The 57,671-nt window shown below is 64.1% G+C and carries 43 protein-coding genes and 2 pseudogenes (1 of these 45 running past the window's edge); 22 read left to right on the plus strand and 23 right to left on the minus strand.

The features are described 5' to 3' along the window. Positions 1–186 precede the first annotated feature (186 nt). From IFS44_RS14635 to IFS44_RS14645, 3 genes are all read right to left on the minus strand, one after another. Entirely contained in the window at positions 187–405 is a 219-nt protein-coding gene (locus IFS44_RS14635; RefSeq protein ID WP_192098966.1) for a hypothetical protein, read from the minus strand. A 266-nt stretch (positions 406–671) separates the two neighbouring features. Next, positions 672–4,124 carry a glycosyl hydrolase 2 galactose-binding domain-containing protein gene (locus IFS44_RS14640; protein ID WP_192098967.1) on the minus strand — a complete coding sequence of 1,151 codons (3,453 nt, stop codon included), beginning with the start codon at positions 4,122–4,124 and terminating at the stop codon, positions 672–674. Between the two features lie 67 nt (positions 4,125–4,191). Continuing rightward, positions 4,192–5,160, minus strand: a complete 969-nt coding sequence (locus tag IFS44_RS14645) for an ROK family protein (protein WP_342366433.1) — start codon at positions 5,158–5,160, stop codon at positions 4,192–4,194. Between the two features lie 255 nt (positions 5,161–5,415). On the opposite strand from IFS44_RS14645, the gene IFS44_RS14650 reads away from it, so the two are divergent. Both IFS44_RS14650 and IFS44_RS14655 read left to right on the plus strand, forming a co-directional pair. Further along, the gene (locus IFS44_RS14650; RefSeq protein ID WP_192098968.1) at positions 5,416–8,595 is read left to right on the plus strand and encodes a TonB-dependent receptor; all 3,180 of its coding nucleotides are present in this window, start codon (positions 5,416–5,418) and stop codon (positions 8,593–8,595) included. Positions 8,596–8,681: 86 nt separating this feature from the next. Continuing rightward, on the plus strand, positions 8,682–10,274 hold the full coding sequence (locus tag IFS44_RS14655) for a tryptophan halogenase family protein (protein WP_192098969.1): 1,593 nt from the start codon (positions 8,682–8,684) through the stop codon (positions 10,272–10,274). Here the strand turns inward: IFS44_RS14655 and IFS44_RS14660 are convergent. The 4 genes from IFS44_RS14660 to IFS44_RS22920 all read right to left on the minus strand — a co-directional run bounded on the left by IFS44_RS14660 (position 10,271) and on the right by IFS44_RS22920 (position 14,081). After that, complete coding sequence (locus tag IFS44_RS14660; RefSeq protein WP_056677797.1) at positions 10,271–11,746, minus strand: carboxylesterase/lipase family protein; 1,476 nt, start codon at positions 11,744–11,746, stop codon at positions 10,271–10,273. The genes IFS44_RS14655 and IFS44_RS14660 overlap by 4 nt on opposite strands. Next, on the minus strand, positions 11,743–12,492 hold the full coding sequence (locus tag IFS44_RS14665) for an SGNH/GDSL hydrolase family protein (RefSeq protein WP_192098970.1): 750 nt from the start codon (positions 12,490–12,492) through the stop codon (positions 11,743–11,745). Before IFS44_RS14665 ends, IFS44_RS14660 begins: the two co-directional genes overlap by 4 nt. Positions 12,493–13,054: 562 nt before the next feature. Next, complete coding sequence (locus IFS44_RS14670; RefSeq protein WP_081874081.1) at positions 13,055–13,291, minus strand: DUF3253 domain-containing protein; 237 nt, start codon at positions 13,289–13,291, stop codon at positions 13,055–13,057. A gap of 544 nt (positions 13,292–13,835) precedes the next feature. Continuing rightward, complete coding sequence (locus IFS44_RS22920) at positions 13,836–14,081, minus strand: hypothetical protein (RefSeq protein ID WP_446740862.1); 246 nt, start codon at positions 14,079–14,081, stop codon at positions 13,836–13,838. A gap of 219 nt (positions 14,082–14,300) precedes the next feature. On the opposite strand from IFS44_RS22920, the gene IFS44_RS14680 reads away from it, so the two are divergent. The 4 genes from IFS44_RS14680 (at position 14,301) to IFS44_RS14695 (ending at position 16,962) form a co-directional block, all read left to right on the plus strand. Then, complete coding sequence (locus tag IFS44_RS14680; RefSeq protein WP_192098971.1) at positions 14,301–14,795, plus strand: periplasmic heavy metal sensor; 495 nt, start codon at positions 14,301–14,303, stop codon at positions 14,793–14,795. After that, positions 14,792–15,130 (plus strand): UrcA family protein, encoded by a 339-nt coding sequence (locus IFS44_RS14685; RefSeq protein ID WP_192098972.1) that lies wholly within the window; start codon positions 14,792–14,794, stop codon positions 15,128–15,130. The genes IFS44_RS14680 and IFS44_RS14685 overlap by 4 nt, the downstream gene beginning before the upstream one ends. 118 nt (positions 15,131–15,248) lie before the next feature. Then, positions 15,249–15,947, plus strand: a complete 699-nt coding sequence (locus IFS44_RS14690; RefSeq protein WP_192098973.1) for a winged helix-turn-helix domain-containing protein — start codon at positions 15,249–15,251, stop codon at positions 15,945–15,947. Further along, a complete protein-coding gene (locus IFS44_RS14695; RefSeq protein WP_192098974.1) occupies positions 15,940–16,962 on the plus strand; it encodes a sensor histidine kinase in 1,023 nt (340 codons plus the stop codon). The genes IFS44_RS14690 and IFS44_RS14695 overlap by 8 nt, the downstream gene beginning before the upstream one ends. Positions 16,963–17,061: 99 nt before the next feature. Here the strand turns inward: IFS44_RS14695 and IFS44_RS14700 are convergent, their stop codons facing one another. Continuing rightward, the gene (locus tag IFS44_RS14700) at positions 17,062–17,877 is read right to left on the minus strand and encodes an NIPSNAP family protein (RefSeq protein ID WP_206757843.1); all 816 of its coding nucleotides are present in this window, start codon (positions 17,875–17,877) and stop codon (positions 17,062–17,064) included. Positions 17,878–18,223: 346 nt separating this feature from the next. Further along, positions 18,224–19,555, minus strand: coding sequence for a Gfo/Idh/MocA family protein (locus tag IFS44_RS14705; protein ID WP_192098976.1), 1,332 nt, complete (start codon positions 19,553–19,555; stop codon positions 18,224–18,226). Positions 19,556–19,796: 241 nt separating this feature from the next. On the opposite strand from IFS44_RS14705, the gene IFS44_RS14710 reads away from it, so the two are divergent. Then, complete coding sequence (locus IFS44_RS14710) at positions 19,797–20,069, plus strand: hypothetical protein (RefSeq protein WP_192098977.1); 273 nt, start codon at positions 19,797–19,799, stop codon at positions 20,067–20,069. A gap of 1 nt (position 20,070) precedes the next feature. Here the strand turns inward: IFS44_RS14710 and IFS44_RS14715 are convergent, their stop codons facing one another. Beyond that, positions 20,071–22,353: a TonB-dependent receptor gene (locus tag IFS44_RS14715; protein ID WP_197977897.1), complete on the minus strand. Its 2,283-nt coding sequence runs from the start codon at positions 22,351–22,353 to the stop codon at positions 20,071–20,073. Between the two features lie 252 nt (positions 22,354–22,605). Between IFS44_RS14715 and IFS44_RS14720 the strand changes: the two genes are divergently transcribed. After that, positions 22,606–23,499, plus strand: coding sequence for a Gfo/Idh/MocA family protein (locus IFS44_RS14720; RefSeq protein ID WP_192098978.1), 894 nt, complete (start codon positions 22,606–22,608; stop codon positions 23,497–23,499). 99 nt (positions 23,500–23,598) lie between these two features. Here the strand turns inward: IFS44_RS14720 and IFS44_RS22925 are convergent. Next, positions 23,599–24,015 (minus strand): annotated as a pseudogene (locus tag IFS44_RS22925) (DUF938 domain-containing protein); the annotation flags it as partial. A gap of 471 nt (positions 24,016–24,486) precedes the next feature. Here IFS44_RS22925 and IFS44_RS14730 point away from each other — a divergent pair. The 3 genes from IFS44_RS14730 to IFS44_RS14740 all read left to right on the plus strand — a co-directional run bounded on the left by IFS44_RS14730 (position 24,487) and on the right by IFS44_RS14740 (position 28,037). Further along, positions 24,487–24,984: a hypothetical protein gene (locus IFS44_RS14730; RefSeq protein ID WP_192098979.1), complete on the plus strand. Its 498-nt coding sequence runs from the start codon at positions 24,487–24,489 to the stop codon at positions 24,982–24,984. A 406-nt stretch (positions 24,985–25,390) separates the two neighbouring features. Continuing rightward, positions 25,391–26,488 (plus strand): AraC family transcriptional regulator, encoded by a 1,098-nt coding sequence (locus tag IFS44_RS14735; RefSeq protein ID WP_197977898.1) that lies wholly within the window; start codon positions 25,391–25,393, stop codon positions 26,486–26,488. 82 nt (positions 26,489–26,570) lie between these two features. Then, positions 26,571–28,037 carry a S41 family peptidase gene (locus IFS44_RS14740; RefSeq protein WP_192098980.1) on the plus strand — a complete coding sequence of 489 codons (1,467 nt, stop codon included), beginning with the start codon at positions 26,571–26,573 and terminating at the stop codon, positions 28,035–28,037. 888 nt (positions 28,038–28,925) lie between these two features. Here the strand turns inward: IFS44_RS14740 and IFS44_RS14745 are convergent. Both IFS44_RS14745 and IFS44_RS14750 read right to left on the minus strand, forming a co-directional pair. After that, positions 28,926–30,728, minus strand: a complete 1,803-nt coding sequence (locus IFS44_RS14745) for a sensor domain-containing diguanylate cyclase (protein ID WP_192098981.1) — start codon at positions 30,726–30,728, stop codon at positions 28,926–28,928. A gap of 661 nt (positions 30,729–31,389) precedes the next feature. Continuing rightward, positions 31,390–33,315: a S9 family peptidase gene (locus IFS44_RS14750; protein WP_192098982.1), complete on the minus strand. Its 1,926-nt coding sequence runs from the start codon at positions 33,313–33,315 to the stop codon at positions 31,390–31,392. Between the two features lie 590 nt (positions 33,316–33,905). Between IFS44_RS14750 and IFS44_RS14755 the strand changes: the two genes are divergently transcribed. From IFS44_RS14755 to IFS44_RS14765, 3 genes are all read left to right on the plus strand, one after another. Beyond that, the gene (locus IFS44_RS14755) at positions 33,906–34,472 is read left to right on the plus strand and encodes a hypothetical protein (protein ID WP_192098983.1); all 567 of its coding nucleotides are present in this window, start codon (positions 33,906–33,908) and stop codon (positions 34,470–34,472) included. A gap of 162 nt (positions 34,473–34,634) precedes the next feature. Next, the gene (locus IFS44_RS14760) at positions 34,635–35,153 is read left to right on the plus strand and encodes a general stress protein (protein ID WP_056678610.1); all 519 of its coding nucleotides are present in this window, start codon (positions 34,635–34,637) and stop codon (positions 35,151–35,153) included. A 186-nt stretch (positions 35,154–35,339) separates the two neighbouring features. Continuing rightward, positions 35,340–35,702 (plus strand): hypothetical protein, encoded by a 363-nt coding sequence (locus IFS44_RS14765; RefSeq protein WP_192098984.1) that lies wholly within the window; start codon positions 35,340–35,342, stop codon positions 35,700–35,702. Positions 35,703–35,785: 83 nt separating this feature from the next. On the opposite strand, the gene IFS44_RS14770 is transcribed toward IFS44_RS14765, so the two are convergent. Continuing rightward, positions 35,786–36,595: a SirB1 family protein gene (locus tag IFS44_RS14770; protein WP_192098985.1), complete on the minus strand. Its 810-nt coding sequence runs from the start codon at positions 36,593–36,595 to the stop codon at positions 35,786–35,788. Between the two features lie 224 nt (positions 36,596–36,819). On the opposite strand from IFS44_RS14770, the gene IFS44_RS14775 reads away from it, so the two are divergent. Next, the gene (locus tag IFS44_RS14775; RefSeq protein WP_192098986.1) at positions 36,820–37,335 is read left to right on the plus strand and encodes a YciE/YciF ferroxidase family protein; all 516 of its coding nucleotides are present in this window, start codon (positions 36,820–36,822) and stop codon (positions 37,333–37,335) included. Positions 37,336–37,397: 62 nt separating this feature from the next. Continuing rightward, a complete protein-coding gene (locus IFS44_RS14780; protein WP_192098987.1) occupies positions 37,398–37,664 on the plus strand; it encodes a hypothetical protein in 267 nt (88 codons plus the stop codon). A gap of 98 nt (positions 37,665–37,762) precedes the next feature. Here IFS44_RS14780 and IFS44_RS14785 read toward each other — a convergent pair whose 3' ends face one another. The 8 genes and pseudogenes from IFS44_RS14785 to IFS44_RS14820 form a co-directional block, all read right to left on the minus strand. Further along, positions 37,763–38,320, minus strand: a complete 558-nt coding sequence (locus tag IFS44_RS14785) for a hypothetical protein (protein WP_192098988.1) — start codon at positions 38,318–38,320, stop codon at positions 37,763–37,765. A gap of 114 nt (positions 38,321–38,434) precedes the next feature. Beyond that, the gene (locus tag IFS44_RS14790) at positions 38,435–40,360 is read right to left on the minus strand and encodes an alpha-L-fucosidase (protein WP_197977899.1); all 1,926 of its coding nucleotides are present in this window, start codon (positions 40,358–40,360) and stop codon (positions 38,435–38,437) included. Positions 40,361–40,383: 23 nt separating this feature from the next. After that, positions 40,384–40,737 (minus strand): glycoside hydrolase family 95-like protein, encoded by a 354-nt coding sequence (locus tag IFS44_RS22930; RefSeq protein WP_446740864.1) that lies wholly within the window; start codon positions 40,735–40,737, stop codon positions 40,384–40,386. A gap of 6 nt (positions 40,738–40,743) precedes the next feature. Then, positions 40,744–42,945 (minus strand): annotated as a pseudogene (locus IFS44_RS22935) (glycoside hydrolase family 95 protein); the annotation flags it as partial. Between the two features lie 57 nt (positions 42,946–43,002). Further along, on the minus strand, positions 43,003–43,233 hold the full coding sequence (locus IFS44_RS14805; RefSeq protein ID WP_342366434.1) for a hypothetical protein: 231 nt from the start codon (positions 43,231–43,233) through the stop codon (positions 43,003–43,005). Positions 43,234–43,642: 409 nt separating this feature from the next. Beyond that, on the minus strand, positions 43,643–46,219 hold the full coding sequence (locus tag IFS44_RS14810) for a TonB-dependent receptor domain-containing protein (RefSeq protein WP_192098992.1): 2,577 nt from the start codon (positions 46,217–46,219) through the stop codon (positions 43,643–43,645). A 139-nt stretch (positions 46,220–46,358) separates the two neighbouring features. Next, positions 46,359–47,381 (minus strand): FecR family protein, encoded by a 1,023-nt coding sequence (locus IFS44_RS14815; protein WP_192098993.1) that lies wholly within the window; start codon positions 47,379–47,381, stop codon positions 46,359–46,361. Further along, positions 47,378–47,905 carry an RNA polymerase sigma factor gene (locus tag IFS44_RS14820; RefSeq protein ID WP_206757844.1) on the minus strand — a complete coding sequence of 176 codons (528 nt, stop codon included), beginning with the start codon at positions 47,903–47,905 and terminating at the stop codon, positions 47,378–47,380. Before IFS44_RS14820 ends, IFS44_RS14815 begins: the two co-directional genes overlap by 4 nt. Before the next feature lie 232 nt (positions 47,906–48,137). Here IFS44_RS14820 and IFS44_RS14825 point away from each other — a divergent pair, with 232 nt between their 5' ends. From IFS44_RS14825 to rsgA, 3 genes are all read left to right on the plus strand, one after another. Next, complete coding sequence (locus IFS44_RS14825) at positions 48,138–48,662, plus strand: DUF3833 family protein (RefSeq protein WP_206757845.1); 525 nt, start codon at positions 48,138–48,140, stop codon at positions 48,660–48,662. Continuing rightward, a complete protein-coding gene (locus IFS44_RS14830; RefSeq protein ID WP_192098996.1) occupies positions 48,659–49,351 on the plus strand; it encodes a VIT1/CCC1 transporter family protein in 693 nt (230 codons plus the stop codon). The genes IFS44_RS14825 and IFS44_RS14830 overlap by 4 nt, the downstream gene beginning before the upstream one ends. Positions 49,352–49,545: 194 nt before the next feature. Continuing rightward, the gene (gene rsgA, locus IFS44_RS14835) at positions 49,546–50,544 is read left to right on the plus strand and encodes a ribosome small subunit-dependent GTPase A (protein WP_192098997.1); all 999 of its coding nucleotides are present in this window, start codon (positions 49,546–49,548) and stop codon (positions 50,542–50,544) included. Here rsgA and IFS44_RS14840 read toward each other — a convergent pair. Next, on the minus strand, positions 50,541–52,901 hold the full coding sequence (locus IFS44_RS14840) for a GH92 family glycosyl hydrolase (RefSeq protein ID WP_244650331.1): 2,361 nt from the start codon (positions 52,899–52,901) through the stop codon (positions 50,541–50,543). The genes rsgA and IFS44_RS14840 overlap by 4 nt on opposite strands. A 403-nt stretch (positions 52,902–53,304) precedes the next feature. On the opposite strand from IFS44_RS14840, the gene IFS44_RS14845 reads away from it, so the two are divergent. The 3 genes in view from IFS44_RS14845 to IFS44_RS14855 are tightly spaced (at most 29 nt apart) and all read left to right on the plus strand, a layout consistent with a single transcriptional unit that may run on beyond the window. Next, on the plus strand, positions 53,305–56,388 hold the full coding sequence (locus IFS44_RS14845) for a TonB-dependent receptor (protein ID WP_192098998.1): 3,084 nt from the start codon (positions 53,305–53,307) through the stop codon (positions 56,386–56,388). A 29-nt stretch (positions 56,389–56,417) separates the two neighbouring features. Then, a complete protein-coding gene (locus IFS44_RS14850; protein ID WP_342366435.1) occupies positions 56,418–57,560 on the plus strand; it encodes a glycoside hydrolase family 43 protein in 1,143 nt (380 codons plus the stop codon). Further along, on the plus strand, positions 57,557–57,671 hold the beginning of the coding sequence (locus tag IFS44_RS14855; RefSeq protein WP_446740863.1) for a GH92 family glycosyl hydrolase. 2,243 nt of this gene lie beyond the right edge of the window; only the first 115 of its 2,358 coding nucleotides appear in the window; the start codon lies at positions 57,557–57,559; its stop codon lies off the right edge, out of view. The genes IFS44_RS14850 and IFS44_RS14855 overlap by 4 nt, the downstream gene beginning before the upstream one ends.

Here is a 57,671-nt window from a genome sequence, read left to right on the forward strand (position 1 = left end):
CAGATTAGAGGCGCGCCACTAAGCAAAGCGATCGCCCAGAAAACCCGGATGGTTCGTCAGTCTTTGAATTGTGCCAGCGATTGCGTGCGGAACGTCGGGCGCTCGGATCGAGCCTTCCCGAACTGTCGCGGCAATCCGCGGTGTCGGCCTCGCACCTCTAGGATCGAGCACGCGGAAGCTGGTTGATCAAAGCTCTTCACATGGCACGACGATGATCTCGATCGTCCGCGCGAAGATCGCCGCGTCGCTTTCAGCAATACGGTCCTTGCCAATCTCGCTGCTGGTCAGTCGCGCAAGGATGAGGAGGAGTAGCGCGGTGCCCGATGTCGTGCGGTCGTACGTTCTACCGCCGCGTAGTTTTTTTGAGCCATCCCGCGGTTTTCGGCAACACCAGACCTTCTGCACGCAAAGCTGGTGGAAAGCAGCCTGTCTGCTTTCGGCCGGCGATCGGCATAAACGGACGTTCGTTCAGAAGAAGGGGCGGGGGGGGGCGAGTGTCGCTTCTTGGTGGAAAGCCGGCAGTTCGCAATAGGTGGCACTTTTAGCGTAAAGCGCCGTATGTTCAGGTGTGCCCCGTCGCCCTTCAAGGCGTCCCGTTCCGGACGTAGTTCCGATCATCAGGGGCGGCGACGCAGTCGCGCCCCATAATGACCTGCGTACGATCAAACGGGCTATCGTCCGATTGGACGCGTCATTTCTGGGAGGTTCCAGCCTCGTAACGTCACCGCCGCCGGCGCCGCGCCGACCGTCTTTGGATAGCGGATTTCGATGCGCCGGGTCTCACCGGGCAGGAGCGCGACATAATTGTCGTTGTAGAATGCCGGCAGGATGCGCTTTCCCGCCGTATCGACCAGCGTCAGCTTCGCATTGAGCGCGGGCACTTTGGTGTCATTGGTGAGCGTCACGGCCACCATCATGTCGTCACCGACGGATATCGGGGCGGCGACCGAGTTGCTCAGGGTAACACTCTGCAGGCTGTTGAGCATCTGGTAGGCTGCCTCGTCCTTGCCGCGCCAGTAGAAATTCTCCGCAACCGTCGTGCCGGACCGATCGGTCATGTCGAGCTTGACCAGAACCATCGGATGCGATGCGAACAGGCGGTCGAGTGGTACGGCGGCAAGCGGGGTTGCCGCATTCGCCTTTGCATCGAGACGATCCTCGCGGCTGAACAGTTCGGCATTGTCGAGCCCGACGACCCGCGTGCGTACGAGAAGGCCGGGGCGTGGCTCGCGGGTGGTATTGAGTACGACCAGTTCGTTGCCCGGCAAGTTCAGCTGAACGTGGAGCGGCTCCGCGGCCTTTTTCGCCCCGTAATATGCCGCATGAGTATCATAGTCCCAGCTGTAGATCTGCCATGCGTTCGACGGCCAGGCCGGGTGGGTCATCCACAGGAGCCGACCGGAGTTCTTGGTCCAGAGATGGCCCAGAAACCCTTCATACATCGCCTTGTGCGTCTCGAGATTCATCATCTGTGCTTTCCGCTCGAAATCGGCGAAGCTCGTCGCAGGCCCGAACATCGTCGCCAGCGTCGTCATGAACGTCTTGGTGTCGCCGTTCCCGGCAAAGTGCCAGTCGTGATAGGCCAGCGTGTCGCTGAGCGGCCAGGTCTCGCTATCGGGCATGGTGGCGCGGACGGATTCAAGCGTCGAGAGCGACGGCGTTCCCGTTTCGACTGAGAAGCCGCTGGCCAGATCGGTGAAATAGCCCACCGGTGGCCGGTAGTTGTACGGCCCCGATCCCTGCAGATTGACGACGTTCGAGCTGCCCGTGAACCAGCGCGTGCCATCCTCGCGCGCGATGAGATCGTCGAGCCCTTCGTTCAGCGTGGGATAGGGCACGCCTTCGTTGCGGCCGAACCACAGGATGATCGACGGGTGATTGCGATAGCGCCGCACGACGTCGTCCGCATTCTTGAGGAAGAGCTCTGGGTCCTGCGGCTCGACCTGGAAATTCTGCGTTGATTGCCAGAAATCGTTGAGCACCATCATGCCGGTCTCGTCGGCGAGGTCGAAAAACTCGGCTTCGGTGTTATTACCCATCCAGTTGCGGATGACGTTCATGTGCGCCTCCTTCTGGAGACGGAAATAGGGTGCCAGCCGGTCCCGGCCGACGCGTTTCATCGCATCGTCCATGCCCCAGTTGCCGCCGCGCGCCGCGATCTGCACGCCGTTCACGCGGATGGTCAAATGCGGCTCGGGCATCGTCTCCTCGACAGGCGTCATCGCCGGTGAGGTTTGGCCGGCGACGGTCAGCGACTCGGTCCACCCGTTCGGCGACTGCTTGATCGCTTCGTGACGGACGTCGATAAGACGTTCGCCGCGCAGGCTGCCATCGGTGAACTGCAGATTGACCCGCCGGAGCGCGCCCGCGGTATCGAACAGCGACAGGTCGTAGCTCACCTCACGGATCCCGAACCGGTCGGTACGCGTGTCCGACAGCCGGCCATCAGCCAGCGCCTCGAGCGACAATTGGTACAGCGCCTGCTCGCCATAGCCGTTCGGCCACCAGAGTTTCGGATTTGCGACGCGCAGCTGGGCGAAGTCCTTGGGCGAGAAGGCGACCTTCGTCTCGCCGGGCGATACGGTCACCGTCTTCTCGACATGCACATCGCCAAACGCCGCGCGAACGGTGACGCTGCGCGGCGTGGTGCCGTCGTTGCGAACGGGGACGGTGATGTAAACATCGGCACGGTCGGTCCGTGGCAGCGGCAGGTCGGTGACGACCTGTGGGTCGAGCAGGCGGACGTCGCCATGCGCCAGCAGTTCGACCGGACGCCACAGCCCGGTGTTGCGGTCGCGGATGCCGGGAATCCAGTCCCACCCTTCGGTGGCGACGAAGGTCGGACCGTCGATGGCGAGCTGCCCGCCATTCTCGCCGACGCCGGCGCTGATCGACTGTTCGTGCGGAATGCCGGGATGGGGCGGCGGCGACACGCGCACCGCGACGACATTGTCACCGGCGACGGGGATGAGATCGAATTGGCCGCGGATGAATGCGCCGCGTGTGCTGCCGAGCTTGCGGCCGTTTGCCCAGACGTCCGCGGCATAGTTGATGCCGCCGAAGACGAGCGTAAGCCGCTTTCCGGCGGCTTCGGGCGGGACTGTGAAGCTGGTGCGGTACCAGTAATCCTGCCGGGCGAGGCTTTCGGGAATCTTGAGGTTATTCAACCCGTAATAGGGGTCGGGATAGACTCCGCGATCGACCAGCGTGGTCAGCACGGTGCCCGGCACGGTTGCGGCACGCCAGGTGCCGCTGGGCACGCCCGGACGTGACAGCGTCGCACCATCGTCGCGCACGTCCGGCGCGGCGGCGAGCTGCCAGCCGTTCACCAGCCAGCGGCCGTCGCGTGCCGGCGCCAACCCCGTTGGCGGCAAGGGCATATTTAAGACCGGCGGCGTGGTGGCGTCGCCGCGTGCCTTTGGCAGCGTCCACGGATCCTGTTGCTGCGTCAAACCGATATTGGCTTGTTTCTGGAGCGGCCAGCCGACGCCGACCTGCCAGAACTGGACGAGCGCGAAGTCTGGCTGCGCGCGGGCTTCGTCGGCCAGTGCCGCGGCGCTCCGCGCGCGCGCGTCGAACGTCGCGTTGGCCAGCGATCCGCCGAAATGCTGCTTCGCGCGGCCGGTGCCGGTAACGGGTGCCAGTGCCAGACGGGGCGTGACGGCGACCGAGCGGCCGGCGCGCGACGCGACCGGCCGGCCGTCGACATAGAGCGTCAGCGTGCGACCGTCCGACACGGCGGCGACATGCGTCCAGCGACCGGCGGCGAGCATGCTTCCGCCGGTGACGCGGACGCTGCCGTCGGCGCCGGTGACGCGGCCATCGACGAGCGAGAGACAGCGGCAGGCCCCCAGCGGACCGCCGACGGCCAGCAGGGTGCCGGTCATGCGCGTTGCACCGGGCCGGACCCAGGTCGACAGTGTCCAGGGCGCATCGGCGGCGCCCCCTGCCTGCGCGCCGGTCAGGTCGCGCTCGACGCCGATCCCGCCGGCGAGGATGTCGACGTTATAGGGGCCGGCGTTGCCGATCGCTGCTGGCGCGTCGGCTGGCGTGGTTTGCGCTGCGACCGCGCCCGACAGGGCCGTTCCTAGCAGTAACAGGGTGGTGAGTGTCGCCAGTCGCATGAATAGTCCCTCCTGAGGTGCCGGCTTGGCAGTGCTGCCGGTCAGTTTTGAGCCGCGGTATGCCGGGTCAGTGACCGACCTGCGGATCTTTTGTCCACAATCTTGCGGCACCGCGAACGCCGGAGGCGTCGCCCCAGCGTGCGGGCACGATACGGCCGTCCCACAGGTCGGAAAATGTGTGGTGGCGCACGACATCGGGCAGGCCGGCGTAGATTTCGGTGACGTTCGACATGCCGCCGCCAAGGACGATCACCTCGGGGTCGAGCAGGTTGACGACGAGCGCGAGCACACGCCCGAGGCGATCGACATAGGCACTTAGCGCGGCGCGGGCCGCGGGGTCGCCGGAGCGCGCCGCGGCAACGATGTCGGGCGCGCTGAGCGCCAGCCCGTGTTCGGTGGCCGCGGCCCGCGCAAAGCCGGTACCCGAAACCCAGCTCTCGATGCAGCCCGACAGCCCGCACCAGCATGTCGGAGCATCGGCCTCGCGTCCGCCGGGCCAGGGCAGGGGCAGATGGCCGATCTCGCCAGCGATCCCGTGTGCACCATCAATCGCGGCGCCGGACAGCACAACGCCACCACCGACTCCGGTACCGATCACCAGCGCAAAGACGCTCTGCGCACCCGCAGCGGCACCATCGATCGCCTCCGACAGGGCGAGGCAATTGGCATCGTTGACCAGCCGTACGGGGCGACCGAGCGCCCGGGCGAGGTCCTCGCGAAAGGGGCGGCCATTGAGATAGGTAGAGTTGCTGTTGCGCATGATCCCGGTTCGCGGTGACGGCGAGCCCGGTGCACCGATCCCGACCGTGCAGCGCGCGCCCCCGGCGTCGTCCGCCGCGGCGACCAGGTTCGATATCGCGGTCAGCGCGCTGTCGTAGCTGCCGGGATTGGGAATGCGTTGCCGCCACGCAGCCGCGCCGTTTTTCGAGAGCAACACGGCTTCGATCTTCGTACCGCCGAAATCGATACCCAGCGCCGGCGCAGCATCTTCGCATACCAACCCGCCGATGTTGGCAATGGTACCACTCTCCCCCACGATATCCTCCCCCCCACGCTCGTGACCGCTGCACGGCCATCCCGATCGACAATGCCAGTTCGAAAAATAAACGCAAATTGATTATCCAATTGACGGCGCTTTGCGGCGCGGTAGAACACGGGTGCCAAGACAACGGTAAGTTGCGGCTGGCACGTGGGAGAGGGGTAGGGCGCCGCGGCGCCGATCAACTTCATTCTCGCAGGCTAAAGCGTTCGCCAATCGCTGGCGGTGTTGATTGTGAGGGAGAGGGTCGGAATGTTGCGCGCAAAATCCAAGAACATATTGATGGTCGCCGCGTCGGTGACGGCGTTGGTCAGCAGCAGTACTGCGCTCGCGCAGCAAACATCGACGACGCAGGGGGTGTTGCAAAGCGCGCCCACAGATCAGGCTGCATCGCCGTCCGCGGCTGCGGCCGATCAGGCGAGCGAAACGCAAACCCCGACCACCCCGACGAGTGATGCCGCCGCAGAAAGCGAGGACATCGTCGTTACCGGCATTCGCGGCGCGCAGCGGCGTGCGGTCAACCTGAAGCGCGATGCCGCGTCGGTCACCGATTCGATCTCCGCCGAAGACATCGGCAAGCTGCCCGACGTGACCATCTCGGATTCGCTCCAGCGTATCCCTGGCGTGCAGATCCGCCGCGACGCGGGTGAGGGGGCCGCAATCAACATTCGCGGCCTGCCACAGGTGACGACGCTGCTCAACGGCGAGGCCTATCTCGGCGCGCAGTCGATCACGACGATCCAACCGAATTTCAACGACATCCCGTCGCAGCTGTTCGCCGGCGCCGACGTCATCAAGTCGAGCACGGCGGACCTGCTCAACGCGGGCATCACCGGCACCGTCAATCTGCGCACGCGCCGTCCGTTCGACCTGAAGAAGGGCTTCACCTTCGCGGCTGCCGCCGAGGGCGCGTACGGCGACAAGACCAAGGAATTCGATCCAAACCTGAACGGCTTGTTCGGCTTCCGTGGTGAGAAGGTCGGCTTCCTCGTGTCCGGGGCCTATTCGAACCTGCATCTGTCGAACTCGCACAACGGCATCCAGGAAGGCTATGGCGCAGCGCTCCACAACGAGCAGTTCAACACCGCCGCCAACCCGACTGGCGACGTCAACCTGAGCAGCGGCTTTTCGCCCGCCAATCGTCCCAAGGGCACGATCGTCGGTACCGGCCGCGACGTGAACGGCGATGGTGACTCGAACGACGCGTTCATCGTCCCACAGGGTTTCACCGCCTGGGACAAGGTGAACCAGCGCGAGCGGATCGGTATCAATGCCTCGGCGCAGTGGGAGATCAGCGATGCGCTGACCTTGAACGCCGACGCGTTCTTCACCCGCCAGAACGAGAACGACCGGACTGCCGGCATCCAGATGCAGAACGTCAACTGGCAGGCGGCCGAATTCGTCCCGGGGCAGTCGCGTAACACGGGTTCGGTTGTTTCGCTCAGCAACGGCGGCGTGACTCGCGACTATGACCTGAACACCACACAAGTCTATAATTACGATCTCGGCAACTTCGACTCGTACGCGCAGAATGATCGCTTCAAGTCGCAGTCGCAGAACTACAATGTCGAACTCAAGTACGACAATGGCGGTCGCTTCAAGGCAAGCCTGCGCGGTATCTACGGCAAGGCCTATTCGAACTACGACCAGAGCTATCTGCAGTTCAGCCCGTCCAACGGCGCGCAGTGGCAGCCGGGCGGGATCGGTCATTATCCGACGGGAGACGTCGCGTTCAATCCCGGCGGCTATGTCGTCAACACCTTGGCGGGCGCGGCGTCGCTACCAGCGACGGTCGATTTCACCGGCAACCAGCCCGTGTTCACGCTGCCATCGCAGCTGACGAACGCGCTCGGCAATATCGACAGCTACACGATGAAGACGACCTCGTCGGAGGGCAATTACCGGCGCAAGGGCGACCTCAAGCTGATCCGCGGTGACGTCTCCTACGAGGCGAACGACAATGTCAGCCTGGCTCTGGGTGGCCGGTATAGCGAGCGCACGGTCGACGATTTCGAATTCGATCGCGCGGCACCGCTCTATGCCGGGCAGGCGTCGCAGGCGGGTGGCTGCCTGGTCAAATGGAAGGCATTCGACGTCCCCCTGAACGATGCCTCGTGCCGTGCCGGTACGGGCACGTTCGGGACCGCCAGCTTCGCTCCCTACACCGCAGGGCAGGTCCGCAAGGCGAGCGATCCGATCTTCAACGGGCAGGTCAAGCAGTACAACCTGCCGGGCGCTGGCCTGCCGCCGATCTACGTGCTGGATCCCAAGGTGATGGACAACGCGCTGGCGTTCCAGAACAGCTTTTATCCCGGCAACGTGGAAGTGCAGAACCCCGGCGCGTCGTTCAACGTCGGCGTGAAGCAGATTTCGGGCTACGCGCAGCTCAACGTCAAGGGCGACGTGTTCGGCATCCCGGTGTCGGGCAATGCGGGCCTCAAGGTCATCAACACCAAGCTCGACATCACGCAGTTCGTCACCGGTTCGCCACAGCCCTATGGCCTGGCCAATCTGAGCAACGGCACCGTCGAGACCAAGCGCAGCTTCACCGACTTCCTGCCCGCCTTCAATCTCGCGTTCAACCTCGCCGAGAATGTGAAGCTGCGGCTTGCCTATTCGAAGACGATGACGTTGCTCGACCTCAATCAATGGGGCGGTGGCCTTAACCCGACCTATGCGATCGACACGAGCAACCCCGGTTCGCCCGTGTTCCGCGTCACCGGCGGCAGTTCCAACGGCAACCCGCAGCTCGATCCGTGGCGCGCCACCAACGTCGAGGGATCGCTCGAATATTATATCGGCGCAAGCAGCCTGATCAGCGTCGGTGCCTTCTACATCGACGTTGCGAGCTTCATCCAGTCGGGCAACATCGTCCGCACCGACCTGCCCGACAATGACGGCGTCGTTCGCAACCGAACGGTCTCGATCAGCACGCCGGTGCAGGGCGATGGCGGGACGCTGAAGGGCGTCGAGGCAGGCTGGAAACAGTCGTTCAGCGACCTCGGCTTCATGCCGTCGATCCTGACCAACTTCGGGATCGACGCGAACATCACCTATTCGCCGTCCGACTCCGGCGCGGTCGATCTGAAGGGCAATGCGATCCCGTTCCAGGATAATTCGAAGATCCAGACCAATCTGGCGGGCTTCTACCAGGACGATCATTTCCAGGCGCGTGTCGCGTGGAATTATCGCTCCAAGCGCGCGGTGCAGCAGAATTTCGGCGGTATCCAGGGTCTCGAACTCTATCAGCAACCAACCAACTATGTTGACGCGTCGATCAGCTACGACTTCACGCCGAACCTGACGCTGTATGCGCAAGGGTCGAACCTGACCGGAGAATACGAGAAATACTATCTGACCTTCCCAGACGAGAAGGCCTACAACAACATTTACGAGCGCCGGTTCATGGCGGGTGCACGCTTCAAGTTCTGAGGCGTAATGTGTGACGCAGATGCCCGCCGGCTTTCATCGGGGTGGCGGGCACCTGTATGCCGGACTGCGTTGACGGGGAGTTGGTCATGACGGGCAGAACACCGGGTCCGGCATCCGCCCGCGGGCCGCTGCGCTCGATCGTCATCGTCGGGGGCGGCACGGCGGGGTGGATGGCGGCAACGTTGCTCGCCCGGCGGCTCGACCGCCAGCCGGTCAAGATCACGGTTATCGACTCCAGCGCGATCGGCACGGTTGGCGTCGGCGAGGCGACCGTGCCGGGCATCCGCGATTTCTTCCGCGAAATCGGCGTCACCGAGCAGGAGGTGATGGCGGCGACGCAGGGCACGGTCAAACTCGGCATCGAGTTCGTCGACTGGAAGCGCGAAGGCGAGCGCTTCTTCCACCCGTTCGGCCTGTACGGCATGCGATCGCGCGGCGTGGCGTTCCATCATTACTGGCGCAAGATGAACGCTGCCGGTCACGCTTCGCCGCTGGCCGATTTCTGTCTCGCGACCGCGCTGGCGGAGCGCAACCTGTTCATGCCGCCGACCGACCGGCCGGTTCATGATCTGCTGTTTTTCGACTGGGCGGTGCACTTCGATGCCGGGCTATTCGCACGGTTCCTGGCGCAGAAGGCGATCGCATGGGGCGTCGAACACATCGATGCCACTATCACCGATGTGCGCGTCGACGGTCGCACGGGGTTCATCAGCGGGGTGGACACCAGTTGCGGCAAGGCGATCGACGGCGATCTGTTCATCGATTGCTCGGGTTTCCGGTCGCTGCTGCTCGGCGGCGCGCTGGGCGTGCCATATGAAGACTGGACGAACCTGCTGCCGTGCGACCGGGCAGTGGCGATGCCGTGTACGCGATCGGGGCCGCTGACCCCGTATACACGCAGCACCGCGCTCGAAGCCGGTTGGCAGTGGCGCATCCCGCTCCAGCACCGCGTCGGCAACGGGTATGTCTATTCGAGCCGTCACATCTCTGACGACGAGGCGGTCGCTACGCTGAAGGGGAGGCTTGAGGGCGAAGCGCTAGGCGAGCCAAACATGATCCGCTTTCGCACCGGGCGGCGTACGGCCTTCTGGCAGGGGAACTGTGTTGCACTTGGTCTCGCTGCGGGCTTCATGGAACCGCTCGAATCGACCAGCATCACGCTGATACAGACGGGTATCGAAAAGCTTCTCGCCCTGCTGCCCGATCGCGGATTCGATCCCGCGTTGGCGGAGGAATATAATCGCACGACCGGACTGGAATATGAGCGGATCCGCGATTTCCTGCTGCTCCATTATTTTGCCAATGTCAGGCGTGGAGAGCCGATGTGGGATCGCTGCCGCGACACGGCGCTCCCCAACGCGCTGGCGCACAAGCTCCGGTTGTTCAAGGCGCGCGGCCATCTGGTCCGGTATGAGTGGGAATCGTTCCAGGATCCAAGCTGGTTGTCGATGTATGCAGGTTTCGGGATCGACGCCGCCGCGCATGATCCTGGTGCCGACCATTTCTCGGTTCAGGACCTTGAATCGGCGTTTGCCCGGATGAAGGAGTCGATCGCACAGGCAGTTGCGCTCGCGCAGCCGCACGACGCGTTCCTCGGCCTGTCGGCGCGCCATCCGGCGCGCGCGCAGGCTGCCGAGCCCGGCGGCGCTCCCGATCGCCTGATGATGCCGGCGCGTTAGGGAATGTCGCGCAGCGTGCAGATTGGCCCGCGCAGGTCTCGCCGCGCAGCCGGGCCAGTCTGTTCGAACGCCATGTAGGCGCGCGTGTCGACCGAATAGCGCGCCCATAGGGGCAACCCGGCGCTGTTGGGATTGCCGGTTCTGACGAAGTTGACCCAATAGCGTTGTAGCGGCGGCTGGCCGGGTTGCGGCGGGTTAAACACATAGCCGATCTCGCTTGCATGGCTGACCGTACCGCCAGCCGGCGCGTAGTCGAACTGATACTGCCACACCGGTACACCGACGCGTGCGAATGCCTTGGAGACGGCAATCGTCGGACAGCGAAAGGTCACGTCATCGGCGATCTGCGCGGTGACGTCACCCAGGCGCAGATCATCGACCGGCGTGCCGCCTCGCTGGAGACCGTAGAGATCGAGCGCCCGGTCGGCGCCCGCACCGAATTCGCGTCGAACCGTCGCCTCCGCCGCAGCGCGACCGCCATGCAGGGGCAGTTCCTTTGCGTTGACGCCGATGACGAGCGGCGTGCGCGCGAACCGGCCGCCCGCCAGCAGCTTGGCGGGCGTATCGGTCAGGACGCGACCGTCGATTACCGCCTGCAACCAGATGAAGCTGTCATCGTCCAGATCGGGAACATCGACTGCATCTTGCGCCTCCAGGATTTTGTCGACGTACAGGTTGCGGAGCTGGGCGGTCGGGGCCGTATCCGGCAGTCCGGCGGCCCTTATGAGACGTTCACCCAGGCGTTCGTTCTGCACTAGCGTGCGCGGAGCGACACCGAAACTGGGCGTTCCGCTTTCCTGGATCGCCTGCGCGAACAACCCGCGCGAAGCCGGGGCCAGCTGGTGAAGCGCGACGTCCTGCGCGCCGGCAGATTCCCCCGCAATCGTGACGCGCTTTGGATCGCCCCCGAAGCGCGCGATGTTGCGCTGGACCCAGGCGAGCGCCGCCTGCTGGTCCATCAACGCGTAATTGCCCGAATGCCCCCCCTGTTCACGGCTGAGGGCGGGATGCGACAGGAAGCCGAGCGCGCCGAGGCGGTACTGGACGCTCACCAGCACGATGCCTGCTTCGGTGATCCGCGATTCGACGGTGCCGCCGCCGGCGCCCGCGCGATTGCCACCGCCGTGGATCCATACCAGCACCGGCAGCGCCGCGGTCGCGCTCGACGTCGGCGTGCGTACGTCGAGGAACAGGCAATCCTCCGAGCTATGGATCGCCGCGTCCCGGTTCCAGTCGCCATAGACGGGTTGCGGACAGGCCGCATGGGGCGCGATTGCCTCGACAGGTTCAGTCCAACGCGTCGGCCGTTCGGGCGCGCGCCACCGCAGCGGTCCGGTCGGCGGTTTGGCGAAGCGGATGCCGCGGAACACCGCACCGCCGTTCGCAAGCGCCTCGCCGCGGACCGGACCATCGTCGACGCGCACCAACGGGCCGGCGGTGACGGCGGCGAGCGCCAGCGCGAGGACGATCACCGCGCGAGCGCCTTTGGCGCCGGCTTGACGAGAGAGGCGCGGATCGCCGCTTCGGCAACCGGTCCCATGACGGCATATCCCGCCTTGTTCGGATGGACGCCGTCATAGGTCAGGCTCGCGCGGAACCCCTTGCCGTCGTGTAGCGCCGTCCAGTAATCGGCATAGGTAGCGCCGGTCTGCGCAGCATATTCCTTCAACCAGCTATTCATCGCCACGATCTTGTCGGCGGTTTCGAGGCCGGGCCGCCACGGAAAATTCGCGGCGGGCGGGATCGAGGCGAGGATCACACGGATCCCGTGCGCGCGCGCGAGTTCCGCCATCGTCATGATATTGGCCTTCGACTGGTCGGGCGTCATCGGCCCCGTATTGCCGGCGATGTCGTTGGTGCCGGCCATGATCTGTACGACTGCGGGTTTCAGATCAATCACGTCCTGACGAAAGCGCAACACCATCTGCGGCGTGGTTTGCCCGCCGATCCCGCGTCCGACGCGATTGTTGTCGGTAAAGAAGGTAGGGGCCATGTCGAACCAGCCCTGTGTGATTGAATCGCCGATGAAGACGACGCGTGGGCCCGCCATGCCGGCCGGCAACGCCGTATTGGCCTCCGTGTAGCGGCCGAGCCATGCCCAATCGGTATGCAACCGCTCCTCCGCTTGGCGCGCGGCGCTGGCCTTCACATCATCTGTCTTCGCGATCGTCGGTGCGGCCGCTGCTGCCAGAGACAAGCTGAGTAAGATCGTTTTCATATTGCGCTCCGGAACTGTCGCCGCGCTATCGCATAATGAAACGGCAAAGCTAAATTTTGTGCGATCGGCCCACTATGGGTTGTGGCGCCTTATCCTCACGCTGATTCAGGGCAGCGTGGGTTTCGCAGAGCGTGGGGTCACGACGGTCTCCAACTTGTTGTTTGCAATCTGGCAGCACGCTTGGGGCGGCGGTGCTGGGCACTGTGCTTACCAGACTAGAACGCTGACCCGCTGGCCGCTGCAACAGGTTCAGTAGATGCTCGTGGGGCAGGGGTCGGCGGCAAGCACAGTGGCGAAGTGGGCAGGGCTAGCGCGCGGCCTGCACCTGACGTTCTGGGGCGTCCTGATAATCGTAGGCGTCACGCTCGCGCTCTCGGTGTTCGTGCCACAAGCGACGAAGGAGCACAGCGCGCCAACCTAAACCGATGTCTGATTGCGGGCAGCAGAAGGAGCGGCATGAAAGTCTGCCTGTGGGTCGCCGCAGCCGCAGCTGCTGAATATGACGTTGTTGTGCGGACGTCTGATACTGGAATTGGCAAAACATGCGAATTAAGCCCTAGCTTCAATCGCCGCCAAGATTGCGGATTCTGTACGGCCCTGAGCGCTTTGCAAGCGGCTTTCCCTTCCAGCTAAGCTGTACCAGCCCGTCGCTGACTAGCTCGTCTATCGCTTCGTGGACTGCAGGCATTGCGCTGCGCCAATCCTGTGCCATTGAACGGGCCACCTCGCTTGGGCATATCGTCGCCCCGGGTGCGCGGCGCTCGAGCAGGGAAAGAGTGGCTGCCTTCGGATCCGTCATCCAGACTGCGTCGACCGCGCACTCCGGCTGGTCAAGGTGCTATTGGCATTCGGTGCCTTCCAGATCTTGGCCGGCGCCATGCGGGCTAAGTAAAGAGCAACTGACCGCCGCGCGCGCAGCGCGGAATCGAGCTTATAATCGCGGCGAAGATCACCGCTTTGTGGGGCCAGCCCTCATATCAAGGCGAGCAACGATCGGTCCGAACACACGATGTCGACAACTCTACCCTTTTGGGTGAAGGCGCCGCCCTCAAAGGCGGCACCTTCAAATGCAGACATAAACGCTGGACGTGGTGCTTTTGCCTTAGGCAACTAGGAGCGGACGACAGTCCCCCCGCTCAGGCGAAAACGAGTTCTGCAGCGGTCAAATCCTGTCCCCGCAACCAACCACGACAGCCCCGAAGCGAAAGCTTCGGGGCTGTCGTGGTTATTATGCCAGCGCGTAGTGCGAACATTAAGACCAACTCGCCCCATAGATAGATTGTGGAATAAGCTTTGGTCAAAGCCGGAGCGCTGGAACGTGCCTGCCCAAATTTGCCATTCGTTCACCGTGGTCGATGCGACGCGGTAGCGATGCTCGACAGATCGATTGTCGGATCGATCGGCACGCCGGAATCCTTCCGATCCGAATACCGGTCGACGAGCTGGGCCGCGTGAGGGCGGAGCACGACCGTGAAGCGGACCATATTCTCCATCTTCGCAGTGCCGATCTGCCGGTCAAGATTCGCGAGTCCGACTTCACGATCCGGGCGGATGCTGACCGGCTCGGTCTCCAGGGGCTGCGTCTCCACCTCATCCCCTGCAAGGAATGCCGCGACGATATTGTCGCATATGGTTCGAGCCGACAGAAGAGCTACAGGGCGGTCGGTTGATCAAACACAGGTGCGTCGCCACCAATTGGCTGACGTTTGCAAAGCTTTACCCGGCACACATCTTGACGCCAAGGCGCGCTGCCATTGCGGAGCGGCCAACGAATAGTCCGTCGGGCGACTTGGATGGAGCGCTGTGCAATGAACCGATATTTTCAACGACGCCGGACAGTTGCCGGGCTGCTGGCCGTCGTGGCCGGGACCGCAGCTATCGCCGGTGCTGGCCTAGCCTCGGCGGTACCGCCCCTACACGGGCCGCCTGGCCATTCGGCAACAGCGGATCCTGCGATCAACGACGCGCACTTCAACAAAATGCTAACGCAACTTCTGCCTGACGGCACACCCAAGCAAAGGGCCCAGCTGAAACTAATCGCCAATTCGGTCCATACCGATCTGGATGCCTTTCACGCAGAGTTCCTGACCGCGCACCAACGTACATACATCCTGCTGTTGCAGCCGTCGATCGATCGCGCCGGGTTGGAGGCATTGCGTGTCAAGCAGGTGCAGCAGGCGGACCGTGCCTCGCGGCGGATCGTCCAAGGGCTGGCCGACGCGGCCGAGGTGCTGACACCATCACAGCGCGTCCGATTGGCTGCTCATCTCAAAGCGGTCCATCACAAGGGAGCAGGGCTGTGAGCCCCTTTTTGGTTGGCATATGCATACTGGCCGTCTCAGGCGACGCCGCGCCGCTGACGTCGCCGTCAAGCCAGACCCTGATAGAACGCGTCAGCGTTGCCGATCTCGATCTACGCGGCGAAGCCGGCCGGGCAACCCTTCAGAGGCGCATCCATGGAGCAGCGCGTCGGGTATGCGCCACCCAGGGTGTTTTGCCATTGGCGATGAACCTGAGCGCGATGCGCTGTACTCGAACTGCCATAGCCCGTGCTTCGGCTCAACTCGACAAGATCGCTGCCGCCCATGCGGCAGAAGCGGTCAAGATCGCAGCACGCGCCGTCGACACAGGTCGCTGACGGCACGCGATCGTCGGACCTGGCCTACAGGCTTTGCGCAGTGCGCGAAGCCTGTATGGTCTGATGGACATCCCTGCATCATCATCTGAAGGCCAAGGCCATTATTCAGCACATCCTGATGATTGAAGACGATTGCCGCCTGGCGGCGATGGTGAAGACCTATCTAGCCCAGCATGGCTATGTCGTTGCACACGCCCCGACCGGCGAGGAGGGCCTAGCCGCGTTGCGCGACCACGAGCGTGCGGGGTTCGCGGCCGTGCTGCTCGACCTAATGCTCCCCGACAGCGACGGGCTCGACATCTGCCGGCATGTCCGTGCATTGCCGTCGCCCGCAGGCGCGGTGCCGATCGTGATGCTCACGGCAAAGGGTGACCCATTCGACCGCGTAATCGGCTTAGAGTTGGGCGCTGACGACTATCTTCCCAAACCGTTCGAGCCCCGCGAGCTGCTGGCCAGGTTGCGCGCCGTGCTGCGTCGACCGGCCTTGGCCGCAGCGGACAGCCTGCCGCGGTTGCGGTTCGGGCGGCTGGAGATCGACCGCGATGCGCGCGTGGCACAGCTGGACGGGCAGGGTTGCCCGCTGACCGCCTATCAGTTCGATCTGCTCGTGGTGCTCGCCGAGCGCGCCGGTCGCGTGCTGTCGCGCGACCACCTGATCGACGCGTTGAAGGGCGGAAGCCACGAGCCATTCGACCGATCGATTGACGTTCATATCGGACGCCTGCGTGCCGCAATCGAAGACGATCCCAAGCAGCCTCGGCGCATCATCACAGTGCGCGGATCGGGCTACGTGTTCGCACGGGTGCAGGATGGCTGAGCCTGACGTGCTGGACGGTGACAGCGGCCGACCCCGCCTGATGCAGCGCCTGTATTGGCGGATCTATCTCGCATTGCTGGCGAGTCTAACGGCGGCGGCAACTCTCTTTGGACTGGCGCATCTGCGCTACGGCGCGGCTCCAGCGGCCATGCAGGGCTTCCATGGCCATCTCGCCATGCTGGCGCTGCTGCTGGCGATTGCGGTGGTTGTGGCGGTCGCTGCATTCCCCGTCGTTCGCCGGCTCACCCGCCGGCTCGAGCGGCTCCAGGCCAGCGTCGATGCCTGGGGGACGGGCAATCTGTCGAGCCGGGTTGCCGTCGAGGGGCGCGACGAAATTGCGCGGCTGGCAATGAGCTTCAACCAATCGGCCGGGCGGATCGAAGCGTTGATGAGCGCGCAGCGGATCCTGCTAGCCAATGCCTCCCACGAACTGCGATCGCCGCTCGCGCGTATCCGCATGGCGATCGAGTTGCTGTCCGAGGCACCGTCCGTCGCAGTACGCGCGGAGCTAGCGCGCAATGTGATGGAGCTCGACCAGCTGGTCGAGGAGGTATTGCTCGCAAGCCGGCTCGACGGAATGTCAAAGCGTGAGCACCGGCCAATGGTTTTGGACCTGACCGCGCTCGTCGCCGAAGAATGTGCGCGGGCTACCGCGCAGTTCACTGGAGAGCGAGTAGAGATCTGCGGCGATGCGATCCTCCTCCGGCGGATGCTCCGCAATCTCCTCAACAACGCGCAACGTTACGGCGGAGGGACGGCGATCCTCGTCACGCTGACAGCCTCTGCAGCGGAGATCGCGCTTGAGGTCCACGATGGTGGCGCAGGCGTCGCGCCAAGCGAGTGTGAGGCCATCTTCGCGCCGTTCTACAGAGCACGCGGCGCGAACGAGGGTGATGGCGGACATGGCCTCGGTCTCAGCCTCGTCCGTCAGATTGCACGGCAACACGGAGGTGAGGTGCGCTGCATCGCAGCCGAGGCGGGCGGTGGTCGGTTCAGGGTGGCATTGCCGAGATGACAGCTCTGCCGCAATTCCGCCCGGAAAGCGGCCGGGAATCTAAACGAACGGACGACCGAAGTTTGGGGAGCACATAGGGCGCGAACGCCCGCTTGTGGGTTAAATTTGCGAAAACGACGCCGGACTTAGGATCTGGTTGTTTATCCCGGTGGTGATTTCGCGGTCGGTAAGCCCCGGCGTCGAGATAAGCCTGCGCCAAGCGGGATCTGACCCGAAGGCACGCCAGTTTCGTTCACGGGTCGCAAGGTCGGGAAAGGTCAGCAGGTAGGTCAGGCTCGGCAGGCGGGCTCCGGTAAGGTCCTGGGCGAAAAAGACCGGCGTTAGGCCAGTCCGACGGAATATCTCGATCTCACCGCCCGTGTCGAACATCCCGATCTTGGCCATTCCTGCCGCGTCGCTGTGGCTGAAATACGTCCTGAGTTCGAATATGCGCGGCGTGTTGCTGCTCGAGGCGTCGGTCAATTCGAGACGAGGAAAGTGAGGGAACGCGCGCATCAGCTTCACCTCGAGGGACGTGTATGGCGGCGCGTCTGGCGTCACCTTCAAAAACGTCCCGGCAGCCGTGGTGTAGCTCGGATCGGCGGTAAGCCTGCCGGGCAAAGCCACGAAATCCTCGATCGAGGGATAGGGGACGAGAACATGGACGGTTGGACTTTCGGACCCGATCGCCACCGTAAATACACCCACCGGCCCGCAACCTGCGCGTCGTGCCGCCGGGATAAAGGCGTTCCTGAGATAAGCGTCCAGACGGTCCTTCATGGGGCCGTTTACCAGCCGATAGGTCCGCAGCTCGTAGATCTCCAGGGTTGCTGCCGCGTCGCGGGGCTGAGCTTCAGCCTCGCCAGTTGCAAGCGCCACGCCGCCCATAGCGGCACCTGCGAGCAACGAACGTCGATTAATTGGATATGCCATCATGTCCTCGCAAAGCCGTCTGGGCTAGTCGAGCGCAAGCCGCAACCGTCGTCAATCCGCGATGTCTGCCGCTGGTGATCGACCTACGCCGACCTCGCGGCATTCCTGCGTCCAATGGGTCGGCTGGGGGACGTCAACTGATCCAGCGCTATGATATCTGGATAAATGCTGACAGCGCCTAATCCCCGAAGGCGGCTGTTCAGCTAATGTTTAAGTGCGACCAGAGTTGAGGACCTGAGACTGGCAACCGAACGGCCGACACTTGGTCAGTCCATGGCGGCGATTGGCAAGAGCCGATGTCGAGCGCGCAGCGCAGCGGTCCTCCCGTCGGCATAGGCGGCCAGCCGGCTCATGTAGCTGGCAGCCGATAGGGTGTACGATAACGGGGCGTGATTAGTCGGTTCGCTTCTGCGTCATCCCTGAACTGACCTGTTGCAGCATCCCAATTCACCTGTCGCCCTGTGCGCAAGGCGATGTTTCCCATCTGGCACACGATGGCGGTGTTGGACGCCGCCTCAATCGTACACGCTGGCGTGCGCGCGCGATCTTTAACGCAGGCAATGAAGTCGGCTGTATGCCGGTCGAGCCCCGCGTCCTTGGCTTTCGTGACCGGGATCTCCCGCGTCATGGCTTTGCCATCGCTTGTTTCTGGCGTGACACGCCACTGGCCACGATCGACGACAAGGGTGCCGGTCTCGCCGACGAAGGCGACGCCATGGTCGCGGCCGCCATAGGGGCCCTGACTGATGCCGACCGCATGCTCCCATTCCACGGAATAGTCGCCAAAGTCGTAGATGGCGGTCTGCGTGTCCGGAGTTTCCATCGCAGAGCCCGGATAGCCATAGGCACCGCCAAGCGAACTGACCGAACGAGGTGCCTCGGCCTTCATGCCCAACAGCGCGATGTCCATCAGATGGACGCCCCAGTCGGTCATCAGGCCGCCCGCATAGTCCCAGTACCAGCGCCAGCTGAAGTGGAAGCGATTGGAGTTGAAGGGGCGCAGCGGTGCGGGGCCCAGCCAGCTATCATAATCGACGCCGGCGGGTGGGGCCTGATCCGGTTGGGGAACGACGCGCTTCATCCATCCCATGTACGCCCAAGCCTTGACCTTTCGGACCCGACCGATGCCGCCGGACTGAACATGCGCGATCGCGTCTGCCCAGTGCTGGTTGCTGCGTTGCCACTGACCAACCTGAACCACACGATTGTGACGCTGTTTGGCGGCGACCATGGCACGGCATTCGGCAATGGAGTTTCCGAGCGGCTTTTCGCAATATGCGTCCTTGCCCGCGGACATGGCATCGACCAGCTGAAGCGCGTGCCAATGGTCGGGCGTGGCGATGATCACCGCGTCTATCGACTTGTCGTCCAGCATACGACGATAGTCGTCGTATAGCTTTGGCGTGCGGCCTGAGACCCTCTTTAATTCGGCACCGCGTGCCGCAAGGACCGTAGCGTCGACGTCGCAAAGGCCTACGGGCGCCACGTCGGCCCGCTTGCACATGGCCGATAGATCCGACCAGCCCATGCCCTTGCAACCTATCAGACCCACCTGGACCTTGTCGTTCGCCGACACCCGGCCGCGGCGCTGGGCAAAGGCCTGGCCAAGCGGCACCACGGTAGCAGCTGAGGCTGCAAGGCCGCCAACCAGGAGGGCGCGGCGGTCGAAGCTGGTGGTCATGTTGGTCCTCCCCAATCTGTCCTGACCGCATTGGTAGCGTCCAACCGCCCCTTCGCAAGACCACAGACGCACAGGCAGTGCCCCGCAAAGCGCAGTTGTAGTTCCTGGTCAGGGTCATCCAGACGAAAAAGAGCGTTCGGTCGGCCATGACCAAGAGCATCACGTATCGTCGAAATAGTCGATCCGAATGATAGAGCAGTGCTCACCCACTTCGATGGCAATTGGGCACCCGCAAGATCTGATGCATGTTGGCCTGGTCGATGAGAATGATACCCTTCCTGACGAAGCCGCGCTTGCGTTGGCGCTCTTCGACCACGCTGGCACCGACCGTGCTACCTGTGATGACGTGCTCGAAGCCATCTCCGTCCGGCTGGCGGCCGTTGCTCGTGGTTCGACCGCAGCGCTAAATCAGGCCGCCGCGCTTGCGACGGCCCTTGTCGAGGAGTTCGGGTTCGTCCGCGACGCTCGCTTTCGCACCAGGATTGCGCGAAAGGTGCCCAGTTCGGCGTCTTAACTTAAAACGCGACCTTGAACTGGCCGCCGATGATCCGCGGCTCGTTGATCATGCCCGTCAGATTGTTGAAATCGATCGCGCTGATGCTGCGATACTGGTTGGTGATGTTGCGCACGAACGCGCCGACCTCATACCCCTGCGGCGATTTATAGCCGACCTTGAGCCCGCCTTCGAGCGACGACTTGCCGGTAAACTCGACCGCTTCGTACAGGAAGAAGTTGATGCGGCTGCGATACACCCAGTCGGTATAGGCATAGACCTCGCCGCCATTGGCGAGCGGGATCCCGTAGCGCGCGGTCCAGTTGGCGATCCAGCGTGGCGCCTGCGGCAGGTTGTTGCCGTCGATCATCGCAAACCCGTTCACGATCGGATCGAGCACGGTGCAGGTCGCGCAGACCCCCACGCCGATCGAGCGATCGCGGATCTCGGTGAAGTTGTAGCTGCCGCTCGCGGTCAGCGACAATTCGGGCACCGGCCGTGCCTCGAACTCGCCCTCGACGCCGTAGCCGATCGCCTTGTCCGCGCTGATCAGCCGGGCCGAGTTGCTGCTGCCGCCGACCGCAGTGATCTGAAGGTCCTTGGTGCTGTACCAATAGGCGTCGAGCGAGAAGTTCACCTTCCGGTCGAGCAGCGTCCCCTTGAAGCCGCTCTCGCCCGAGAAGGTCGTCTGTTTCGGTGCGGTGCTCTGGACGCTGCCGAACGTCACGCGGTCCTGGATCGCTGGCCCTTGATAGCCGGTGGCAAGCCGCGAATACACGTTGATCGCGGGGGTCAGCTCATAGGTCGCGCTCGCGTCCCAGGTCACGTTCGAGCCACGGACTACCGCACGCGCGGGCAGTGTGTCGCTGATCCCGGTCCCGGGGATCGGTGCGGTCACGAGGTCGTTGCGATAGTCGTGCGAGTAGCGGACGCCCGCGCGCAATGTCAGCAGGTCGGTCGGCTTCGCCTCGATCGATGCAAACGCACCGTAGTTCTCGTTGCGATTGTCGTGGAAGATGTCCTGCGTCAGGTCGGTCGCACGCGATCCGGTGCCGCCGAACGCATAGTCATATTGATGATAGCGCAGCGTCTGGTAGAAATAATACAGCCCGCCCTGCAAGCGGATGCCGTTCATGTCCTCGCTGGCGTAGCGCAGTTCCTGGCTGAACTCCTTGGGCTTGGTGAGGCCGCCGGTGTTCGACGGGAACAGCCCGACGCCGATCGCGCCGATCGTGCCGCCCGTGAACGGGTAGCTGTTGCCGCCATCGACGTCGCCAGTGCTCTCGACCTTGGCCTGTTCATAGCCGGTGACCGAATAGAAGGTGCCGATGCCGTCGAGGTGATAATCGAGCCGCAGGTTCGTGCCCCATTGCGTCAGGCTCTGGCTGGTATAACCGTCGAGCGTCACGTGCTTGGGGTCGAAGCCGGTGTTGAAGTCGTTGGTGCCGGGCTTGAACAGCCCGGCGCGGAAGATGCGCGGCGAGCCCGTAAGGTCACGGACGTGGACGTTCAGCAAGGCGTTGAAGTCGCTGCTGGTATAGCCGAGCTGGAAGCGGCCGGCGACATCGCGGTACCCTTCGAGCTTGCGATCGGCATTGCCCGTCGCGGAATCGTTGGTGACCCAGTCGTCACGCGACTGGATGATACCCGAGGCGCGGACGGCGAAGCCGTTGCCTATCGGCAGGTTCAGCGCCGCCTCGCCGTTGATCGTGTTGTAGGTCGCCCAGGATCCGGTCGCGTAGCCCGAGACCTTGTCCGGATCCGGCTTGGCGGAATTGATCTTCACGACGCCGGCTGGCGTGTTGCGCCCGAACAGCGTGCCCTGCGGCCCGCGCAGCACTTCGACGCTTTGCAGGTCGAACACCGGGAAGGATTTCAGCATCGGATTTTCGAGTGCGACGTCGTCATACACCACCGACACCGGCTGTGCGGCGTTCGGATCGAAATCGGTATTGCCGAGCCCGCGGATGTAGAAACGCGGGAAGGTGCGGCCGAACGACGATTCCACCTGAAGGCTCGGCGTACGACCGGCGAGGAACCGGATATCGAGGCCGCTCGAGTTGAGCACGTCGAGCTTCTCGCCGCTGATTGCGGTGACCGCGAGCGGCACGTCCTTCGACGATTCCCGACGGCGGGTCGCCGTGACGACGATGTCGCCGACGCCCTGTTCGCCGGCCGGATCGCCGACGGCTTGCCCCGTCGGCGCCTGGTCCTGCGCGACGGCGGGTGTGGCACAGACGAATAACGGCGCGCTGGCGGCCAGCAGCCGGGCGATGGCAGACGTACGAACGGACAAGCGAATCATGGATGGTCCCCCCTTGGGCTTCGAACATCCTCCTGCGTCGATCCGTGTGGCCCGGATCCGACCCCGACCGGTAACATCACTGCAACGTGCGGCAAGAGACACGATCGGCGGCGATGCATTTTTGCGGCGCATCGCGACATCTTTGCCCCAGTTGCGGTCGCAGTCATCCCCGACGATTGGTTGCGGGGAGCGCAATCGTGAAGCTATTGCGGCCCGGCAGACGCGGCGATCGTGCCGGACCGGGGAACAGATATGCGCGTGCTTCTCATCGGGCTGGGTGACATCGCTCGCAAAGCATATCTTCCGGTTCTGTCGACGCGAGCTGATCTCGACATTCACCTGGCGACGCGCGACGCGGGCGTCCTCGACGAGGTCGGCCGCTCGTTTCGTATCGCGCATCGGCACACCAGCGCTGCAGATGCGCTTTCCACCATGTCGTTCGACGCCGCCTTCGTTCACGCGTCGACGCAGGCACATGGCGAACTTGTCAGGCACCTTGTTGAGAGAGGCGTCCCGACCTTCGTCGACAAGCCGCTCGCCGATAATCTCGGCGACGTCGAAGCGCTTGTCGCCTTGGCCACGGACCGTGTCGTTCCGCTCATGGTCGGCTTCAACCGGCGGTTTGCGCCAGATTATGTCTCATTGCGAGGCATCGACGCGAACCTCATCATCCTCGAAAAGCACCGCTGCCGGCAACCCAACGAACCGCGGAAGGTCGTCTTCGATGACTTCATCCATGTCGTCGATACACTGCTGTTCCTGGCCCCAGGACCGGTCTGCCGACGCAACATCGAAACCCATGTGGTAGACGGCATGCTCCACACGATCACCCTCACGCTGGCAGGCGACGGGTTTACCGCCATCGGCACAATGCATCGTAACAGTGGGCTCGACGAGGAACGCCTGGACGTCATTGGCGGTGGGGCCCGTCATACCGTGCTGAACCTTGCTGATCGCGTCGAGACAAGCGGGACACAGCGCTTACATCGACGAGGCGACTGGATCTCGGTAGGAGAGCAGCGCGGCTTTGCGGCGATGTGCGACGACTTCCTGCTTGCGGCGCGTGAGCGAAGGCCGGTCGATGCAGCCGCTATTCTCGCTACGCATGAAATTTGCGAGGCCATCGTCCGTCACACGGAGGCGTGAAGTCTCGGACAGGCGTTCCGTGATTTGAAGGCGTCGGCGCACAGCCCGCATCGCACCGACAAGGTCGCCCCCACTTATGTACGCCAGTGCCGACAACGCCTAAATGGCGGCATGCAATGGTGGCATGCAGTGGCTTTGCCGGAAACCTCTTTGAATGAGTGTCCGCAGCTCGGCGGGGGGAATGCCCTGCAACGTCAGCTTGTGGGGTGTAGGGGAAAGAAGGTCGTGCGTGGCGGCAGTCCCTCGGACTGCCATGGGCCAAGTCTGAAGCGAATTGCGTTGCAGAACGACCCAAGGGTTGTTGGCTGGCATTTGGACAACACGAGCCAGCGTGGACCCGTCAGCTGCTACGATCACCGTCTCGAGGTCGCGTAAGCCCCAGAGCGGGTTGCGTGTCTTCAGGGAAGCGTCGAGCGAGTCGTTGGGCGGCCCGGTCGGCTGACCTGCACGGTGTAAGGGGCCGTGCAGGAACAATGGATCGCCCGCTCGAAACAGGCGGGCGGCCCCGGCGAGCGACCCGAGCGTCGCCGACTACAGGCTGAGATGGACCATGTTGATGCATGATATGGGCGCCGCGCTTGCGATCGCTCAGCCTGCAACGGCAGTGCCGAGGCCGAGTGGCGGTCGGACATTGTCTACCTCGGAGCATCACGCAACGATCGAGGTGCGGACGGCGGCATCCGGATCCCTTGGTCGCCATCGGCGTCACAATCCTGCAACAATATCATACTAATCTAATGGGGTATGGAGCCGAAGAGCCCCGCGCATATGGCGCGAAGGATCCTCATTGGGAGGATCGAGACCCTGAGCATCGGCCAGCCCGGTGCAGCCCTCAGCTTCGAAGGGAGGCTGGCCGCAGAGAACGGATGGACCGGGTCGTTTGCAGACCGGGTCGCGACGGAATATCGTCGCTTCCTCGCGCTGGTCGCGATCAGCGACGAGCAGCTTACGCCGTCGGACGCGGTTGATCAGGCGTGGCATCTGCATATGGCCTATACCCGCGATTATTGGCACGGCCTCTGCCGCGATATCGTCGCGCGCGATATTCATCACGAGCCGACATCGGGTGGCCCCGAGCAATGCGAGCACTATCGTGACCGCTACGCGCATACGCTCAATTTATACCGGGACACCTTTGGTGCTGCGCCGCCCGCAGATGTTTGGCCCGATCCCTCCGAACGATTCTCGGGAAATTTCCAGCGGATCGACCGGACCAGAAAGGTACTTCTGGGCGCGGAAGAGACGACGTTGGTCGGGTTCACTTGCGCCGGCCTGGTTGTCCTGATCGTTCAAGATATGGCGGCGCTGGTTGCCGTTTTCCTCCTTGCCGTTGCGATCGTCACATGGATCCAGGGTGCGCGACTAAAGGCCGGCACAGCGGGTCGTCGTTTCGATCTGAATTTCGACGGTGACGCTTGCGGCTCGGACGGGTGCGGTAGCGGCGATGGCGGGTGCGGCGGGGGGTGCGGCGGGGGGTGCTCATGACCCACCCCGTCTTGCACGAGGGCGACGAGTAGGAGCGCACTGCCGCCAAGTGCGACATGGCATCGACGTCCGTGCGCGCCAACACCAACCCGAATACGGTAAAGCTGTCCGCGCTACCTTTCCTTCTGGAGTAGGCCCCGCGGGAGCCGTCGCCACGCGCACTGCGCCCTGATGTTCGCTCACGAGCGGCAGAGGTGAACGGACGTCCGCTTTCGGCCTGCTCAAAGACACTGCTGCACGAGTGGTTCTGGGTCTTTGCCATCCCGTCTTTCGAGCGGCCGTGAGCCGCAAGTTTTAAGCTGTGCAAGCGCTGAGGGGGTGCTCGGATGTGCGCAGGTGAGGCGACTGGCCTCCTTCCGAAATGGGATCTCTAGCTTTGGGTGTCGGCTAAGCTACGCTGACCGTCATGGATCTGGTCTTTGGCTGGCGCACGGCTGTCCTCACGGTGGCAGCGGCAATTCTGCTTCCGCTGGCGGTCGGCTTGTCGACGTCGTTTCACAACCGGCTGGCGGCGCGCGCGCTTGCTGCGCTGCTGATCGTCATGACCGGCGTCTTCGTGCCCTGGCTGATCGGGTTTGCCGGCTTTTATGATCGCTGGTGGTGGCTGACCTTCGCGCCCTTCTCGAACGCGCTGTCGGTCCCGCCGCTCCTCTATCTGCATGCTTATGCTCTAGTCACCGGCCGCTGGTCGCCCGCGGCCTGGCGACACCTGCTACCTGGCGCCATCCAGTTTGCCTATCAGGCTGCCGCCTTCCTCCTGCCGACGCCGCTGAAGCATTACTGGGCGGATCTTGCTTTCACGACCGGCAATGCGATCATCGCATCGCTGCTCGCGATCAGCTTCGTCGTCTATGGCGCGTGGACGATCCGGCTGTTGCACGACTACCGCGACGCCCTGTCGCAAAAGCGCAGCGACGACGCGCGGTTCGCGACGGCGTGGCTCAGCCACACCGCCGTCGCCTATCCGTTGCTGGCGATCGTCTGGGCGGGCTGGCTGCTGGTCGATGCGGTGACGCCGCTCGGCTATAGCGGGCTGATGCCGCTCTACGCCGCGATCGCGGGGTTCGCATTGTATCTCGGGATCACAGGATGGCGGTATCTCGCGTTGCCGTTTCCGGCGCTCGACACACTGGAGCATCCGGAGGTGCGATCACCCGCCGTTCGAAACTGGCAGGCGCAAGGGGAGGAATGGGCGACGCGGATCCGCGATAACGGGTGGTATCGTGACGACTCGCTGACGCTGCGGCGGCTGGCGAGCCTGCTTGGGACCAACGAGACCTATGTGTCGCGCGCACTCAATGAGGGGCTGGGCGTCGGCTTTTCGGACTTCGTCAACGGTCTTCGCTGCGAGGATGTGGCCGCGGCACTGGCGGCGGACGATTCCCGGCCAGTTCTGGCGATCGCACTCGACGCCGGGTTCGCGTCGAAGGCAAGCTTCAACCGCGCCTTCCAGCGGCGCTATGGTCGCTCACCGAGTGCGTATCGGGCGTCTCACAAACGATAAACCGCATGGCATGGGCGATGATGAGGCGACGCGTACGCGCTCGGCTATGCTTGAAGGGGGTATCCATAACGTCGGAGCTGACATGATCGCATCGCCACCGTCCCGTCGCACCGTGCTCGGCGGCCTCGGCGCCGCCTTTGCCGCCTCGCCTCTGCTCGCCCGGACCTCATCCGGTCCGACGCTGCTCCGCGCCGCGGCGATGCGCGAGGACGTCGCGTTACTGCGCAGGGCATATGCCGAGCTCCACCCCGGCATCCACCGTTACAATACGCCCCGGGAGATCGATGCCCGCTTCGCAGCGCTGGACCAGGCGGCGGCCATTCCCATGACGCTACGGGCGTTCTACCTCACGCTGTCGCGCTTTCTCGCGAACGTGCGCTGCGGCCATAGCTATGCGAATTTCTACAATCAGCGACGCGAGGTCGCCGCCGCGTTATTTGAAGCACCGGATCGGTTGCCGTTCGAACTCCTCTGGATCGGCGACGCGATGGTCGTCACGGCTGATCCATTCGCCACGGGAATCTCGCCGGGAAGCCGCATCCTGGCGGTCAATGGCCGCTCCGCGAGCACCGTCCTCGCCGCGCTCATGCCGCTCGCGCGTGCGGATGGGCACAACGATGCCAAGCGTCGCCGCCTTCTCTCGGTCCAGGGCGACGACCGCTACGAGACCTTCGACATCTTCTTCTCGATGCTGTTCGGGCAGGAGCGCTATCAGCTGACGGTGGAGGACCCCTCCGGACGGCGACGTATCGCGACCGTTGCCGGCGTCTCGCTGGCGCAGCGCCGTACCACCGCGCACGCCGGCGTCGATGCGAGCGGCGACACGCCGGTCTGGACGATCGAGCGGCGCGGTGACGCCGCGCTTCTGTCGATGCCCAACTGGGGTCTCTACGATAGCAAGTGGGATTGGCGCGGCTGGCTCGATCAGGCGGTCGACCTGCTGGTCGCCGAGCGGGTGCCGCGATTGGTCGTCGATCTGCGCGCGAACGAGGGGGGGCTCGACTGCGGTAACGCGCTCGCCGAACGGCTGGTGAACCGCGAGACGCCGTTCGAGGAGGTCCAGAGGCTCGTCCGCTACCGCACCGTGCCCGAGGACCTGCGGCCTGTGCTCGACACGTGGGACCGCAGTTTCGACCATCTGGGGGAGAATGCGACCAGGATCAACGACCGGTTCCTGCGGCTCGATGCGCAAGGCGACAGGGTCGATCCGATCAGACCGCGCGGTACACGCTATGAGGGCGACGTGCGCGTTCTGATCGGCCCGCAAAACAGTTCGGCGACGTTCCAGTTCGCCGATTTCGTCCGCCGTAATCGCCTGGCAACGCTGATCGGTGAGACGACCGGCGGCAACCGGCGCGGGATCAACGGTGGCTGCTTCTACTTCGTGCGACTGCCTGCGACCGGGCTGGAAGCCGACCTGCCGCTGATCGGCCGGTTTCCGACGACCCCGCAACCCGACCGGGGTGTTAAGCCGGACATAGCAATCCCGATCACGCGGGCAGACATCGCGAAGGGCACGGATGGCCAGTTGATCCGCGTACTTGCGTGACGAATGGCGGCGGCTCCGAGCGCTTGCGTTCGGGATGAACGAACGACCGGAGCTGGTAAGCGGGAACCACTGCGAATGTCCGGGTCTGGCGCACCGCTGCCGTAGTCGTCGGGAGGTCGACCAAGATAGAGGTCTTAACTACCTTCATCAGCATGATTGCGAGATCCGATCAGACCCCCCGATCTCTGCCTCGACGAGGACGGGGCCGAACTCATCGCCTAGGCGCTGGATGACGCCGCGCTTACCTACCTTGAGGGTGCCTTGGCTGCGCTTCTGACGGACGGGCCAGGCGTTCCGATCGGGAGAGACGCAAGCTTAAGCCGTTTCTAGAAGTCGCAGGACCGATCGGTGGGAGAGCCGCCACCGCGTTCGGACCCGACGCGCGTCCTAACCATGACGCTGAGAACTCGCTCAAGGCTGAAATGGTCAGCCGGGTCGACCTGATCTTCGTTATGAGGAAGGCGCATCGGAGCAAGCTCCAGCTTCAAATCCGGGTGGCTCTGGCAGACAAGCGCGCGATTTGTTTGACGTAATGAACAGTTTTGCATTTATGCAGCCGGAACTGGTCCGGCTGCTCGCGACGACGGTGAGCAGGCACCTACCAGCATGCGCCATGAAAACCGAGAAGCGGTCAAACATGGAACATGAATTAGCAGCGATTGTGGGAAGCGGGTAGGCTGATCTGAGTGTCATCTATTGGATTTTACCAGCTGCAAGCGGACCGGTAGCTAGCGCCCAATACCGGACGTTCAGAGTGGCTATACGGGCAACCCATAACGGCCATTCGTTAAGCGCCATCTCTCCCGTTTCTTGTCGCCGACAGGCCATTCGCGAATGCGCAATTGAGACAGACATTGGAAGTACGGCTGCGTCTACGGACGACTTTCGCTAGGCGGCCAGCCGCATCCTGTTGCGACCCTCGTTCTTCGCGACATACAGCGCGTCATCGGCGCGTCTCAGCAGCGCATCGCAACTCTCCCCAGGCGCCATTTCTGCCACGCCAATGCTCACCGTGACGCCCGGCGTACAGTTGTCCGTGCCGATCGCATGACGCACCCGTTCGGCGACCTTGCTTGCCGCATCCGCTGCGGCGTCCGGTAACACGATCACGAATTCTTCACCGCCGAAGCGGCCAATGGTATCGCCGCTGCGCAGTTCCGCGGCAGCGCCTGCTGCCACCCTCTTCAGCACCTCGTCGCCTGTGTGATGTCCATAGGTGTCATTGATGCGCTTGAAGTGATCAATATCGAACATCGCGACGGACATTGGGTGCCCGGTTTCGCGGGCGAGCAGCAACGTCTGCTCAAGCACGAAGCTGGTACGGCGCCGGTTTGCAATTCCGGTAAGCTGGTCCGTCTCGGCCAGAATTATCGCGTTGCGGGCGGCAGTCTCAGCACGAATGCGGGCCCGTTCCATCTCGGCTTCGTGCGCAACCTGGGTCGTGATGTCCTGGATAATGCCGAACAGGCCAACCGACTCATTGACGCCGTTTCGGTCAATCTCACCCTTTGAAAACACATGGCGTACCTCCCCGTCGGGGCGGACGATGCGAGCGGTGAATTCAAAACCTACGCAGTGTTCGAGGGAGCGCCCGATATGTGCCGAAACCGCATCCCTATCGTCAGGATGATAGGCGTCTATCGCGGTGTCGAGTGACGGCGGAACGCGGTTCTCCACACCATGAATGCGAAAGACTTCGTCCGACCATGTTATGAGTTGCGTCAACAAATCGAGATGCCAATGACCGACATGAGCCGCACCTTCGGCAAGCTCAAGCAACCGCAGCTTGTTCGCGTTGCTATCGATCAGCTGTTGTCTCGTGGCGAGCAGGGCGGCAATCGGCAGGGCAGCCGCAAACAGGGCCAGCAGATAGAATTGCAGAAAGATGCTACGTGCATACGCCTGACCATCGGCGATTGCTTGCGGATCAGAGCCGAAAATATGGGCGAGTGAGCTGGCCGTGGCAACGATCAACACACTTCCGGCGGCGCCAAACGGTCCCATTCGCAACGCTGCCAGAAGGACTGCAAGCATCGGCAGGAAAAGCAGCGAGTAGTTGACCTGCGAGAAGGCAATGATCGACACGCCAGCCACGAGCAGAAATATCGCGATGGCTTGCGGGGCTGCTGCCAGGCCATCGCGAAACCGTTTGCGATAGAAGGCTCGGCCCGCGATCAGGATGAGCGGGGCAACGATCAAGATCCCCAGCAGATCGGTCGTGAACCACGACAGCCAGAAGCCGATCCCGCCAGCCGTTGTCGCGCAGGCGGCGATCGTCGCGCTCAACGCTGCCGCGGCCGCTGCGGCGATGCAGAACCAGACCAAGCCCTTTGGATCGGTGAATGAATCACGGCGCCGCGTTCGGTTTCGTAAAAGCCATGCCGCAAATCCGGACTCGGACACGTTAGCGAGCGTGAAACCGATCGAAAGCAGGACGCCATTCCCGCCGCCGAGGTTGGCAGCGAGGCTGGCCATTGCTGCGGCGCCTATGTGCCACACGATGCGATTCCGAGGTTCAACCAGTAAGGCTGCGAACAGGATGCCGCTGGGCGGCCACAGCATCGCGATCCCGTCAGCACCGCGGGTGAGGTAGAGGGACGCGAAGGCCGCCAGATAGTAACCAACGCCTGTGGCGATCGGTAGCGCTGCAAAACGTGTGAGCTCGGTTACACGGTTGGCTATTCGGTTCATGCGCAAAATGTAGGAGGCGACGGTTAACGGATCATAAGGACTGGTCTATTTTCAATCGGTTGTGAAGCCTGCTCCAAATTTGGCTTCATCGCCGATAGCGAGGTTCGGCCGGCGCCATGCGAAACAGAGCAGGCCGTCTGATCTGCGTACCCGCCCTTGAGGATGCCAACGCGGCGTTATGTGAAGATTGCGGCGGAGAAACCGGCCGCCGCGGATCTTCAGCGCCGCAAGTTGATCCAGGGCAGCGTGGGTTTCGCAGAGCGTGGGGCCACGACGGCCTCCAACTTCTTTGCCCGAAATCTGGCATCACGCTTGGGGCGGCGGTGCTGGGCACCGTGCCCAATGCCAGCCTCGCCCACGGACACGCTGGGGCGCTGCAACAGATTTAGCAGATGCTCGTGGGCCAGGGGCGGCGGCAAGCGCAGTGACGAGCCGGGCAGGGCTAGCGCACGGCCGGCCCCTGACGTTCTGGGGCATCCCTATGATCGCAGGCGTCACGCTGGCGTTCTCGGTGTTCGTACCGCAAGCGACGGAGGAGCACGGCGCGCCAACCTAAAGCGATGTCTGAGCGCAAGCAGCTGAAGCAGCGGCATCAAAGTCTGCCTGTGGGTCAACATCGCAAAGGCGTGCGGGCAAATCCCTCCCAAGCCTTTCCCCCACGCTACCGCTTAAACAGACGCCCCAAGAACACGGTTTCCACCTCGCGCCGCAGGTCGTTGTTCGGCTTTTTCAGAAAGCCGTGCCCTTCGTCGGCGAACACCACATACCAAGTGTCGTTGCCGTTTGCGCGCAGGCGCGCCACGATCTGGTCCGATTCCGATTGGGGTACACGCGGGTCGTTGGCGCCCTGCATCACCAACATTGGCTTCGTAATCCGCGCGACATTCGTGAACGGCGACACCCGCGTTAGTACCGCGCGCATCGCCGGATCGCGCTCGTCGCCATATTCTGCGCGGCGATTGTCGCGACGATAGGCCTCGGTGTTCTGGAGGAACGTGTTCCAGTTGCTGATCCCGTAGCGCTCGACCCCGCCGACCAGCCGGTCCGAATAATGCGTCATGACGGCAAGGCTCATATAGCCGCCATAGGACTGACCATAGACCGCGACACGACCTGCATCGAGGCCCGGCTGCGTGCCGATCCAGTCGAGCAGGGCGCCGATATCCTTTACCGAGTCCTCGCGCTTCACGCCATTGTCGAGGTTGAGGTAGCGCTTGCCATAGCCGTCGCTGCCGCGGACGTTGGGAAGGATCACCGTCGCCTTCAACGCATCGGCAAAATATTGCGCGCCGTAGTTCCAGATCGGGCGTGTCTGCGCCTCCGGGCCCCCATGGATGTCGATGATCACCGGCGTCCGCGTGCCTGCCGGCAAGCCCTTGGGCCGATAGACGAAAGCCGGGACAGACAGGCCGTCGAAGGACTTGAAGCGTACGAGCTCGGGCTCGGCAAGCGTGGCGGGATCGAGTTCGCCCAGCTCCGACACGGTCCAGCGTGTCAGGCCGCCTCCGGTCACGCCCCAGCTCCAGACGTCACCGGCAGAAGTGGCCGAGGTCAGGCCAATCGCCAGATTCCTGCCGTCGGGCGAAAATCTGAGCGCGGTCAGGACACCGCGCGGCAGCACCGGCTGCGGTAGCGCGCGGCGGGTGACCCGATCCTGCACCACCACGCGCGAGAAGCCGTCCTCGTTCACGGAATAGGCGAGCACGCGCCCGTCATCCGTCAGGTCAAAGCTCTCGACGTCCCATTTCAGGTCCGGCGTCAGGACCGTCTGCGCGCCGCTGGCGATATCGATCTCGACCAGTCGGCGCGTGTCGCTGCCGGAATCGGAGATGGCGATCAGCTTTCGTCCGCCCGGCAGATAGCGGGGGTCGGCATAGACGGCAGCGTCTGCCTTCGGCGCGATCCGGTCCGCCTTGCCGGTCTTAAGATCCAGCTCGAACAGCTGGTCCTCACGGTTGGAAAGGCTGCGCACAAATATCAGCCGCGCAGCGTCGGGCGCGATATCGGCGGGCGCCACCGCGCCGTCGGACTGGTAAAGCGAGCGCGGGTTGCCGCCCGCCTTTGGGGCGACCCCCAGGATTGCATAAGCGGCGCTTCCCTTGGTCGCCCGCGCCCATGCCATCAGCGCGCCATCCTTGCTGAAAACCGGCGACTGGTTGCGGGTGCCGGCTTCGGTCACCGGCGTGGCTACACCGGTGAGGCCGCGCGTATAGAGTTGAAACCACTCGTCACCGCCCGTGTCGCGCGTCATCACGAAACGATCGCTGCGGGGGATCGTCGTCGCGGCGGCAATCGGCTCGGCGCCGAACGTGATCTGTGTGCGTGCGCCACCGGGGGTTGCGACGTGATGCAATTGCTGCGTCGCGCCAAAGCGCGTGGCGATCAGCATCGAGCCGTCCGGCAGCCAATCCTCGAACTGCGCCGCCCGACTATTCTGATAGCGCTGCACCGCCTCGCGCACCTCGACGGGGATATTGGGCACGCCAGAGAGCGTGGCGCTGCCGACCTGCTGCGTCGGCACGGTCTGCGCTGCGGTTCCGGTAGCGAGCGCGAACAGCGCGACGGTTGCGACGAGAGGCTTGATCATTCGCCGGTTGTCGGTCGCCGGGCACCGTTAGGTCAAGGGCGGGTACAGCGGGTCCGCTGAATTGCTAGCGGTCTCGCGTGATCGACATCGTGATTTATCGCCCCGATTCTATCCTCAGCCGATCGGCGAACATCTCGCGTCCATCGCAGGGAGTGCGATTTGCGTCTCAACAATAGAACGCTCGATGATCGCAAGCGTCGCCTACAGCTTGAGCCAAAAAATGGTCTTTATCGCAGTTCCAGTCGCTTCTCGACGCAAGCCGATATAGTTAACTGCTAACTTCAGCATCGATGGAATGCGTAGCCATGGCGGCGCTTCTCCTCCATATATCTAGGACGCCCATGCTGCTTGAAGCAATGTGACCCAATGCAAGCTTTGACGGCAGAACCACGCTTAAGACGAGGCACATCGACGTGCCGCCTTCGCTTACCGCTTAGGAGTGTCTAGGCAGGTCGTGACCGGACCGACGATGGCGCGAACAGCCGAGCGCGATCCGTGTCCGGTAAGCCCGGAGGTGGGCATTGGCGTCGGTACCGGAAGCGCGACCGGCGCCAACTTCTATTTCAGCACATAGCGCGGTATCAGACCGTATGGCTCGTGCGCAAAAGCTGAAGGTTTACAGGACGGTCGCTGGCTTCAATGATGCCTATGTCGCTGCAACGACTCAGAAGGCTGCCCTCGAGGCCTGGGGCAGCGAGCGAGACCTGTTCGCGCGAGGGATAGCTGAGCTCGTCACAGACCCCGCGCTGACCGCAGAGCCTTTGGCGTCGCCAGGCGTGGTCGTGAAGCATTCTCGGGGCACGACCGCGGAGCAGATCAAGGCCATGCCGGCCCCCGAACTGCGGACAGCGCGGGGAGATGTTTCGGCGCGCCCCGAAACGTCCGAACAGCCGCAAAAACCGAAGTCTGCACCGAAACCGAAGCCCAGCAGCGCGAAGCTCGAGGCGGCGGAGGCTGCGCTGGAGACGGTGGCGGCCGATTACGGCGGCAGGATGAAGGGGTTGGCGGACCGGGAGGCCAAACTGGCCCGCGAGCGACGTGAGCTTGAAGAACAACACCGCGCAGACGTCGGCGCGGCAGAGGCTGCAGTCGAAGCCGAGCGTCAACGATATGACGCCGCGATGCGACAATGGCGAAAAGCAAAAAGCGACACTTGAGTCGCACCTGCCCAAGGGCATGGTCTATCCCGCGCACGGCGTCCTGTGTCGGGACGCTGCTATTCATGGTTACCGCTTCGCTAACCCTCAATATTCGGAACGATCATCCTTCGACACCGCTTCTAGATCCGTGAGCAAACCGAACTGTTGACAGGAATCATCATGAGCACGACCCTCGTATCAGCCGTTTTCGACAATCACGCCGATGCAGAGCGCGCCGTTTCAGAGCTGCGCGCTGCGGGCGTAAACGACAGCGCGATTTCGATCGTGGCGCAGCACGATGGCAAGAACACGACGACAGACGGCAACGGCGACACGCAGGAGTTTGTCGGCAAGGTCGCAGCCGGCGCTGGTATCGGGACCTTGCTCGGTATCGCGGCGCTCGCAATACCCGGCGTCGGCCCTCTCGTTGCAGCGGGCGCGATCGCGTCGGCAGCAATCCCCGGTGCAGCCGTCGTCGGTGCGGCGCTCGGTGGCGCCGTCGGGGGGCTGGAAAAAGTCATGACGGATCATGGCGTCAGCCGGGTCGATGCCAGCTATTATGAGGGTCGCATCAACGAAGGTGGCGTGTTCGTGTCGGTCGATACCGCCGGGGCAGGGGTCGCTCCCGAGGATGCAGCCGATTTGCTGTATCGCTCCGGCGGTCACACATCGACGCGTGCCAAGGTCGCGTCGGCGTAATCCGCTCTGCTTTGCTGGCTCTAAAAAGCGGGGCGTTCCGAAGGGGGCGCCCCGTCTCGGCATTGGACAGCATCGAAGGCGAGTATAGCGGCGCCTGAGCCGAAGCCGTGTGCGCATCGCGCCATTTGCCAATGTGACCAGGCCCGCTACAGGCCGCCCCGCAATGGCGCATGTCAGGACCTCATGATGATCAGTACACCCCGCTCGATCGACGACCGCATCGCAGAGGTGGCCACGCACGGGGACGCGGCCTGGTTCGACAATAATCCTGATCGACGTATCCGGATACGCCAAGCGGTTGCAGGGGAGTTCGCCGAGAATATCGGACAGCCGCCTGTCGGAATGCGGTGGTTCGTACTCGTCCTCGAGGCGCAGCCCGGTGCTCGTCTCCGTCAGCCCATTGCCTTGTCGATCGGGTTTGACATCAGCGGTTTGGACGATGGCGCGCTGTTCAGCCTGTTCAAACAGGCGGCCCCCGTGGAAGCACGCGATCTGCTGAGCAAGCTCCGCGCGGCGAAGCTACCAGGGATCGCAAAGCCGGCGAGCTAGAGGTATACTAGAGCTCGACGATCTTGTTGCGGGCAGAGGCCTTCCCAAAGGGCGCTTGGAGTGGAGCCAGTCTACCGCTACGTTCACGAAGGCGTTGGCTGGGGAAGGGCATCGAGCGCTGCCGATACCTGCAGGCGTAAGTCGTCGTCCCGGGAAATCTCGAGCATCGCGCTGAGGCTATTGCGGGCGCCGGCAACATCTCCTGCGACCAGCTGAAGTCTGGCTCGCTCCCACCAACCATGGGCGTGCGTGGGCGCCACGATCGTCATGCGATCGTACACGACTAGCGCGCGCGCGGGATTGCCGGCCTGCTCGGCACGCGTCGCCTGGTTGAGCAGCAGTCGAACAAGCGCCGATCGGTTCGACAGTGGCAGCATCCCGTCGGAAAACCGTGTCTGGCCCGTCATCTGCTCCAACAAGGCTTCCACCTGTTCGGGGGCGACGATGCGACCGTCATTGAAGGGATCGATGATCAGCGCATCCGGTGCGTCGCCAAGGCGGACCAGGACGTGACCGGGGGTGTTGAGCGGCATGGCCGACCATCCAAGGCGTCGGGCCATTGCCACATAGAGGATCGACAGACTGATCGGCAGACCGAGCCGTCGATCGACAACAGCGGTCAGGTCCGCGTTCTGGGGATCGTCGTAGTGCGTGCGGCCGCCGGAGAATCCGAAATCCTCAACCAGGACGCTGCGCAGGGCCTGGGCCTGAGCGACGCTTCCTGCTGCGTCGCCGTCCGCAGCGCGCAGGGCCAATTCTATGCCAGCCAGTTCGTCGATATATTCATCGAGATCGATACCGGGATGATCGAGCGCTGCGAGTTCCAGGGCGGCGAGATCGAGCTCGATCTCGCCGTCTTCCAAGAGCCCGAGATGAAGAATGCTATTGGTCATGCGACGCTAGATGGGGACTCTTCTAATCGTTCCTATGCCCGACTTGACAGCCGGCATGATCAGCCGAGCGACAACCGGACCGGCGTCGAGGATCAACACGCCGCCACCGATCGGACTGGCGTGAAGGCTGCGCCGACCCGAACGAAACTTACCCCCGAGCCGGCGCGTTGCGGCGGTGCCGGAGCAGTCTGCTTCGCAGCCATTTGCTTAGCGAGGATACTATCATGGGCCTGTTTTCCAAAGATATCGTGACGTTCGACGACTTGTTCCTGCACCAGTTGCAGGATGTGTATTACGCGGAAAACCAGATCACCAAGGCGCTGCCGAAGATGGTGGCCAAGGCAACGGCGCCAGCCCTGAAGCAGGGTTTCGAAACCCATCTGCGTGAGACGGAAGGGCAGATCACGCGCCTCGAGCGGATTTTCGACCTGCTGGGCGAAAAGGCGAAGGCCGTGACCTGCCCAGCGATCGACGGCATCATCAAGGAAGCCAACGAAGTCGCCGGCGAGATCGAGGACAAAGCCGTTCTGGATGCCGCGCTGATCGCGTCGGCACAGGCCGTCGAGCATTACGAGATCACGCGCTATGGCACGCTGATCGCTTGGGCGAACCAGCTCGGCCGCGCCGATATCGCTGCGATCCTGAAAGAAACGCTCGATGAGGAATATGCGACCGACGACAAGTTGACCGCGATGGCAACGTCGATCGTGAACGTCAAAGCGGAAGCGGTCACCGCATAAGCGTTTCGGTGTCGGGGGGCCAATGCCCCCCGACCATATATAGTCCATGAAAGGCACGTTCGATGGCTGATAATATCGCGTTCACGCTTCCTGAAGCCTTACGTGCGCAAAAACACATGCGTGATGCACTGGGCCTGGGTGAAGAACGGTTCCCGGTCCCCGCCTTCATCAACATGGTAAGCGACGAGATCGAGCAGCTGCGCAACGCCGGGAAGACCGATGGCGAAATCGCCGCGCTTGTTGAGGAGTCGAGCGGTCATGCCCTCACCGAAGCGGATATCGCGCGCTATTACACGCCGGCCGAAGACCGGCATTCCAACGAGCACTGAAACTGCCCCGACCAGCTACGGGATTATGCCTCTTGTTGAGGGCAGGGGACACAGATTTGCTGTCCTGAACAAGACCGCCACTTCCAGCGTCGAGCGTCCTACCCGTCTTGATACTGTGATAGACGCGTGGGTGGGTGATCATGAGCGCCGGCGATGCGACCCATCTCAGGGCGATACGCCATAGGCTGCGAACTCGTCGGCGGGTGCGCTTCGCGGTGAACATGCCGCCCTTTAACGTGACACGGCGGCGATATTCGATGCCCGCGACTGTTCTGGCGATATCGTTCTTGCGGCAACAGGACCGTGTCCATCGTGCGCGTATGCTGTGGATAGGGGACGGCGTACGGTGCGTCACCGTCGAGCCCGGCGTCGCGGGTGAAATGAGCACGATAGCCGATCGCCATCCCGTCGGTTGGATACCAGCCTGAGGTCCAATCCATGCGCGCGTTACCCGTCATCGAAAGGCGTCGCTCGCCCGTCCTCGGATCGAAGCTGCTGGCGGTCGAATCGACATCGACAAAGTCGGATTCGCTCTTCCAATAGTCTCGCAACGCCCGGTCGCGCGCATCGCCGACCAGCCAGTGCTGGTGATCATGGCGAAGATGATCAGGTCGCACCCCTTGCCGGAACTGGTACCCGATGGGCGGCAGGCTCAAGACCTATCCAGGCTATCCGCATGACACGCCGACGTCATCAACGCCGACATCCTCGCGTTCATCCACAGATAACCGTCGGCGGCAGGCGGGGTACGTATCGCGCCTGCCGGCCCTCTACCGAAACAGGTCGATGCCGGCGATGGCCATATGCGTTCTGGGGGATGCAAGACCGATGAAGGTCATGCGGACGTAGACGGCGTCGATTTTCGTGTCGAAGACGATGCGTTGCGGCGAGAGCGCGTTGGCGATGTTCGAGAACTCGTCGGCAGCCGCCTTGACCCATGTCCTCCCGTCGAGGCTTGTCTCGACAACGAATCGCTTCGGTGGCGCGGTATCCGTCATCACCGCGCGCGAGGGCGTCAGGATGAAGCCAGCCAAGTGCTGAAGCGTGGTCAATTTGAATGTGACGGTCGGCCGATCCGCAGTCGACACAACAGGAACCTGCCAGACTGTGTTCGAATCATTGTCCAGCACGGCGCCGGCAGTCTGTCCCGATGCCGAGACGATCGATATCTCGGATGCCTGCAGCACGTCGCGGCTACGCGCGGCGGGCAGAGCGACCGCGATCGGGGCGATCTGGCGGAACAGCGCGACTTCGCTGATCGCCGGGCACGCCTGTGCCGCGACGATCCGCAGGCGCAGCCGTCGTGCGACGACGGGCGCGGGCAGGCGGACGACACGCTGTGCAGCGATGCACGTGCCCGATGCGATCTCCGACCACCCCTTGCCGCGATCGACGTCGATCGCAAACCGGTCGACGCGGACACCCAGCGGCAGGAACTCCCGGATCCGGACGAGATCGAAGCTGCGGCCGGGCGGAAGGTCGAGGACAAGGCTCGGCGTATGCACGGCGTCGGGGGTCGACCAATAGCTTTCAGGATTCCGATCGAGCACATTGGCCGCCGCAAAGCCCGGCCCGCGAACGTGATCGGCCGACGCGAGCGCGCCGGTCGCACGATTGTCCGCGAACGTCGCACGCTGCGCGGTACCGAATGACTGCAGAATGGCGACGTCGGGATCGGCGAGACGGCCGCGCCGGTCGGGTGGCAGATTCAGGATCAGATTGGTGCCGCGCGCGATCGATTCGTCGAACAATTGCAGCATCCGCTTGGGATCCTTGACCTTAGCGTCCTCGTCGGCGTGGTAGAACCAGCCCGGGCGGATCGAGGTGTTGGTTTCGGCGGGCCACCATAAGGGGCCGTTGCGAAGACCGGCATTGCCGTCCGCCTGGCTCGGTTTGCGGTTGGCCATAGTCGGCCAGCACGGATCGCCGGCGACACCATCCTCGTTGCCGACCCACCGCACGTCGGACCCTAGCGGTTCGAAGGTGCAGGCCATGGGCTGATGCTGATGCACCAGGGCGAAGATCGACGGCCAGTTATAATAGGTCTCGGAGTCGATCTTCCGTGTCTCGCGGGCGCCGCCATAATAGCCGTCGCCGCCGTTGGCGCCGTCGAACCAGAACTCAAACAGCTGGCCGTAGCGCGTACAGAGTTCGACGATCTGTTTGCGGTAATAGTCGAGATAGCCGGGGCGGCCATATTCGGCGTGATTGCGGTCCCAGGGTGACAGATAAAGGCCGAAGTCTAGACCGGCGCGCCTAGCCGCTTGCTCGAATTCGCGGACCACATCGCCTTTACCATCACGAAACGGGCTGTTCCTGACGCAATGCTCGGTCAGCATCGTCGGCCAGAGACAGAATCCGTCATGATGCTTGGCGGTAAGCACGATCCCGCGCAGGCCTCCGGCCTTGGCCGCTCCGACGATCTGATCCGCCGAGAAGTCGGTTGGTGCGAACAATTTGGGGTCTTCGTCGCCATAGCCCCATTCGCGATCGGTGAAGGTGTTGATCGAAAAATGGACGAAGGCGTATTGCTCGCGTGCGTGCCAGGCCAGCTGGCGCGGGGAGGGGGTTGCTCCCCAGGGCGCGGGTGAAGTTCCGAGCGATGGCTTGCGCGCCCAGCCCCTAGACGACGCTGTCGATGCCAGGCCGGAGGCGAGCCCCGAGGCAAGCATAGCGCGGCGGGTGATGATCGACATGGGGACTCCTGGAACGTTTCGGGTCATGTGGCATCGCTCTCGCGTGGCGTGCTGCTGGCGGCGCCCGGAGCGGTTCTGCGTGACGCGACGTCGTAGCGTCGGCCCTTCACAGTCTCGAACGTGATAGACTGTGCATCCTGCTCGAACCGGACGATCGCCCCCCGCTGAACAACCTTGAGCGGTTCGAACCCTGACGGCAATCGGACCGAAAGGCGCGTGTCGCCGGCAATTACCGTCGCGTCGACATGGCCATCGCTCCACGCGATCGCAACCTCTTGACCGCCCCGCGCGCGGAGCCCGACGACGCGACCGCTGGTCCATTGCGGGGGGACCGCAGGCAGCAGCGCGATCTCGGTTTCGCGGCTCTGTAGCAGCATCTCCGCGATCGCCGCAGTGATGCCCAGATTGCCATCGATCTGGAATACGGGCCGTGGCTTTGCCGGATGCGTGTCGAGCAGGTTCGCTGCGACGCTGTTGGCGATGAACGCGGAAAGCGATCGCCCGGCCTGCGCGCCGTCACCCAGCCGGGCCCAGACCGCGGTCGCCCAGGCACGGCTCCAGCCCGTGCTGGCACCGCCATGCGCCTCGCGGCGCGCGATCGACGCGCGCGCAGCCCGGGCGAGCGCGGGCGTCCGGACGGGGTCGATCGCATCGCCGGGATAGAGCGGATAGAGATGCGAGATGTGTCGGTGACCCGGGTCCTGCTCTGCGAAGTCGGTCGCCCATTCCTGAAGCTGGCCATATCGGCCGGTGCGATAGGGCTCGAGTTGCTTCAGCAACCCGGCGAGGCGCACCGTGAGCCCGTGGACATCACCGATCACCGCCATGGCCGCGATGCAGTTCGTGAACAGTTCGCGGATCAGCACCAGGTCCATCGTGCAGCCTGCCGAGATCGCGGCGGACTTGCCGGTCGCGGTCAGAAACAGGTTCTCGGGCGAGATCGACGGGGCGGTCGTGAGATGGCCGCTTCGTGGATCGCGAACCAGCCAGGCTGCACAGAATTCGGCGCAGCCTCGCATCAATGCAAAGCCGCGCGTCTTGAGGAAGTCGCGATCGCCGCTGAAGCGGTAATGGTCCCAGACATGCTGCACCAGCCATGGGCCCGCCATCGGCCAGTTCGCCCAATTCGGATCGCCGACGCCCGCGCCGACGGGGTTGCTCATCGCCTACAAACCGCTGTTATGATGCACACACCAGCCCGGCATTCCGTAGAATTGCCGCGCGGTGCGCGCGCCGGTGACCGCGAGCCGTTCGATATGATCGATCAGCGGAAGATGGCAGTCTGCGAGATTGCAGGTCTCGGCGGCCCAATAATTCATCTGGAGATTGATGTTGGTGGTGTAGTTCGAGCTCCAGGGCGGGCGCACCGCGGCATTCCATACACCCTGGAGATTGGCGGGCATGGTATCGGCACGGGAACTGGCGATGAGGAGATAGCGGCCGAGCTGGAACAGGCGTTCGGCACGCGGTGTATCCCCGTCCCCGATCGTGCCGTTGAGTTCGAGCGAGGCGCGGCGGTAGAGCGCCTGATGATCGCTGACGTGACGCTTTACTAGTGTCGTATAGTCATGACGTCTGGCAGCCGCGAGGTCGCGTTCGGCCGAAGCGCGGACCGCGGCGACGGGGGTGTCGGGCGCGAGGTCGAAGCGGCGAAACCCTGTGGCGGCGGCGATGCGGACGATCGCGGTTGTGGCGCCGCGGATGTGCAGCGCGCCCTCCGACGCGGTGATTGCGCCGCCATCGGTTTCGACCGACAGGATCGTCGCGAATGCCATGCCCCGACCGGGGCTATCCGAATATCGAATGGGATCGGGGACATCGCGGTAATCGGGCTCGCTCTGCGTCGGCGCCTTGCCGAGCAGGGTGAGCTGGTTGCTGCCTGATTGTGCGGTGGACGTCGCCGTCGCGCGCAGCTTGCTCGTCAGCATCAGGCGGCAATCGATCATGCCGCGTCGATCCGCGGTGAGGCGCAGCAGGATCACGCCATCGGGGTGCGAGGCGAACAGGTCGCGGCCGAAGCCTGTCCCGCCAGAGCGATACGTGACGGATGCAACCGCGCGATCGAGGTCGAGCGTCCGGCGATAGTCCTGCGGGGCTTCGCGATGATCCATCTCGAGGTGGAGATCCGCCATCGGTGCATAGCTCGCGCTGAATGGCCCCTGGAGCGCATGGCTCAGTTGATCGGCACTGACCGGATCATTGGCGAACACGGCGCGGCGCACCGCAGCGAGCGCATCCCGATTCCGAGGATCGGCATTGTCTCGATCGCCGACCGCATGCCCGGGGCTGACGTCGGGCTGGCCGCTCCACAGTGTATCGTGATTGAGCGATAGCATGTCGCGTACGACCCCGCCGCCCATCATCGCGGCGAGCCGGCCGTTACCGACGGGATGCCCGAGCAGCCACTCGCTCGCGGGCTCGGTCGCCGTGATCCGGTGGCGCTCGTTCACAACGGGGACGCTGGCTTCGGCGGCGCCCAGCCCCGTGAAGAGACCGGCGAACATGGAACCGGTCCCTGCTGCCATCACGCGGCGACGTGATACGCTGGCGAATGCGTCGGCGACGCCCGGTGGTTGACCCGTCATGCTTTCCCTTCCCGCATGGCGGCGCGTCCGGTGGCGCCGCCATGCCCGGCTACGGCCCTAGAAATCCAGGGTCGCCCCGATGTTGATAGACCGGCCGAGCGCATCATAGACCGAAGGCGAGGTGTTGACGCGCTCCGCCGCCTCGAGCGGGGGGCTGGGACGAACCGGCGCCGCCCTGTTGAGCACGTTGTTGACGACCAGTCGCAGCGTCAACGCCCGCGATACGGTGACGCTCCCGCTCAGGTCGAACACGTCATAGGCGGGCAGATACTTATATGCGTCCGGCACGCTCGGATCGTCCTCGCCGAAGATCGGATTTCCATCAAGGCGCGAGTTCTTCAGCCCCGAATTATGCCTCCAGTTAACCGACACCAGCGCCTGGGTCTGCGCAGCTTCGGGCGAGCTGAGCGTAAACCGGAAATTGTGTGATACCGGCGATAGCCCTGCCCGGCATAGGGCCCGAACAGGCCGACCACGTTGAAGTCGGTGTCGGGGAGGCCGAGATCACCTCCCTTGGCGGTCTGCAGCGTCGCGACATAGCTGGTGGAGAATCGCGCCCAGTTGCCCATCCGCGTGTCGTAATTGGCAGAGAAGTTGAACCCGCGGGCATTCGTCCGGCCAAGGTTGCTGTATCCCTGGTTGATATAACCCGTTGCTGCTCCGGCGTTGCTGAACAGCGTCCCGTCGGCGTTGCGCTTCAGCTGTCCGCAGAAGAAATCATAGCCGGTGTTCGCGCAGGTCTGCAGGAAGTCGATCGCGCGGTAATAGCCGATGCCGTTCTGGATCTCGATGCTGTAATAATCGGCGGTCGCGGAAAGCCGCGCAACATGCGGGGCGTCAGGACGAGGCCGTAGGTGTAGGTGTGGGCGACTTCGGGCGTCACCAGACCTTCGGAACCGTTGCGGACAGTGCACAGGAAATCCGGACATTGCTGGATCGCGCCATATTGTGCGGCGGTCACGCCGGTGCTCGCGCAGACTTCGCGGCTGGCAACGGGGCTCGTCCCTGCGCATGGATCGCCCAGCGTGTTCGTGTCGAGCACACCGTAACTGGCGTTGGCGTTCGATGAGAGTTCGTAGATGCTCGGTGCGCGGGTCGCCTTGTTGTAGCTCGCCCGGAACAACAGATCCTCGATCGGCCGCCAGCTGCCGTCGATCTTGTATGTCGACCGCACCCGCTCGACCCCGGAATATTTCGATCCACGGATCGCGGCGCCGATGCTAAGGTCGCGGATCAGGGGGCGGTCGCTGACCAGCGGCACGTTGACCTCACCGTAGAGGTCGACCGCGTTGTTGGACAATGTCGAGGGCGTCGACCCGAACGCGGCCTGATAGGCGGCGTCGGGGCGCGAACGATAGCCGCTCGACCGATATTCCCCGCCGACCGCGATGTTGATCCCCTTGGTCGAAAACGGGCTTCTGATGCCATATTCGCCGAGGTCGCCGGTGACGTTGGCATTACCCACCCATTGTTCATACCGCTCGCGGAACACGCCGCCGCCTTGCGCGAACGACAGATAGTCGACGGCCGCGGCGCTGGGCCCGTTGGTCGAGAAAATGTCGAGCGGGACGCAGCTCGGGTCGGATCCGCTGACCACCGCGGCGCAGGTCGGCGTGCCGTTGACGTCGACCACTTGCAGTGCGGTGGCGACCTTGGCGGGGTCGATGCGGCCGAGCTGTTGCTGGCGGTAGAGCGTGGTCGAATAAACGCCGCCTACGTCATAATGCCATGCGCTGCCCAGATCGCCGCGAAAGCCCGCCACCGCGCGATAGATCTCGTTCGACGACAGCGTCGATTGGGCGTCGGTAAAGCGGTAACGGACATCGGTGCGGACGTTCGTTGCCGTCCCCGCGGCAGTACCGCACAACGCGCCTGCCTGCTGCTGCGATAGAAGCGGGTTGTCGCAATTGATGTCATAGGGGATCGAGCCGGGCTGGATGGTAGCGGGATCCGACTGGCTCCGCGACTCGGACCTCAGATAGAGCCCGTTTGCGTAGAGCTGCAGCGCGGGGGAAACCTCGTAGTTGAGGAAGACGGCGCCGTTGTATCGCTTGTTCTCGCGCTGGAAATAGAAGCTGTCGTTGTAGTTGTAGCCGTTGGCCCCCGTGAACGGGACGAATTCGCGACCCCCACCCGCCGCGTTCGTGAGGACGGAGCCATTCTGCGCCGGCCCGGACAGCGCCTGGAAATAGCCAGCCGGCGTTGCCGAGGACGGTGAGGCGCAGACGACCGACTGCCCCGACAAGGTGATCGGGCAGACGGAAAACGACCGCGACGACGCAAGGACAGGCTCGACCTGGCTATAGGCCCCGAACAGCGAGATGTTGCCGCGACCGCCGGCGAAATTTTTGCCCATGCTGATATTGGCGTCGAACCGGCCGCCATCATTGGCCGTGCCGCTGGGCACGGCGAAGCCTGCGGCACGCGCGGCCTGCGCGGCGATGTTGTCGCGATTGTCGGCGTTGTAGAAGCCGTAATTGACGTTCGCGTTGACGCCCTCGAAATCCTTGCGGAGGATGAAGTTCACCACGCCGCCGATCGCGTCCGAGCCATAGACGGCAGATGCGCCGCCGGTCAGCAGATCGACGCGCTCGATCAGTCCGACCGGTACGACGGATGCATCGATGCCCTCGGTGACACCGATCCGCTGACCATCGATCAGCGTGAGCGTCCGGTTCGTCCCGAGGCCATGGAAATCGAACTGCTGGCGCCCGTTGCCGTTCGATAAATTGGTGTCATTGTTCTTGATCGCCGGAACGCGGTTCAGCACCTCCTGGACGCTGAAAGCTGCCTGCAACTTGATGTCCGCCTGGCTGACGCTGGTCACCGGCGCGGTTTCGACGAGATTTTTCGACCGGATGCGCGATCCCGTCACGACGATGTCGCCACCAGGCGGCGTCGGACCCGTCGTGTCGTCCTGTTCCGTGTCGGGCTGGTTCGCCGGGCGTTGCGGCAAAACCTGTGATTGAGACCCCGTCATCGCCACGCGCGTCAGCGCGGCGGGGCGTGCGATCACATAGACGCCCTGTCCCGTTCGCGACGTGACGAGACCACTGCCCTGCAGGAGCCGGTCGATCGCCACGTCCGGCGTCATCGATCCGGTGATCGACGGGGATACGCGGTCGGCGAGGAGGGTTTCGTCGAACACCATCTGCACGTGCATCTGGCGGCCGAGCGACCGCAGCGCCGGGCCGAGTGGCTGTGCCTTGATGTCGACCCGAACCACCCGCTGCGCCTGTGCCGGAGAGACCGCCATCACCGTCGCGATTGCCACGCAGCTTACGCCGAGAATTCGTCGGTCCCTTAACATCATCGATCGCCCCTCTTCCTCTGTTATATTTTTGTGACGTGCGAGGGTGTCGAACACTCACTCCATTACGGAAATTATCTTATAATTTCGCTTTATCTCGGTTTTAGCGACGGCGGCTCAAGCGGATCGCCTCGCCGTTAACAGCGGCATCGACCGGGAAGGTTATGGCGATTGCGTCGGCAAAGGCATCGACATCGCCATTGTTGAAGACCCCGCTGACGCGAATGTCCGCGGCACCCGGATCGACGATGATCCGGCGGCGCTGGGCATAGCGGTTCATGCGTTCGGCGGCGGCGACGAGCGTCTCCGACGTGAAACTCACCTGCTCCGCGCCCCAGCCGTCGTTTCCGATCGATGAGCTCACGGATCCGACGAACCCCGATACTGGCAGGCCGATCTCATGCCCCGGGGTCAGCGCGCGCTCTGCGGTCAGCTGGTGCCCACCCAGCCGGACGACCTCGTTCATCTGCCCCTGGGGGGTATCACGCAACACCGCGACCCGACCCTCGAACAGCGCGACCCGCACTTCGCGGCTGAGCCTTTCAACCGAAAACTCGGTCCCGGTTGCGATCACCACGTTGCGCCCGCTGCGTACGGCGAACGGGCGCAGCGGATCCTTTGCGACCTTGAAGCGCGCGCGGCCCTTCGCAAGGACGATGTCGCGGCGTTGCGGGCTGAAGGCGACCGTGACCATGCTGTCGGCGTCGAGCGACAGACGCGAGCCATCTGCCAGCGCGATGACACGTCGCTCACCGATCGCGGTGCGATATTCGTCGCGGCCGCTATGGCGCCACGCCAGCGAGCCCAGCGACAGCGCAAGCAGGAGCACAGCCGCGATCGCCCAGACCACAGGTCGGGACACCATCGGCGTCCGGAGCCAGCGACGCTGCCCCGCGCGATGTACGGCACCGAGCGCCTCGCGGCGTAGCGCGAGCATCTCGGGAGCGTCGGCATTTTCCTCAACCGCGTCCCAGGCGGCAAGCGCTGCGCCCAGGCGCTCGCCTCGGCGGGGGTCATCGGCCAACCACGCGTGCAGGTCGGTGCGCTCCTTCGGCGACAAGGGCCCGTCGGACAGCCGCAGGCACCAGTCGATGACGATGTCCGCATCGGATTGCGGCGCGGTCATTGCGAGTCTCCCATGGCGGCAAGCAGTGCACGCATTGCGTTCGCGATATGTTTCTCGACCGCGCTCACGGAAATGCCGAACGCATCGGCGATCGCCTTGCGCTGCATGCCCTCCAACCGGTAGAGAATGAAAATCTGGCGAGTCCGGTCAGGCAGTCCGCCCAGCGTACGCGCCACGCACCCGACGCTCTGCCGCGCAGACAGCAACCGCTCGGCGTCGATCGGATCGACGCCGAGGTCAGCATCGGTCGCTCGTGATTGCTGATATCGGTACCTGGTCGCATCACGTCGATATTGATCGCGCAACAGGTTGGCGGCTGCCTGGAAGATATAGCCTTCGGGATTGTCGGTGGCCGGCCCCCTCATCGTCGCCATGCGGATGAAGAGATCCTGGATCAGATCTTCCGCCTGCACGGGATCGCTGAGACGACGGACGAAGAACGCCATGAGCGCCGGTCGCATGCGTTCCATGACCGCCGACAGATCGCGTGCCGGCATCGCGCCGGCCGGAGGCCTATGCTTCATCATGCTAGATAGACGGGCAGGCGCGCGATGTGCACAGTTTAAACGAGCGCTTTGGTCGGTGGGGTTCGTCAGGCAACTCCACGATCAGCAGCGCGTACCGCGGGCGGGGTGGGTAGATACATATTGCCAGCTCGGCGAGAACGGCCGAACGCAACGTCTTGGCGCGAGAGCGTGACCGCGGACTGAGAGCCCTGCGGCGCATGCGACGACGAGGATGGCGATGAAGCAGAGGATGATCCCGGTTCCCCGTCTGACGACTTTCGTCGCAGTGCCGCTTGCGCTGCTGCCGTGCGCCTGCGCGGGTGGGCCGAGCACCGCGTTGATCGCCGCGCAACCGGCCTTTGTCGCCGAACGGTTCTTCGCCGGGCGGCTGGACGGGACGGGCGTGCTCAAGATCGCATTTCGGGCGCCGGTCCGGACGCATGTCGCGAGCGTCGGTCGCGTCGCTCCCGACGGCACCTTGATCCTGGACCAGCATATCGAGCAGCAGGGCAAGCCGCCGCGCGATCGGCAATGGCGGATCGTTCCGCTCGGGCATGGGCGCTACACGGGCACGCTGACTGACGCGTCCGGACCGGTGACGGGCGAGGCGGTCGGCAATCGCCTGCATCTGGCCTTTCGTGTGCGCGGCGGCATGATGGTCGATCAGTGGCTGACACTGTCACCCGATGCCCGGGTCGCGCAGAACCGGCTGATCGTCCGCAAGCTCGGCATGACGGTGGCGACGCTCGGCGAAACCATCAGGATACTGCCATGAGCGCGCATCGCGAACGTCATCTTGTATCGCGGAGCGGCTGGCTTCGTGCCGCGGTGCTCGGCGCAAATGACGGGATGGTGTCGACCGCGAGCCTGATCGCGGGCGTCGCCGCATCGGGCGCGACGACCGGCGCCGTGTTCGTGGCCGGCGCGGCGGCGATGGTCGCGGGGGCGATGTCGATGGCCGCGGGTGAATATGTGTCGGTCAGTTCGCAGGCCGACAGCGAGGCTGCCGATCTGGCGCGCGAGCATGGCGAACTCGCCACCGACTGGGCGCATGAGCATGACGAACTCGCGCAGATCTACGTGGCGCGCGGTCTCGATGCGACGATCGCGAGCGAGGTCGCGCGGCAATTGATGGCGCATGATGCGCTCGGCGCGCATGCCCGTGACGAACTCGGCATCTCCGAAATCGTCATGGCCCGCCCGCTCCAGGCGGCATTCGCGTCCGCTGTCAGCTTCGTCGTCGGCGCGATACCGCCGCTGCTGGTGGCCATCCTGACGCCTGCGCCACACCGGCTGGTAGCGGTGACTGCGGCGACTCTGTTCTTCCTCGCGCTGCTGGGCATTGTCGGGGCGCGAACGGGTGGCGCAAGCCCGTGGCGGCCGGCGCTTCGCGTCCTGTTCTGGGGTGCGGCGGCGATGGCCGCGACGGCCGCGATCGGGCATCTCGTGGGTCGCGCGGTCTGATACCTGGCCCCAATCCGGGTACGGATTTCCGCGGCTCGCCTGAATGTGAGCGCGGCGGCTTCGACATACGAGGCCGAATAGCAGCGTTTTTGATCGTGGGTGCGACTGGTAACCGCCTCCTATCGGCGTATACGAGCGGATCGTAGACGGAAGGGCCGGCGATCGGCCGCAAGGAAAGATGCTGCTGCACCCTTATGGATTCTGCTGATCAGACCCTGGAACAGCTTGGCTGGGACGCACATTTCGAGAGCCAGGTCTCGGCCGCCGAAGCCGCCTATTGTCACCCCGCCAGGGTCATGGCCGTCCACCGCGGCCAGATCGCCGTGACAGGGGCGGGCTGGGCCGGCGATCTGTCGCCCTATATTGCCGGTGCCAAGCCGTCGGACGATCACCCGACCGTGGGCGACTGGCTGCTGACCAGCGCGGACAGAGCGCAGGCGCTGCGTGTGCTCGGCCGCAAGAACCTGTTCAAGCGCCGTGCGCCGGGTGATCCGCGCGGTGAGCAGATGATCGCCGCGAATGTCGACACGGTCTTCCTCGTCGCGTCGTGCAACCAGGATTTCAGCGTCGCGCGGCTGGAGCGCTATCTTGTGCTGGCACGTGAGGTCGGGGTCGATGCGGTCGTGATCCTCACCAAGATCGACCTGACGGACGCGCCCGAGACCTATGTGGACGCGGTTGGCGCGATCGAGCCCGGGCTGATCGTCGAGACCGTCGACGGCCGAGATCCGGCCGACGTGGCGCGGCTCGCCGCCTGGTGCGGTATCGGCAAGACCGTCGCCTTTCTCGGGTCGTCGGGCGTCGGCAAGTCGACGCTCGTCAACACGTTGCGCGGGTCCGCAAGCATCGCGACCCAGGCGATCCGTGAGCATGACGGGACAGGGCGGCATACGACCACGGTGCGCCAGATGCATCGCCTCGACCAGGGCGGCTGGCTGCTCGACCTGCCGGGCATGCGCGAACTGCAATTGTCCGACGCGGCCGCGGGCATCGCGGAAGTGTTCGACGACTTTACCCTTGCCGCGCAGGACTGCCGGTTCTCGAACTGCGCGCACGGCGGAGAGCCGGGCTGTGCGGTGCGCGCGGGGATCGACGCCGGCATTTTGACGCCCGAACGCTTTGCGCGCTGGCGAGCGCTGGAAGCGGGCGAGGCCGCCGCCACCGCACGCACCTCCCGACGGCGCCCCCGCTAGCGCCGCGTCGGGGGGCTTGAAACCGCGGTAGAGGTCGAGAACGGGCGCGACGATGCGCTCTTCCCCCATTGCCGGTTCGGCCGAGCGCTCATCACGAACCGCAATTCGCCGCCCTGCCGGATCTCGTCATCGCGAAGATAGATGCGGGTGAGGGGCCGGCCGTTCAGGGTGACGGACTGGACGTAGCGATTGGCGGTCGAGAGGTTGTCCGTGCTGATCACGAACCGCTTGCCGCCGGGCAACATCAGTGTCGCCTTGGGCATGAAGGGGCGGCCGATGACATACTCGTTCGCGCCCGGTGCGACCGGGTAGAAGCCTAGCGCGGTGAACACGAGCCAGGCGGACATCTGTCCGAGATCGTCGTTGCCGCTCAATCCCGCCGGCGTGTCGGCATATTGGCTGGCGACGATCTGCCCCAGCCGCTCCTGCGTCCGCCAGGGCGCCCCGGCATAGCTGTAGAGATAGGCGACATGATGGCTCGGCTCGTTGCCGTGGATATACTGGCCGATCAGCCCGGCAATATCCTCGGCGTGGCTGTAGTCGATCTTCGACAGGTCGAAATCGAACATCGCATCGAGCTTCCGGATCGTCCTGGCGTCGCCGCCCAGCAGGCGGAACAGCCCCGCCTGATCCTGCGGCACGAACCAGCTATATTGCCACGCATTGCCCTCCGTATAGTCGGAGCCGTAGTTGATCGCGGTCGGGTCGAAGGGGGTGCGGAACTGGCCGTCGGTCTTGCGCGCGCGGAGCCAGCCCGATGACGCGTCGAAGCTGTTGCGCCAGTTGCCCGCCCGCTTTTCGAAGCGCGCGGCGATCTCCGGCCGGCCAAGTTTCCGCGCCATCCGCGCGATCGTCCAGTCGTCATAGGCATATTCGACAGTCTTGGAGGCGGCTTCCGGTTCCTTGTCGATCGGGACATAGCCCCGCGCGATATACTCGCCGAGCCCACCATAGGCGGCGTGATCGGCGCTCGCGACCATCGCGTCGAGCGCCGCATTGGCATCGAAGCCGCCAATGCCCTTCATATAGGCATCGGCTATGACGGGGACGGCGTGATAGCCGATCATCGTCCACGTCTCGCGCCCGGCGAACTGCCAGACCGGGAGGATGCCGTCGGGGCTGTGCGTCTGGCTGGCGAGCAGCGAGCGGACGATGTCGGTGTTGGTCTTTTCGGGCTGGATCAGGGTCAGCAGCGGGTGTTCCGCGCGGAACGTGTCCCAGAGCGAGAAGGTCGATCGGACCGTGAAATCGGTCGCCTGGTGGATCTGGTCGTCGGGCCCGCGATAGCGGCCGTCGCGGTCGCTCCAGATGCTCGGCGCGAGCAGGCTGTGGTAGAGGGCGGTGGCGAAGATGCGGCGCATCGGCGCCTCGGCCTCGAACGTGACGGCGCCGAGCGCGGTGTCCCAGGCGGCCTGTGTCTGCGCATGGATATCGTCGAAGCCGCCCGCTTCACCGTCGAGATTGGCGAGCGCGCCGGCTTCGTCGACGCCTGAGATCCCGACCTTCACCTCGAGCGGTTTCGTCAGGACGCCGAAATCGAGACGCGCCTCGAGCGCCTGGCCGAGCTTTTCGGCGAGCGCATCGCTGTCGCGGCCCGGCCCCTGGAACCCCTTATAGGGAATGGCGGTCTCTCGGTTGACGAGGGCGTGGCCCGTCAGGGGGGCGGAGAAGCGCATCGCGAAAAAGAGCTTGCGTCCGGGTGCCCATCCGCGGGTTTCGCGAAAGCCGGTCAGGACACCGTCGTCGCGCAGGTGCAGCCCCGACCACAGGATCTTGCCGGGATAATTGTAGAGTGACGAGCGGAGGTCGAGGACGAGATGCGCCGCCTTACCTGCGGGAAAGCTGTAGCGGTGCACGCCGACCCTGGTGCCGGCCGTCATCTCGGCGCGGATGGCGCGATCGGCGAGCGTGACGGCGTAATAGCCGGGCTTCGCGGTTTCGGTGGCGTGCGAGAAGCGCGATCGATAGCCGGGTTCGGCTGGCGTGCCCGGGTCCATCGGCACGTCGTCGCCGGCGACCGGCATCACCAGCACGTCGCCGAGATCCGAATGGCCGGCGCCGGAGAAATGGGTGTGGCTGAAGCCGACGATCGTCGGGTCGTCGTAGCGATAGCCCGCGGCGTGCGGATAGCAGTCGCGGAGGACGCAGGAGGTGTCGGTGTCGGGCGAGAGCTGGACCATGCCGAACGGGGCGACGGCGCCGGGGAACGTGTGCCCCTCACCACCGGTGCCGATCAGCGGATCGACCGAGTCGCTCGGTCGCGGCGCGGTCTGGGCGGGGGCGGGGGCGGGGGCGGGGCACACGGCGAGCAGGGCGAGCGCCGATCCGGCGAGGCAGAGACGCTTGAGCATTGGCATGGCGGTCACCCGGTCTGGGAGGGGAAGGGGCTCCGGAGTCTGGGGCCGGAGCGGCAAGGCCGGGTGGTGATACCGGCCGAGTTGAAGACGACAGCATTCAGTTTGCGGGGCCATTTGGCAAGACGGCGCACCGCCGGTCGAGCGGTCAGCAGATTTGGTGCCGGTTCGGCCAAGTTCCGAGCTGCGGCGAATGTTGCGAATGTTGAGACCGAAACGGCATAAATCTGCTCCGCATAATCCATTTGACAATTTACTTTTATAATTGGCAAATAGGCAAGCAAAGACGACGTACCGTGATGATCCGATGAACCGGACGTCCTACCCGAATACGGGGGCAGGCACGCGATCGGCAGGGAGACGTGAGGGGGCAAGGACGTCCCGCACGCCGAAAAGGGGAAGTCTGATGAGCGCAACCAAGACAATATATGCCGTTCCGTCGCATCGCCGCCGCGCGCTGCGGTTTCTGCTCGCAGGCGCAAGCCTGAGCGCGGCGCTGGCCGGGACGGCGGGCGCGCAGGAGGTCGCGCCGCCATTGCCCGCAGCCGCCACGACACCGCAGACCGGCGACACGACCGGAGCGCCCGACGCGGTAACGCCCGCATCGACGGCGACCGCGCCCTCGGGCCAGACGGCGGACACCGCGTCGGCCGTTGCGGGTGAGCAGGATATCGTCGTTACCGGCTATCGCCGCTCGATCGAGAAGAGCCTGAACCAGAAGCGCGAAGCCAATGCGTTCGTCGACGTCATCACCGCCGAGGATATCGGCAAGTTCCCCGACAAGAACGTCGCCGACGCGCTGCAGCGCGTGCCGGGCGTGGTCATCACCCGCGACGGCGGCGAAGGCGCGCGCGTCAGCATCCGCGGGCTCCAGTCCGACCTGACGCTGACGCTGCTCAACGGCAACTTCCTGGCCGGCGCGGACAGCGGCGATCCGCAGCGGTCGTTCAACTATGTCCTGCTGCCGTCCAGTTTCATCGCCAGCACGGAGGTCTACAAGTCGCCCGAGGCACGGCTGGAAGAAGGCGGTGTCGGCGGCACGATCATCCTCAACACGCGCAAGCCGTTCGACGTCCCCGCCTGGTCAGGCTTCGTGTCGACCGAGGGCACCTATTCGGACACCACCGAGAAGTTCGAGCCGCAGCTCGGCGGACAGCTGTCGTGGAAGAACGAGGACGAGACGTTCGGCCTGCTGGTCGGCGGCGTGTGGCAGAAGCGGACCAACCGCGAACTGCGCAGCAGCTCGGAAAGCTGGCTGTGGTGGAGCGACCGCGATGCGCAGGGCAATGTCCTGACGCCCGCGACCGACGTCAACGGCAAGCCCTTCGCCAATGACGACGCGATCTCCTATTGGCCGGGGCAGGGCACGACCGCGCGCGACGGTACGCATTATTCGGGCTATTGGGCGCCGCAGTCGGTCAATGCGCAGGTGTTCGACCAGGAACGCGAACGCTATGGCATCCAGGCGACCGCGCAGTTCCGTCCGTTCGAGAATGTCACGGTCACCTCGAACTATTTCCGCTTCGGTTATAGCAGCGATTATACCGCCAATAATCTGAAGATCCCCGAATGGGGCTATAACGACTTCTTCACCGGCGCGACGCTCGACAAGAGCGGGACGATCTTCCAGTCGGCCAATTTCGCGGTCCCGGCGGCGGGGACGGGCTGTCTCGCGCGTGCGACCCCGTGCACGATGGAGACGCCGCAGATCGGCGGCACGTACAGCCGCGAAAAGCAGGTCTCGAACACGTTCGAAACCGAAGTGAAGTACAGCCAGGACCGGTTCGACGCGGTGCTGAAACTCGGCAAGACCAAGTCGAGTGGCGGCCCGTCGACGCGGTTCAGCGTCGCCTCCAAGCCGCGGCTGACGATCCCCGGCCAGGAGCAGAACGGCAATCTGGTCAGCAACTGGGACATTTCGAACGGCATCGCCGATTTCACCTTCTCGCCCGACTTGCAGCAGAACATCCGCAACGGCATCGCGCAGATCGACGTCGGATCGACCAATTCGAGCTTCACGAACAGCGACCTGGCGCAGCGGTATCTCCAGCTCGACCTGACGCGCCGGTTCGACGGGTTCCTGAAGTCGGTGCAGATCGGCGGCAAATGGCGTGACCTGAGCATCCACCGCGAGACCGGGCGCAATGAATGGTATGCGGATGCGGCCAACGAGATCCGCTATCAGGATACCGCGGCCGGCGCGGTCGCGCGGCCGGAATTCTTCTATGAAAATCCGATCGGCAACATCAAGGGCGGGTTCAACGCCAACGTCGTGCCGGGGATCAATTTCGACAAATATCTGAGCTATCTGAACGCGACCTATGGCGACGCGGTCCGAGTCAACGAGCGCGACTTTGTCTATGATCTGGGCGAGCGCGTGTTCGCCGGTTACGCACAGGCGAACTTCGGCACCGGCGGCCTGCGCGGCAATATTGGCGTTCGCATGGCCAATACGCGTCAGTCGGGCAACACGTCCGACCGGCTCCAGTATCTGAACGACTATTGCGTCAACGGGCCGAACGGGTCGTTCGATCCGAACCGCCCGCTGGGCGCGGACGGCAATTGCCAGGTCCTGCCGCTGAGCGTCCGCGAGACGATCGTCAACACGCGGGCCGACCAGACCAAGACCTACACGGACTGGCTGCCGAGCTTCAACATCTCGTACGAGATCACCCCGGACCTGCTCGTCCGCGGTGCGGTCGCCAAGGTGATTTCACGGCCGTCCTTCGCCAATCTCGGCTCCGAACGGTCGCTGACCTATCGCTCGCCCGAATATGCGTTCGATCGCGGCCAGTTCGGCGAATTCGAGGGCTGGTCGGGCAGCGGCGGCAATTCGGAACTCAACCCGTTCTCGGCATGGCAGTATGACGCCGGCATCGAATGGTATTTCCATCGCGGCTCGGTGCTGGGCGCGACGCTGTTCCGCAAGGACGTGTCCGATTTCGTCGTGCCGCTGGTGCTGAACGTGACGCGCGAAGTGGCGGGCGAACAGGTGCTGATCCAGCCCTATTCGACGGTCGCGAACGGATCCAACGCGCGGTCGCAGGGTGTCGAACTCTATGCGCAGCACACGCTGTCCTTCGGGCTGGGTGCGCAGGTCAACTTCACCTATAACGACACGTCGGTCGCCGACGTGACGCTCGACGGCCAGTCGGTCGGCTCGTCCGCGCTGGTCGGGAGCGCGAAGACGCAGATGAACGCCTCGGTCTTCTACGAGCATGGCAAGGTGCTGGTCCGCGCGTCGTACAACCGCCGCGGCGAGGTCGTCGGCGGGCTCCAGTCGGGGCTGAACGTCTATACCAGCCCGTATGAACAGGTCGATCTCAACGCTGCCTATGCGCTGACCGACCGGCTCAACATCACCGCCTCGATCATCAACCTGACCAAGTCGGAAGAGAGCCAGCATCTCGGCAACGATACCAAGGATCGCTTCGTCTATCGGAATTACTTCGGGCGCCGTGCCTATGTCGGCGTGTCGTTCAACTTCTGATGGCGGGTCCAAAACCTTCCTCTCCCCTGGTGGCTCCTTCGCGGAGCCACCGTTTTTTTGATAGATATCCCCGCGTCCTGCGCCGGGCCCTGACGCTGGCGGGGCTGCTCGCCTGCGGAGCGGCGACCGCGTCCAACCCGATCGTGCCGGGCTGGTATGCCGATCCCGAGATCCGCGTGTTCGCGGGGCAATACTGGATCTACCCGACCTATTCCGACCATGCCGGAAAGCCGGTCGCGCCGAGCCGGTTCACGCCCGCGCAAAAGGCCGCCCGACTGCGCAAGACGGTCCGCCCGTCCTATGGCATGCAGACCTTCTTCGACGCATTTTCCTCGCCGGACCTGGTGCACTGGACAAAGCATCGCCGCGTGTTCGACGTGCAGGATGCGGGCTGGGCCGCCTATGCGATCTGGGCGCCGTCGGTGCTCCAGGCGAACGGGCGCTATTACATGTTCTTCAGCGCGAACGACATCCAGAGCGATGGTGAGCTGGGCGGCATCGGGCTTGCGGTCAGCGCGACGCCCGGCGGTCCGTTCAGGGATGCGCTGGGCAAGCCGCTGGTCGGCGCGTTCCATAACGGCGCGCAGCCGATCGATCCGTTCGCATTCCGGGATCGCGACGGGCAGGTCTATCTCTTCTACGGCGGCTGGAAGCATTGCAACGTCGTCCGGCTGAGCCCGGACCTGAAGCGCGTCCTGCCGTTTCCCGACGGGACGATGTTCAAGGAGATCACGCCCCCCGGCTATGTCGAGGGGTCGTTCATGATCGAACGCCACGGCGTCTATTATCTGATGTGGTCGGAGGGCGGGTGGACCGGGCCGGACTATAGCGTCGCCTATGCGACCGCGCCGAGCCCGACCGGGCCGTTCACGCCGAAGGGCAAGATCCTGTCGCAGGACCTGCGCATCGCGCGCGGCGCGGGGCATCATTCGGTCGTCAACGTGCCCGGCACCGACGACTGGTACATCGCCTATCACCGCCGGCCGCTCGACACCGATCGCGGCGAACACCGGCAGATCGCGGTCGACCGCATGGTCTTTGCCGCCGACGGGACGATCAAGCCCGTGGTCATGACCAATACCGGCGTCGCGCCGCGGCCGTTCCGTGCCGGGCCAACCGCCGGGCCAACCGCTTCAGGGCGCGACCAACATTCATCTGGGAGAGCGATGTGAGACACAGGGTAATCGCCGCATTGCGCGGCACGGTGGCGGCGGTCGCGTCGATCGCGCTCGTCGCACCGGTGCCGCTGTCGGCACAGGCTGCGGCCAGCGCCGAGGCGCAGC

The sequence above is a fragment of the Sphingomonas sp. CFBP 13706 genome, assembly GCF_014842355.1.
Taxonomy (GTDB): Bacteria; Pseudomonadota; Alphaproteobacteria; order Sphingomonadales; family Sphingomonadaceae; genus Sphingomonas; species Sphingomonas aerolata.

Coding starts and splice junctions, on each gene's coding strand:
- IFS44_RS14820 (WP_206757844.1), bottom strand. CDS start 47,905: ATGAAGCATAGGCCTCCGGCCGGCGCGATGCCGGCACGCGATCTGTCG.
- IFS44_RS14745 (WP_192098981.1), bottom strand. CDS start 30,728: ATGAACCGAATAGCCAACCGTGTAACCGAGCTCACACGTTTTGCAGCG.
- IFS44_RS14720 (WP_192098978.1), top strand. CDS start 22,606: ATGCGCGTGCTTCTCATCGGGCTGGGTGACATCGCTCGCAAAGCATAT.
- IFS44_RS14700 (WP_206757843.1), bottom strand. CDS start 17,877: ATGATGGCATATCCAATTAATCGACGTTCGTTGCTCGCAGGTGCCGCT.
- IFS44_RS14840 (WP_244650331.1), bottom strand. CDS start 52,901: ATGCCAATGCTCAAGCGTCTCTGCCTCGCCGGATCGGCGCTCGCCCTG.
- IFS44_RS14680 (WP_192098971.1), top strand. CDS start 14,301: ATGAACCGATATTTTCAACGACGCCGGACAGTTGCCGGGCTGCTGGCC.
- IFS44_RS14670 (WP_081874081.1), bottom strand. CDS start 13,291: ATGACGGATCCGAAGGCAGCCACTCTTTCCCTGCTCGAGCGCCGCGCA.
- IFS44_RS14760 (WP_056678610.1), top strand. CDS start 34,635: ATGAGCACGACCCTCGTATCAGCCGTTTTCGACAATCACGCCGATGCA.
- IFS44_RS14655 (WP_192098969.1), top strand. CDS start 8,682: ATGACGGGCAGAACACCGGGTCCGGCATCCGCCCGCGGGCCGCTGCGC.
- IFS44_RS14780 (WP_192098987.1), top strand. CDS start 37,398: ATGGCTGATAATATCGCGTTCACGCTTCCTGAAGCCTTACGTGCGCAA.
- IFS44_RS14640 (WP_192098967.1), bottom strand. CDS start 4,124: ATGCGACTGGCGACACTCACCACCCTGTTACTGCTAGGAACGGCCCTG.
- IFS44_RS14825 (WP_206757845.1), top strand. CDS start 48,138: ATGATCCCGGTTCCCCGTCTGACGACTTTCGTCGCAGTGCCGCTTGCG.
- IFS44_RS14735 (WP_197977898.1), top strand. CDS start 25,391: ATGGATCTGGTCTTTGGCTGGCGCACGGCTGTCCTCACGGTGGCAGCG.
- IFS44_RS14650 (WP_192098968.1), top strand. CDS start 5,416: ATGTTGCGCGCAAAATCCAAGAACATATTGATGGTCGCCGCGTCGGTG.
- IFS44_RS14830 (WP_192098996.1), top strand. CDS start 48,659: ATGAGCGCGCATCGCGAACGTCATCTTGTATCGCGGAGCGGCTGGCTT.
- IFS44_RS14705 (WP_192098976.1), bottom strand. CDS start 19,555: ATGACCACCAGCTTCGACCGCCGCGCCCTCCTGGTTGGCGGCCTTGCA.
- IFS44_RS14710 (WP_192098977.1), top strand. CDS start 19,797: ATGCATGTTGGCCTGGTCGATGAGAATGATACCCTTCCTGACGAAGCC.
- IFS44_RS14740 (WP_192098980.1), top strand. CDS start 26,571: ATGATCGCATCGCCACCGTCCCGTCGCACCGTGCTCGGCGGCCTCGGC.
- IFS44_RS14695 (WP_192098974.1), top strand. CDS start 15,940: ATGGCTGAGCCTGACGTGCTGGACGGTGACAGCGGCCGACCCCGCCTG.
- IFS44_RS14770 (WP_192098985.1), bottom strand. CDS start 36,595: ATGACCAATAGCATTCTTCATCTCGGGCTCTTGGAAGACGGCGAGATC.
- rsgA (WP_192098997.1), top strand. CDS start 49,546: ATGGATTCTGCTGATCAGACCCTGGAACAGCTTGGCTGGGACGCACAT.
- IFS44_RS14750 (WP_192098982.1), bottom strand. CDS start 33,315: ATGATCAAGCCTCTCGTCGCAACCGTCGCGCTGTTCGCGCTCGCTACC.
- IFS44_RS22930 (WP_446740864.1), bottom strand. CDS start 40,737: ATGCTGCTACAGAGCCGCGAAACCGAGATCGCGCTGCTGCCTGCGGTC.
- IFS44_RS14755 (WP_192098983.1), top strand. CDS start 33,906: ATGGCTCGTGCGCAAAAGCTGAAGGTTTACAGGACGGTCGCTGGCTTC.
- IFS44_RS14715 (WP_197977897.1), bottom strand. CDS start 22,353: ATGATTCGCTTGTCCGTTCGTACGTCTGCCATCGCCCGGCTGCTGGCC.
- IFS44_RS14790 (WP_197977899.1), bottom strand. CDS start 40,360: ATGTCGATCATCACCCGCCGCGCTATGCTTGCCTCGGGGCTCGCCTCC.
- IFS44_RS14845 (WP_192098998.1), top strand. CDS start 53,305: ATGAGCGCAACCAAGACAATATATGCCGTTCCGTCGCATCGCCGCCGC.
- IFS44_RS14665 (WP_192098970.1), bottom strand. CDS start 12,492: ATGAAAACGATCTTACTCAGCTTGTCTCTGGCAGCAGCGGCCGCACCG.
- IFS44_RS14730 (WP_192098979.1), top strand. CDS start 24,487: ATGGCCTATACCCGCGATTATTGGCACGGCCTCTGCCGCGATATCGTC.
- IFS44_RS14690 (WP_192098973.1), top strand. CDS start 15,249: ATGATTGAAGACGATTGCCGCCTGGCGGCGATGGTGAAGACCTATCTA.
- IFS44_RS14765 (WP_192098984.1), top strand. CDS start 35,340: ATGATCAGTACACCCCGCTCGATCGACGACCGCATCGCAGAGGTGGCC.
- IFS44_RS14775 (WP_192098986.1), top strand. CDS start 36,820: ATGGGCCTGTTTTCCAAAGATATCGTGACGTTCGACGACTTGTTCCTG.
- IFS44_RS14815 (WP_192098993.1), bottom strand. CDS start 47,381: ATGACCGCGCCGCAATCCGATGCGGACATCGTCATCGACTGGTGCCTG.